This window comes from Amycolatopsis sp. NPDC045836 (assembly GCF_056431745.1).
The window spans coordinates 1-49,220 of record NZ_JBWKKF010000036.1; the positions used below are offsets into that span (position 1 = coordinate 1).

Consider the following 49,220-nt stretch of genomic DNA (forward strand, 5'->3'; position numbering starts at 1 on the left):
CACGGCTCCGGCGTGACCGGTATTCCGTGAAGGCAAGGGGTGAGGCCCGGGGACACCACCGTACCGACAGTCAGTACAACGCTTGGGCGGTGCAGATGTTCCGCCGCGGGAGCACCCGAACATGTGACGTCCATCCCTTCGCGGCCTAAGGCGCACCGATGACCCTCGGCGAAGTCGGCCCGCCGACCACGATGATCGCCGGCCGGTTGCGCCACGGCATCGAACCCGGACGAGCTGCCGACAATAGGAGCCGGTGGCACGTCGGCTCGGCAAATGACCGACTGGTGAACTTCAATTCCAACAGGGAGCTGCCGGTGAGTTGCCTGGCACATCTCGGGTGTGCTACGTTCTCCCGGCGTTGATCATCTGGGGTGACTTCGCACCGAGGGCGACCTCTGCGGTGAATCTGATCAGCGCCTCGACGAAATATCATCCAAGCGTTCAGGAGTATGTGAACTTGAAGCGTGTTCTGAAAAACCTGGTGGTCGCAACGGGAGTCGCCGCGACGATGACCCTTTCGCTGGGCGGCGCCGCGAGCGCGAAAGAAGCCGGCGACTACTACGGCCCGTTCGTGACCGAAGGGGAGTGCGAGAGCGCCAGGATCCTGTTCAACTACAGCGATCCTTGCTACTGGTCACTCCGCAACGGCGGCAGCTGGTGGTTCTACGGCGGCTTCTAAACGCTGCCAGGACAACTGAAGAAACCCTTTTCTCCGGCTGAGCCGAGGAAGGGGTTTCTTCATGTCTTGCAGTCAGTGCATTCAATTGGCGGAGCGCAGATGTTCGAACCGCTCGAATGCCGGTCATCTGCCTGGGGCGGTGGATACAGCGGTCGCCGCATTCATGGAGCTGGTGGTCAAGCTATCTCCGCGCGGCCAGGCTGGCCGCTCGAGCGCGATTACCCGGACGCACCCGGTACCTCCGAAAAAAAGGGGGTACCGGGTGCGTCATGGGCTCACTGCACGTTCGCGCAGTGGTGGTGCAGCGGCGGGCCACCGGGGTCGTCGAGGGTGATCCAGAGGCAACCGCGGGCCACCGGTTGCCAGACACCGCCCCAGGGGTTGTTGGCCCACACCCGGTGCCACTGGCCGTCGGCGTGGATCAGGGTGCGACCGGCCATGGTGATGAGCGGGTTCCCGCCGGGGTGGCCGCCTGGGCGGGCACCCCGCCGAGACCGAGCCAGCTCGCGGCCGGCACGAGTGCGGCCAGGATCTTGCGCACGGCCCGCTCCCTTCCGCCGGTCAGCAGAGGTCCAGCCACCGGACCGGTGAGCCCGGTGATGTCACCGTTGCGGAGCCAGCCCCAGCTGTTCAGCGAGGGCACCCAGGCGTAGGTCTGCCCCCCAGATCCTGTCGGCCTGGCAATGCGCGTAGATCACCTCCTCGGCGGTCGAGCCGATCGACGAGGGGCCGCCGTACTCGCTGAACACGATGTTCTGACGGCCGACCGCGATGTGACCCGGCTGCGGAGCCGCCTCCACGGCGGTCGCGGGTTCGGCGGCGGCCGAGGCGCCGGTGGCGCCCAGCGCGCCGGTGAACGCGATACCGCCGGTCAGTGCGGCGGTGATGAGGTGCTTCCGGAACACGTGCATTTTTCCTCCCGTTTTTGTGCACGCCCTGTTCTCAGACGAGGAATTCCTACGCACCGACGTAAAGGGCGTACCATCGCCCGGACACCGGGTCGTAGTATTCCTGGCAGTAGTAGTAGGTGCCGCTGCCGTGGGTGATGTGCCACAGTCCGGCCGAATGGCAGGCGGCCAGGTCCCTGGTGCTGCCCATGTAGCCCACGCCGGCCGCGGCGACCCGCATCGCCACTCGGCTGGGCGATGCCGAGCACGCGCTGGGCTCGCTCGCGCGCCCGGTGCACACCGTGCTGATCGACACCGCCACACCCGCGCCCGGCGCTCCGGCCGCGCACCTGTCCGGCAGCGCCACGCTGGCTCACCGGCTGATTGCCGCTCCCGGCGCGTGCTGGGGCAGCGCGGTCGCCAGGCTGGCCTACGCCCGCCACGGTGGTGCTGCTCGGCCCGGACGAACCCGCCGACAGCTCGACACAGCCGAGAACAGCCGGGTTCGCGGCCGCGGTCAAACGCCTGGAAGCGCAGCAGGCACCGGGAGTGGTGTGCTGTCCGCAAGCGCGCCCGTGGTGGCAAAATCCGCTGTCACTGCACGTGCTGCGGCCGCTGTGCATGCCGCCGCCGCGATTCGCCCCCGCCGACGCGCTGGGCGCCACCCTCGTGCTCTCCCGCGACGCCGTCACCGCCGCGCTGTCGCACCGTGGTGGGCTGGACCGGGTCACCAGGTCACACCCCCACGCCCTCGACGTGCTCGCCGCCCGCGCTGCGGCACTGACCGTGTCCCAGGCTCCCGCACGCCAGCCCCACTGCGGAGATCCGCAGTCGGACCACGCGCCCAACCTGTCGCAGGCCCACTTCAATGCCGTGGTGCCCGCCGCCCTGCGGCTGAGCCGGCTGGCCCCGCCCACCCACCGCACCAGCCAGCCCCTGGCCATGATCACGCGGGCAGGGGCGGTGGCGTACCCACCGGAGTCCGGCTTGCTCGAGCACATGTCCGAGCTGTGCGCGGAGACAGCTCGATCGGGACGAGCCAGCACCGGCACCCGGCCCGAGCCCTTGGTCACTGCCTGGCATCAAGCGCGCGTCCCGCGTCCGGACTACGCCGCCATCGCGAGGAGTTATGGCCCAACTACGTTCGCTGGTGTGGCCGCTGGTTCAGCCGGGCCCGCCAAGCAGGTACCAGCCGCACTCTGTGCGGTGGCGACGGTGTACTGGGGCAGCATGCTGGTGCTGGTGGCCCTCGGCCGGGTACGCCGCGGCGGGATCGCGCTCTGCGCCAGCGGCATCTCGCACCGTGGCTGGACCTTCTCCTCGTTCCTGCCCTGGGACAGCATCATCGCCGCGACAGCCGCCATGGTCCACGGCACGCCGCACGTACTGGTGCCCGCCTCGGCGAACGCACCGTGGCAACGCCGCCAGTACGCACGGTGGTGGCCCATCGACAGGCTTCCTCCGCACCCGGCGATCGCGATCAACTGCGCGGCCTTCGCCATCGACCGCACGCTGCTCCTGCGCGCCACCGAAGCCGCGCCGGAACAGGATCGGCCCCTGCCGCACGACTGCCTCCGCGTTCCCGGCGACCACTCCACCGTCCTAGACGAGCACACCGCCACCACCGTGGACGCCATCCGCGCCCGGGAAACCCATTGACCCTCGCCGGTCGGGGAAACGAACAGGGGTTCATTTCTCGATGAAACCCCTTGGGAGAGGTGTGCCGGCACCGTTTTGATAGCGAAGCCGACACCATTCCGGCTGATCCACCTCGCAGGGAACAGGAGTTCGCATGGAACGCAGGGTCAAAGCTGCCGCCGCCGTCGCCGCGCTCGCTCTCGCCGGTCTGGGCTCCGGGACGATGGCCGCTTCCGCCGCACCCGCACCGGGAGGTGGCGGCGTCACGATCCAGGCCGACTGCCAGTGGTTCGTCATCAAACGGGATCCGCAGGCCTCCGCGTCCGCCACCTGCAAAGTCCTGGACGCCGGTGCCACGAGGTTCCGCGTGGTCATCGAATGCGCGGAGGGCGGTAGAATAGAAGGCAATGCGTCGATTCGCAACGGGCTGTCCAGCGCGCGGTGCCCGGCGAACAGCTGGATGACCAGCAACGGACCGTGGTTCCAGTTCGTGAGCTGATCAGGCATCCCCCTGCTGGGGTCCAGTCGCCGGCCGGGACCAGGCGCAGGAACTCCTCCCCCAGTTCCCGCACGAACCGCTCTCCCCGCGCCGTGACGAGCGGGCCCGCCCAGGTGTGGGCCTCGAAGACCGTTTCCGCGTCCGGGTGGGTCATGGGGTGGGTGACGAACCCGGAACCGGCTGCGGCGGATCACGCGGACAATTGCAGCGCGCCCGATCCGGCGATCTGCTGTGGCGAAGATCCGGGCCGGGCACGCCGACGCGCTGCTCCTGCGCTCCTCGACTAAGCGCTCTCGGCGGCACCCTGGGCCGCCAGACGGTCGCAGCGCACCTCCGGCGGGGGAGAGCATCGACGTCACCGTCCGCAGGCGTGACACCGCGGAGGCGCGGCGCGACCTCGACGGCCCGGTACGCACCGTCCTGATGGCGCCACGTTCTCGCTCGTCTCCCTGCCCGCAGCCGCTCCAGCCCCGCCCAGTGTCAAGGACAGGCACTGTGCCTGAAACTGGCCGGCACACCGACTGCCGGCAAGCCATTGGCAGGCATGTGCGACTCCGCGCGCTGCCCGCAGGCCACCCATCACCCCTGTCATCGGCCCGTGTGCGAGGCGTCGATCGCCACTACCCAGGTCTTCCTCGGCAACCTCACCCGGCGGCAGACGACCGAACGCACCCGTCTGCAGGCGCAGCTCGCCCGCGCGGAACGAGTCCTGGCCGAAAATCGATACCGCCAGTACACAGGGCGGCAGCAGTGAGGAGGCGAGTTGACGGTGGGCCGGTTGACCGAGAAAACCCGCGCGCAGAACGAAGCCGCGATCCGCGCGGCGATCGACCGGCTGCTCCGCGGCGATCTTCCACCGGCGGCAAGTGCGACGTCAACACCCTCTCCAACGCCAATGGCGTCACCCGCGCCGCCCTCTACACCACCTACCTGCACCTCAAGGAGGAGTTCGAACGGCGACGTGACCAGCTTCGCGAGACCGGCGTATTCCCTGCCCCGCGCGACGCCCAGATCGAGCGCCTGAAGCAGCAGGTTCACCACCTCAAGGAACGCCTGACCGACACAGAGCAGGACAACGCCGACCTCGCGGTGCTTCGCACCCGAACGCTTTCCCAGCTGGCCGCACAGCACAAGGAGATCGCGAGGCTTCGCGCCGCGCTGGCCAGCTCCGGCAAGGTCAGCCCCTTGCCATTGGGTTCACGATCGAACCTGAGCGCGCCTTGCCGCACGGTTCTGCCCGGTGCCGGGCTGAGGCGGCCCCCACGGGGCAACGCACCAGGCGGAAGAAGGTGCGCAGTTCGTTGACGAACAGGTGCGGTTGCTCGAAGGCTGCGAAGTGGCCGCCTCGGTCGGGTTCGCCCCAGTGGCGGATGTCGGTGTAGCGGTTGGCCGCCCAGCGGCGGGATGGGCGGGGCATCTCCTTGGGGAAGATCGAGCAGCCGGTGGGCACGGGCACGGTGTCGGTGGTCGCCTTGCTGAACCACTCGCCGACCTCGCGGAAGCTTTCCCAGTAGAGCCGTGCGGAGGACGTCGCGGTGCGGGTGAGCCAGTAGAGGGTGATGTTGTCGAGCATCTGGTCGCGGGTCAGGACGGTCTCGGGGCGGCCGTCGCTGTCGGTCCAGGAGGCGAACTTCTCGACGATCCACGCGCACAGCCCGGCGGGGGAGTCGGTCAGTGCGTAGCCGACCGTCTGCGGCTTGGTGGTCATCTGTTCGGCGTACCCGGACTCGTGCGCCTCGGCGTGCCGCAGGTCGGCGAGCGCGGCTTCCTCGGCGGGGGTGAGGGCGTCGAAGGTGGCCGGGTCCGGCGCCGCGATCGGTGGCATCACGTGGATGCCCGCGAGCTGGCCGGTGTCCTGCTGGCCCATGCTCGTGGTGACGCTGGTGCCCCAGTCGCTGCCCTGCGCGCCGTACCGCTCATAGCCGAGTCGGGCCATCAGCTCCCGCCACGCGGCGGCGATGCGTTGCACGGTCCAACCAGGTTCGGTTGGGCGGTCGCTGAACCCGTAGCCGGGCAGCGACGGGACGACCACGTGAAAGGCGTCGGCCGGATCGTCTGGCTCGGTCAGCGGGACGACAGCCTTCTCGAACTCGAGTATCGAGCCGGGCCACCCGTGGGTGAGCACGAGCGGCAGCGCGTTCTCGTGCGGGGACCGGACGTGCAGGAAGTGGATGCCGACCCCGTCGATCTCCGTGCGGTACTGGGGGAACGCGTTCAGCCTGCGCTCGGTGGCACGCCAGTCGTACTCGGTGGCCCAGTACTCGCACAGCTCACGCAGGTACGCGAGTGGCACGCCCTGGGACCAGTCGCCGACCGGCTCGACGTCGGGCCACCGGGTGCGTCGCAACCGGTCGGTCAGCTCGGTCAGCTCGGCGTCGGGAACGTTGATACGGAACGGAATCATGAGTACACCCCGGTCGGTCGATGTGGTGCCGCCGCGGTCGCGAGCGCGGACAGGACATGCGGGCTGAACGGCACTCCCGCGATCGTGGTCAGCGCGCCGGTCCACCCGGCGACGAAGTAGTCCCAGCCGTCCACAATGGACGAGCCGCGGGCGGTGGCCTGGCGGAGGAAGGCCAGGTCGCCGCGGTAGTTGAGGTCCCACGCGACCGTGCCCGGGCCGAGCGGCGCGCGGTCGGTGACCGGACTGCCGGGCCGGTCCTTGCCGAGCCCGGTCGCGTTGACGACGAGCGACGCGCCGGCCACGAGGTCATCGGCCGGACCGGACAGGCGCACCAGTTCGGGCCGGGCGCCGATCCGGTCCGCGACGGCCCGCAGGTCGGCGAGTGCGGTGGCGTCGATGTCGGCGAACACCATGTGCGGCGGGTCCTGGCGGGGAGCACCGGAGTCGACGTCGAGGTGCAGCGCGAGCAGCAACGCCGTGGCCGCGCCGCCCGCGCCGAGGCACACGATCCGGCGGCCGGCGAAGGAGCCGAGGATCGCGGTGAGAGAGCGGGCGTCGTTGGCGTATCCGGCGGCGCCTCTGCTGGTGACCAGGGTGTTGATCTCACGGGTCAGGTCGGCGAGCCGGTCGCGCGACGTCAGGTTCCCGGCGCACGCCCGGTACAGCCGCAGTTTGTGTGCGGTGACCACCGCGCCGCGCACCCAGGGGTTGTTCCGCATCGCGGCCAGCAAGCGCCGGTAGGTCTCCGGTGGCGTGTCCGGTGGCAGGTCGACACCGCGCAGCGTCCAGGGCTGGTCGAGCGCGGCCGCCCAGCCGTCGAACACCGCGTGCGCGAGCGACCCGCCGGTGCTGATGCCGACGAACAGGACCAGCGGCTGGCCGGTCCAGTCCTCGACCTGGTCGTGTGGGATTACGCGGTCGGTCATCGTTCCCTGTCTGGGGTGAGGGTTTGTCGCCATGCGGTGACGGTGTTGTCGAGGTTCGGTGCGTGTTCGAAGACCGATGCGCCGAGGAATCCGAAGTGGACACCATCTTGCCGACAGTCGCGTAAGGCCGCAGGTTCGGTGAGCGGGCCGCCGTGGGCGAGGAGCAGGACGTCCTGGCTGGCCGCGCGGGCCGCCGCCGCGACGGCCGCGAGCGTGTCGACGTGCCGGGTGGTCATCGGCCCGGCACGGGTGATCCCGAGATGGATGACAACCGCCTCGGCGCCGTGTCCGGCCAGCGCGCTCGCCTGAGCCGGTGTGCACGCGTAGCCCCACGGCCGCAGCCCGTGCTCGCGGGCCAGCGACATCAGCTCGATCTCGCGGTCGAAGCCGAGTCCCGCCCGCTCCACCGCGGCGCGCACCGGCCCGGTCAGCAGCGCGGTGGTCGGCGCGTTGAGCACCCCGGCCACACCGTGCTCAGCCAGCTCGGCGAGCACGCGATCGGGGCGCCGCAGCCCGTCGTTGGCGCACACGGTCGCGAGGACCGGCTGTCCGCTGCTCGCCGCCACCACCTCGGCGACGATTCCCAGCGTCAACTCGTTCGCGCTCGCCCACGGCAGCAGACCGGCCACCGACGGCAGCCCACGCGAGCGCAGCACGCTGGAGTGGTAAGCCACGATCACGTCCACACCGGCGGTGGCCAGCCGGGCGGCGGTGCCGGCGTCACCGGCCGCGGCGGCGAGAAGGACGCCGGTCACAGCAGGTTCGCGTGTCGCCGGTCGAGCGCCGCGTGCGGGATGTCGGCGGCCTGCTGGAACGTCCCACACATGGCATCCCCGAGCACCAGGCAAGCCTGCTCGAACAGCGACCCGGCGTGCTGGGCGCTCCCGACGCGCGGCACCACCACGACGACGTCGGCCGCCGCGGTGAGCGGGGAGTCCGGATCACCGGTCAGCACACCCACCCGCGCGCCCCGCGCCCGCGCGACACCGGCGTTGGCCACCGGTCCGCCGGTGCGCCCGCTCTCGGACAGGCAGACCAGCAGGTCGTCCTGGCCGATCGCGGGCGTCACCGTCTCGCCGGCCACGTGGACGCGCAGCCCGAGGTGCATCCACCGCATGGCGAGCGCCCGCGCCACCAACCCGGAGCGTCCCCTGGCGTCGAAGTAGACGGTCGGCGCCGCCTCGACGGCCGCCAACAGCGTCGCCACCGCGTCCGGATCGACGGCCGTCACGGCACGGCGGACCTCGTCGAGCACCGCATCGGCCCTCGCCAACACGTCAGCCATGCGGATGCCCCCCGATCTGGGCACGTGCCGCTACCAGGAGGCGGTTGGCCGGCCGGTCGTCGTCGCGGCTGGCGAACCTGGCCTGCAGCGCCGCCGTGAGCACGGGAGTGGCGATGCCCTGCCGGACGGCCTCCTCCGCGGTCCACCGGCCCATGCCGGAGTCGGCAACGGCGGCGGCCACCCCGGTCAGCGTGGGATTGGCTGCCAGCGCGTCGACGGTCTGTGCCAGGAGGAACGACCGGGCCGAGCACCCGGCCTGCCAGACGCGCAGCGCGGTCAGCGGGTCAAGCCCCTCGCGGGCGGACAACATGGCAAAGCCTTCCGCGTAGGCCTGCATCAGGCCGTACTCGACGGCGTTGTGCACGGCCTTGACGAAGTGCCCGGCACCGGTCGGTCCGACGGTGGCCACGGCCCCGGGTGCGGCGAGCGCCTCCAGCACGGGCCGGACACGCTCGGCGTCGGCGGCAGCACCACCCACGGTGAGCCCGTACCCGTGGCGCCAGCCCCACTGCCCGCCACTGACGCCCACGTCCAGGAACCGCACGCCCGACTCGGCGAGCCGGGCGGCCCGCTCGGGCGCCAGCCGCCAGTCGCTGTTGCCGCCATCGATGACCAGGTCGTCCTCGATCAGCAGGTCCGCGAGTTTGTCGAGCACCGAGCCCACGACCGGCGGCGGCACCATCACCCACACCGCGCGGGGCGGAGCGAGCTTCGCCACCAGCTCGGACAGCGAGTTGGTGGCGTCGATCCCCGCCTCGAGCGCCCGCCCGACCGCGACTGAGGACACGTCAGCGCCGACCACGTCGTGTCCGGCGTCGACCAGCCGTCGCCCCATGGGGCGACCCATCGTCCCGAGTCCGACCAATCCGAGTCGCATACCCCCTCCTCTCACCAATGGATTGACACCGAGCCGTGCTGTAGTGCCAATATCGAGCCATAAACACTTCCCGAATAGAGCCAATCGCGGTCCTATTGGATGGAATCGATGATGCACATTCACGACGCGTTGGGCGATTGGTCCGCCCGGCCCGGTCCGCTGTACGCCCGGCTGGCCGCCGCCATCGGCGCGGCGGTCGACCGAGGCGACATCCCGCCGGGCACCGCGCTGCCACCGGAACGAGCACTGGCCACCCGGTTGGCGATCGGCCGCAACACCGTCGTGCACGCCTACGACCGCCTCCGTGAGCGCGGGCTCGTGGAGAGGCGGCAGGGAAGCGGCTCCTGGGTGGCCGGAGCGAACAGGATCGCTGGAGCGGAACGACCGCGCGAGGCACTGGCCGCCGCCGCGCTCCGGGACCCGACGACGCTGGTCGACCTGGCCACCGCCGCGTTGCCGGCACACCACCGGATGCGGGACCTCGTCGCCGCACTCGGGCAGGACGACCAGGAGACGACGGCCGCACTCGACACCCCGGGCTACCAGCCGGCCGGGCTGCCGGCGCTGCGCACCGCCCTCGCTGCCTGTCTGACCGCGCAGGGACTGCCGACCGCGGCCGACCAGGTGCTGGTCACCACGGGGGACCAGCAGGCGCTGTCGCTGCTGGCAGGCCACGCGCTGACCGACCGGGACACGGCGGTCGTGGAGGACCCGACGAGTCCTGGCGTCCTCGACGTGCTGCACGGGTTGCCCGTGACCGTCCGCGGCGCCCGGCCGGTCACGACCGGCGGCGAGGACCTGCTGCGGGTCGTGGACCGGCTCCGCCCCGGCCTCGTGTACCTGATGCCCACACTCGGCCCCGTGGGCCAGGTGCTCGGCGCCGGCGAGCGCACCCGGCTCGCCCGCGCGCTGGTCGAACGGGACGTTCTCGTGGTCGACGACGTCAGCCACTCCGGACTCACCTTCGAACCCGCTCCGCCGCCGCTCGCCGCGTGCGCGAAGTCGACGAACCTGGTCACGGTCGGCTCGTTGAGCAAGCTCCACTGGGGCGGCCTGCGGCTCGGGTGGATACGCGGCCCCGCACCGCTCGTCGCCGCGTTGGCGCGCGCCAAGGCACGGGCCGACCTCGGCACTCCCGTGCTGGACCAGCTGTTGGCGACCCGGTTGCTGGCGGTCGAGGACGAGGTGCGCGCCGAGCGCGTCGAGGCACTGCGCCACCGGCTCGCGCACGCGACCGCCGTGTTGTCCGACGTCCTGCCAGAGCTGGCATGGACATCACCCGAGGGCGGGCTGAACCTCTGGCTGCGGCTTCCGGCGGGCACTGCGACGGCGTTCAGCGAGGTGGCCATCCGGTGCGGGGTCGCCGTGGTGCCCGGCGCCGTGCTGTCGCCGCGCGGCGCCGCCGACGACCACATCCGCCTGGTGTACGCGCGACCACCGGAGGTGTTCGACGAAGGCGTCCGGCGACTCGCCACGGCCTGGCAGACCTACCGGCACGCCACGGCGAACACCCCGCCGGTGCTGCTGTGACCACGATCGGCATCGACCTCGGCGCGACACACATCCGGGCCGGACTGGTCGACCCGGCGGGCAGCCTCACCCGAGTGGTCCGGCACGCGCTGCCACCGGACCCGCCGTCCCGCCGCCGCGCACCGGCGCGGGTGCTCGCGCACTACGCGGACGTCGACGTGGACACCGTCGGCCTTGCGGTCGCGGGCACGGTGACCGAGGGAGTGCTGACCTGGTCGGCGAACCTCGGACTGGCCGACGTGGACTTCGCCGCCGAACTGCCCGGCCACCGGGTGACAGTCCTGAACGACGCCAGAGCGGCAGCACTCGCGGAGGCCCGCCTCGGCGCGGGCGTCGGCGCGTCCACCGTGCTGATGGTGACGGTGGGCACCGGCCTCGGCGGAGCGCTCGTCGGTGACGGCCGGCTACAGGTGGGCACCGGCCACGCTGGCGAGATCGGGCACCTGCGACTCGACGCGGACGGTCCGCTGTGCCAGTGCGGCAACCATGGCTGCTGGGAGCAGTTAGCGGGTGGCGTCGCACTGAACCGGACAGGCACCGCGCTGGCGGGGCAGGAGGGTGGTGGGGCGGCGTTTCTCGCCGACGCGGCAGCATCCGGTGAACCGGACGCCGTCGCCGCGGTCCAACGGCACGCCGGGCAGTTCGCGCGGGGGCTCGACAGTCTCTGTGCCGTGCTCGCACCCGATGTGCTCGTGCTCGGCGGCGGTCTCATCGCTCGCCTGGGGCCCATCCGCGACGCCTACCTCGCCGCCGCGAACGGGTTGCGCTGGCACCGGGGCAGCACGCGCACCGCCGAGCTCGGCGACGACGCGGGCGTGCTCGGCGCCGCGCTCGCGGCCAATTCATCGTAATTGGCTCTGGAAACCGCCGGCGTGAAGCGGTTGGCTCGACGAATGCGAGATCACCAGTGGTGGCATGACGCCGTCGGCTACCAGGTCTACCTACCGTCCTTCCAGGACAGTGACGGCGACGGCTGGGGCGACCTTCCCGGCCTCACCAGCCGGCTCGACTACCTCGACGACCTCGGTGTCACGCTGCTCTGGGTCAGTCCCTTCCATCCGTCGCCGATGCGAGACCACGGCTACGACGTCGCCGACTACCGCGGCGTCGACCCGAGATACGGCACGATGTCCGATGTGGACACTCTACTGTCCGCCGCGCACGAACGAGGTATGCGCGTCGTGGCCGATCTCGTCGTCAACCACACCAGTTCGGCACACCCGTGGTTCGCCCAGTCCCGCCGCTCCCGCACGGATCCGTTGCGGGACCGCTACATCTGGCGCAACCCGGCGCCCGACGGTGGCCCGCCGAACAACTGGCTGTCCCACTTCGGCGGTCCCGCATGGACGTTCGACCCGCACACCGGCCAGTACTACCTGCATCTGTTCACCCCGGACCAGCCCGATCTCAACTGGCAGCACCCGGAGGTCGCCAAGGAGGTCGACGACATCCTCCGCTTCTGGTTCGACCGGGGGCTCGACGGCTTCCGCGTGGACACCGCACACTACCTGACCAAGCATCCCGACCTGCCCGACAACCCGTGGCTGGCGCCGCAGGACGTCCCCACGTATGGCGGGGTGACCGCCGAGTGGCTGACGCAGGACCACCGCCACGACATCGCCCAACCGTCAGCCATGGCGATACACCGGCGGTGGCGGGCGATCGCCGACCGCTACGGCGCGGTGCTCATCGGCGAGGTCTACATCCTCGACCCCGACCAGCTCGCCGCATACGTGCGGGAGGACGGCCTGCACTCGACGTTCTGGTTCGGTCTCGTCGAGTCCGAGTGGGCGCCCGAGCGGGTGGCCACCACGCTGCGTGCCGCGGCCGCCGCCGCGCCGAACCTCAGCTGGGTGCAGAGCAGCCACGACCGCAGGCGCGCGGTCACCCGGTACGGCAGCAGCAGGCGCGCGCTCGCCGTGGCCACGCTGCTCATGGGGCTGCCCGGCATCCCGTTTCTGTACAACGGTGAGGAACTCGGCCTCCCGAACGGAAACGTGCCGGTTGGACAGTCACAGGATCCGCTCGCCGCGGCCGACGGCGGCCGGCAGTCACGCGACGGCACCCGCACCCCCATGCCCTGGTCGCCGGAACCAGGGCTGGGCTTCACCACCGCGCCGAACGCGTGGCTCCCCTTCGGTGACCGCACCCCGGCCGACACCGTCGCCGTGCAACAGCAGAACCCGGCGTCCCCGTGGTCCTCTCACCGCAGACTGCTCGCCGCCCGAACCCGCACAGCCCACCTGCGTGACAACACGCTGGCGTGGCTCGACATCGGCGACATCACCGCCTACCGCACAGGCACACTCCTCGTCGCCGCCAACCTCACCGAACGCCCGCACCCGTTCCACCCAAGCCCCGAAACCTGGCGATGCGAGTTCGACACCGACAGCCCCGAACCACAGACGGCTCCCCGCGAGTTGGCCCCGGCCCAGGCCGTGATCCTGAACCTCCACACCTGACCACCTCCGGTGTGGTGGCGCGACAGCCAGATGCCACCACCAGTGCGCCACGTGTCCCAGATCTAGAACTGACGCAGGTTGTTGACAGTCCTGGGCTCCTAATCTGAGGAGGCCTGTGGCTGAGCGAGTGGAGTGAGAAGGGCCTGGTCAGGCGTGTAAACCGGCGCCTGGCCGTCCTGCGTCACGCCGAGGAAGTCAGCGGCAACGTGGCGGCGACGTGTCGCTACTTCGGGATCAGCCGCAACATCTTCTACCGGTGGAAACGCCGGTGGGCGGACGAGGGCATCGACGGGCTGGAGGACCGCGCCAGCGCCCCCTTGCCTTGCCCGGCCATCACCCCTCCGAGGTAGTCGAGAAGATCATCCACCTGCGGCAGCACTACCACTTCGGCCCACTGAAGATCGATGCCCGCAGCGCTACAAACGCCACCACCAGCGGTGGAAGCGCTACGAGAAGCAGCGTCCGGGTCACCAGCTGCAGATCGACGTCAAATTCGTCGAACCGATCACCACCGGCACCGGCCAGCGCAGGCGGAAGTTCTACCAGTACACCGCGATCGACGACTGCACCCGGCTGCGCATCTCGCAATCTATCCGCGGTCGGACCAGAAGACCGCGATCCAGTTCCTCGACTACGTGCTGTCCCGGCTTCCGTTCCAGGTCGAGAAGATCCAGACCGACAACGGTGCGGAGTTCCAGTCCGCCTTCCACTGGCACGACCGGCCAGACCCCGTATGAGCGGCTTTTACAGAAGACCCGGCCCCCATCCCAGGCCGTCAACAACCAGAGGCAGTAGCACAGTAGCGGTCTTCACCGACCGGCACCGCTGGAGAAGTGTCCGTGTCGGGCGGATTATGCGTCCGGGTCGGGCTCGCGGTGGGATTCTTCGAACCAGTCGGCGGCGGCCGCTAGGTAGGTGCCGATGGCGTCGGCCAACGTGCGTTCGCCGTCGATGGGCTCACCGGTCTCGGCATCGGACAGGCCGGTCTCGGCCAGCACCGCGGCTGCTGCGCGCGTATCCGCGTTGGCGTCCGCGGGCTCGGCCCAGGCCAGCACCTCGTCCAGTTCGAGTGCCCGGATCGCGTCGCCGTTCGGGAAGAAACGCCCGTCGGGTGCGAGGTCGCTGATCGACTCCATCGTGGGCTGGTCCCACTGCCACGGCCGGGAATCTCCCGGCTCCCAGAACTCCGGCGGGTCGGTGCCCACCACGACCGCCACGAAGGTCGGCAACCTCCGGCCGTGGCGCATGGCGCGATACGTGGCCAGCGAGTATACGTACCAGAACCCGCGCGCGTCGCTGATGGCGGGAATCCCGTCGGGCGGGCCCATCATCGAAATCAACGGTGTCGGATCTACAAAGCGCATTGCTGCCTCGACGCCGCTGCCAATTCTGCGCCACAGGAATGCCAGAATCGCCACGATGAGCCCGATGATGATCGCCTTGAGCAGAGTATCTGGGGCCTCTTCCGGCAAGTCGTCCATTTCCAGGCAGAGTTCGTAGAGTAGCAATCCCGGTTCGGCCAGCCACCAGTGCAAGTATAGCCGGAAGTGCCCTGCCCACTGGTGCCCGTCCATCAACAGCATTCTGTGGTCGCCCTGATATCGCGTACCGGCGGCGTAGGGCAGATGATGCCGGGTGATGGTCTCGTTGAACACCTGAACCTTGCGTCGGCCTTTGTATCTTCCGTCGGCCGAGTTCGGCTTGATCTCGTAGAACTCCCCGGTGTCGGGGGCGGAGCGGTGAGTGATGATGTCGGGCACCGCGAATTCCTGACCTGCCGACAAGCACTCCTGACCGATGGTCAGCGGATCGATCCACGAGTTGTGTTTCCCCAAATACTCGCCCAGGTTGTTGCACCGGTGAGGGCCGAGGGCCTGGTCAAAGAAGTCCTCCTGCGGGCCGCCCGCGCGCGGATCGAACGGCGTGCACGCACCGCCCCGCACCGCCGTGCAGTAATGAAAACGGATCAGGATCTCCGCGAAATCACCCAGCCAGGCTCGAACCTCCGTGCTGAGCATGTACTCACTGGGAACGAAACACCGCTTCATATCATCCTCCTCATGCGCTGTGCGCCGCTCCCACTGCAGAGATCGGCCAGGTCACTGATTTCGCTACGCACCGGCACCTCAATCATCCGATCGTGGAGCGAGCAGGCCCAACGCCAGCCGTTGTCGATGTGATGCTTCCAGCGTGGAGCCACAGGAGAGTCCCGGAGCGACAATGGTACGCCGTTCGCTCCGGCGCGGGATCGTCCGAAATGCCGCTCTCGGCTCACCGGGTGCCTACCGCCGAGGGGCGGCCGCGGGTGCTGCTGTTGCCGGGAATGCGAGGGCGGTGATCGATGCGGGGCCAGCAATGCTGCGACTACTCGGCAGCAGCCGCGAAAGGGGCTGGTGTTCATGCATCGATGATCGACCGGCAGCAGGAGACGAGGGATCCCTGCATTACGGGGGTTGACACTGATCGCGCGGTTCCTTTCGCAGCACTCGTGATGCTGTGCGGTGACCGGAGTGCTGACCAGAGCGCACTCAGGGCAGCGCGTGTACCAGCTGTCCATCGGCTCTGGCGGGCCCTCGCCGGACAGGAGCCAGTCCAGGTCACCGGCCGCTGTGGCTGCACACCGCCTACACCCCGGCCACCACCAAGACCACCCACGCCAACAGCCTCGGCATCCCGCGCGGCGCAGTCGCTGTGGCGCGGGAAACCGACCGGGCACCACAACGTGCGTGTCCTGCCGTCGACCGCGTTCTTCCCGTGGTGCGCCGCGGCCGGGATCAACCCGCTCACCGGCATGACCCGCGACCGGCTGCGGGCCTGGATCTCCACCCAGACCAAGGCCGACGTCTCGAAACCCGCGCAGAAAGCCCGCCTCGGCGCGGTGTCGGCCTGGTGGATGCCTTCGATCGAGTCCGCGGTCTCCCCGGTCACGCGGCGCAGGCCCCTCAGGCCTGCGGCGTACTCCTCGAGTTCATGGCCGATCTCCTTGGCTCGCGCTTGGGTTAGTTCGGCTGACGGACCGGTCCAGCCCTCGGGCTTGGCCAGCTGCTGCAGCTGTACCGGCGAACCCACCAGTGATCGAGCCCTGCCAGGTGGGGCTTGTGCTGACAAAGCGGTGCACCTGGGATGGTCCCCGTTCGGATGATTCCGGCCGGACCAGACATCGTGCGCCGACTTCGGTGCAACTCCTCAACCAGGCGCCCTTGATAGACCGTGCGGCATCAATGATTCCAGAGATCGAACCACCACCGGTGGCCTCGGCGGAGGTTCGCGACCACAAGGAGCTGCTATGCGTCGCACCATGACCGTCACCGCTGCGGCAGCGATCGCCCTGGGCGGTCTGCTCGGCGGAGCAGGAGTCGCTTCGGCAGACCCTGACGTCACCGCTGAAGAGTGTATCGACGGCGGCGGCATGGCCGTGTACCAGCTGCTCAAGTGCTGGGGCGGAAAGTACGACGGGCACCGCCTGAAGCTGTGACCCAGCACCGTCGTGAGCCGGGCGCCGCCGTTTCCCACCGGCGCCCGGCCTCACTGCCGTCACCCCGGAACAGCCCGCATGGGCCCTCGCCGGGGTGTGGGTATCGAGCGCTCGGCGGGGTGTTGCCGCAAGGAGTCGACCACGTCGGCGTCGCTGGCCTTGAGCACCGTGCTGTAGCCGGAGTCGGGGATGGCCGAGATGGTCAGTCGCGGGAGCGGGCGGCGCGGTCGAGCTGGCGGGGTGGGAGCGGCCTTCCCGGCGGTGATCACCGGGAAGGCCGTGCTCGAGCCTATTCGGGGAGGTCGTAGTCGGCGCTCACGGTTTCCCAGCCGCCCGGGCAGAAGGCCGTTGCGGGGTTGCGCGGCTGGTGCCAGTCGCTGAAGAAGACCTGCCAGTCACCGCGGGTTGACTTGCACCGGACACCCACGCGGAACGCGATGTCGTGGCAGTTGCCCCCGGCCCGGTCGGAGAGCATCCAGATGGGATCGCAGTTCGCCATCGCCTGGATCGAGGACGCCGCACTGGTGTTGGTCGTGGTGGTGGCGGAGGCGGTGCCCGCACCCAGCGCGGCCAGTGCACCGGCGGTGGGCAGCACGGCCAGCGCGAACAGGGACTTCTTCATCGTTCTCCCTTGACTTGCGGATGGGTCTCGAAAGTTAGAAACCGTCTCTGTCGCGGCACTGTCACGAGGACGCGAGCAGGGCTTTCCGCGAGTGAGCCCCCGAAGCGCTACGCCCTCGGCGGCACCCGCACACCTCTGACCGGCACGCCCGACGGAGTCGTGCCGCGCGGGGACCATCGATCGGGAACCGGATGGCCCGCGCCGAAGCCGACGTCCTCAGCGCCCCCGCCGTCGAAGTCCCACTGCACTACGACGAACGAAGTTCCGCCCCGGGTCCCGCCAGCATCGGCGGCGACTCCGGTGCCGCGTACGTCGGCAACCTTCCCCGGCCGGGCACGGCCACCGGGTCCACCCGATGGGCGACAGCACCACCCGCATCGACGTGTGGCTCCCCGCCGAAACACCCCTCGGCGAATCCTGGTCACTGCCGGCCACGCCATATCCGCCGCGTCCCCGTCCCCGCACCGCGTGGCCCTCGCGCGCCTCGGCGCGCCCCCGATCACTAGCCCACGAACTCGATCCACGGGCCGTTGCTGGTCATCCAGGTATTCGCGGGGCAGCGCTGGCTGGACAACCCGTTGGGAAGTGACGGGTTGCCATACCAATAACTGCCGTCCGCGCATTCGATGACCACGCGGAACCTGTTGTGGACGCCGTCCAGGACTTTGCAGGTGGCGGATGCGGAGGCCTGCGGATCCCGTTTGATGACGAGCCACTGGCAGTCGGACTGGATCGTGACGACTCCACCACCCGGTGCGGGCGCAGCGGAAGCGGCCATCGTCCCGGAGCTCAGGCCGGCGAGAACGAGCGCGGCGACGGCGGCCGCAGCCTTGGATTTGCGGTCCATGCGAACTCCTGTTCCAGGCGATGCGGATCAGCCGGAATGGTTCCAATTCCTGCTGTCAAAGCACTGTCAGCAGACCCTTCCCAAGTGGTTTCATCCAGAAGTGAAATCACCCAGATGCCGAAAACGTCCTCGGCTCCATCAAAGTCCGCCCGCGAGTACTGCGAGCCCGCGTCAGCGCCCTCCTGGCCACGGCCGGCGAGGTCCACCACGCGGTAGTGGGTTTCGCCTTGGCCGAAGCCGACGAGGATCTCGCCGCCTCGTTCTTCGCCGAGCTGGGCGTGGCGCCCCTGCGCGTTCCACCCGGACCGGACGCCGCCGAGCAGGTGCTGCTCGCGCACGCCCGGCGTGTCCATGCCGAGCACGGCTGCCGGGAGTTCCTGGTCAGCTCCGCCGACCACGCCTTCGCCGAACTCGCCCCAACTCGGCCGGCTGGAACTCGTGCTCTTCTCCGGCCAGCCGATATCGACCCGCCTATCCGACGTGGCCCACCAGAGCCACACCGTCACCCGGCCCACCACCGACCACGACCACTCGCAGAGGTCCGGCACCGACCTCGCCCCACCGGCCGTCGCACGCCCGCGGTCACGGACAGGACCTCAGTGCTGTTCGCCAGGCAGCTACCTGATCGACTGCCGCCCGGCCGAGCGCGTCGAGCCGTGCGACGGGAACTCCCGGTAGTGGGACAACCGCCGTCCACCAGGCGCGGCCGCGGAAAACCGCAGTGGAACCCCCATGGCGGCGATTGTGCCTTCCCCTCAGGCGCGTTTGAGCTCTTCGACAGCGGCCTTCAGGCCCGCCATCGCCGTGGAGTGGAACCGCGGACCGTAGGAGACCCGGGCCACGCCCAGTTCCCGCAGCGCGGCCAGGTCCAGCTCGTCACCGGTGTTGCCGTTGACCGGCCCGGGCAGTCCGGCGACCAGCGCGGCGAGGTCGGCCTTCCGGCGCACGCCGATCGGGTACAGGCAGTCGGCCCCTGCTTCCCGGTAGAGCCGTCCCCGCCGGATCGTTTCCGCCAGCCGGTCCTCTTCGGCGACGCCGCGGCCGGGCAGGAAGGCGTCGATGCGGGCGTTGAGCACGATCGGCACACCGGCTTGCCCGGCGGCGGCGCGCACGCCCGCGAGCCACTCGGCGTGCGCTCCGGCCTCGGCCAGGCCACCGGACCGGTGGTCGGTGTCCTCCAGGTTGGCGCCGACCGCGCCGGTCTCGAGCAGGCGGTCCACCAGTTCGCGCGGCCCCATGCCGTACCCGGCTTCGGCGTCGACGGTGACCGGCACGGACACCGCGCGGGCGATGCGCCCGGCCGCGGCGAACATCTCCGGCCACGGCGCTCCTTCCCCGTCGGGGTAGCCGAGCGTCGCCGAGACGGCGGCGCTGGCCGTGGCGATCGCGGCGAAACCCACGTCGGCCACGGTTGTGGCGCTCGCCGCGTCCCACACGTTCGGCAGCACGAGCAGGTCCCCGGTGTGCAGCTCGCGCAGCCGCCCGGCAAGGTCGATCATCGGTGATCCTCCACAGGGGTCAAGCGGACAGGGGAACTGGCTGGTCGCGGTGGCACGGTCGGGGTGGCCCGCTGCCTGCCGGGTATGCCGGACGCGATCAGCAGGCCGGCGAAGGCGAAGCCCGCGACCGAACCCATCGCGGCGGTGAAGCCGGTGGTGAACTCCTCCGGTGAGGCGTAGCTCCCAGCGGCCGCGAAGACGGCCACCGCGGCCGCCACGCCGAACACCCCGCCGAGGATCCGCAGCATCATGAACACGCCGGACGCCTGGCCGATCTCGGCCGGGCGCACCGCCGCGACCACCGACTTCTGCGCCGCCGGCATGGCCATGGTCAGCCCGATACCGCCGACGACCAGCGCGGGCAGCAGTTCGCCGTAGCCGGTGGCGGGTCCGGCGGCGACCGCGATCCAGGCCGACCCGGCGGTCTGGAGCAGCAGCCCGCCCACCACGAACCGCCGCTCGCCGTACCGGTCGGCCAGCGCGCCGGCGATCGGTGCGCACACCATCAGCGTCGCGGTCCACGGCATCAGCCGCAGCCCGGCGCCCAGTGCGTCGGTGCCGTGCACGGTCTGGAAGTACTGCGCGAGGAAGAACAGCGTTCCGTACAGCGAGGCGAACACGCAGAAGTTCGCCGGGTTGGCCGTGGCGAACGCCCTGGCCCGGAAGAACCGCATCGGCAGCATCGGTGTCGCCGTGCGCTGCTCCCAGCGCACGAACACGACCACCAGCGCGAGGCCGCCCAGCAGTGCGCCGAGCACCTCCGCGCTGGTCCAGCCCGCCGCGTTGCCGCGCACCAGTGCCCAGACCACGCCGAAGGCGCCCGCGGTCACCAGTGCCCCCCGGGCAGGTCGAACCGGTGGTTCGGGCCGACGCTCTCGGCCACGCGCCGGGCGGTCAGCGCGATGGCGACCAGGCCGGTCGGCAGGTTCAGCCAGAAGATCCACTGCCACGCCAGCCCCTGTGCGATGACCCCGCCGACGAACGGGCCGCTGAACGTGGCCAGGCCGGTGCTGCCCAGGTACAGCCCCATCGCCCGGCCCCGCTGCGGGGGCGGGAAGGCCGCGCTGATCAGGGTGAGCGACAGCGGCAGCACCATCGCCGCGCCGACGCCCTGCAACGCCCGGGCGGCGATCAGGGTGCCGATGTCCGGGGACAGCGCGCAGGTCGCCGAAGCGGCGCTGAACAACGCCAGCCCGGTCGTGAACACCCGGCGGCGGCCGAGGCGGTCACCGAGCGCCGCGCCGGTCAGCAGCAGCACGGCGAAGGCCAGGTTGTAGGCGTTGACCGTCCATTCGAGCGCTTCGACCGAAGCCGTCAGATCCGCCCGGATCGTGCTCAGCGCGGTGGTCACCACCAGGCTGTCCAGCGCCATCATGAACGAGGCCAGCGACGCCAGCGCCAGCACCCACGCCTGCTTGGCGGTCATCGACGGCCCTCCCGCAGCGAGCGCGGCAAGCCGAACACGGTCAGCAGCGAGTTGTCGAGGAACCGGGTCACCGCGGCGATCCGGTCGCCCGCCAGTGTCAGCACCACGACGCCGTGCGCGTGCAGGATCGGGGTGCGCGGGTCGCTCTGGTAGCAGCCGAAAGCGGGCTGGCCGTTCGCCCGCGTGGGGACCAGCAGGAAGCGGGGGTCCTCGCGCAGCGCGACGGTCCGCAGGAAGTGCCCGATGGCGGCAGGGCCCTGGTACTCCAGCGGCAGCGGCGGCATGGTCAGCCACGCGTCGTCGGTCAGCAGGGACACGATCGCGTCGACGTCCCCGCTTTCGAAGGCGCGGACGAAATCGTCCACGATCCGGCGTTCCTGCGGTGATTCCGGTAGGGGAGCGCTGTCACGGCCGGCTGGCGGCAGTGCGCGGGCCAGCGTGTTCCGCGCCCGCTTCAGCGCGCTGGTCACCGCGCTTTCGGTGGTGTCGAGCATGCCGGCCACTTCGGCGGCCCGGAAGCCCAGCACGTCCCGCAGCACCAGGACGGCCCGCTGCTTCGGCGGCAGCTCCTGCAGCGCGGCGAGGAAGGCCAGCGACACCGACTCCCGCATCTCGTAGCGCGCCTCCGGCCCCGGCACGTGATCGGCGATCTCGTCGAGCATCAACTCGGGGTAGGGCTCCAGCCAGCTCGGTTCCGGGCGGCGGTGCGACGGCTCGGGCAACGGCACCTCCGGCCGGTGGTCCGTGCGCGGGCGGCGGGCCCCGGCCCGCAGCGCGTTGAGGCAGCGGTTGGTGGCGATCCGGTACAGCCAGGTCCGCGGCGACGCACGTCCCTCGAAGCCGCCGATCCCGCGCCACGCCGCCAGCAACGTCTCCTGCAGCAGGTCCTCCGCGTCCTGCACCGAACCGAGGATGCGGTAGCAGTGCACGTGCAGCTCCCGCCGGTAGGGCTCGACGAGTTCGCGGAACGCCTGCCCGTCCCCGGTCCGCGCCCGTGCCGCCAGCTCCCCGGCTTCGGTTCCTCGCATGGTGACTCCTTCTCTCCTGTGGCGCCCCTCGCAGGTATGGACACCACCGGCGCCGGGAACTGGGCTCGGCGAAGACGTCCGTGCGGTGCAGCTGCCCGGACACCGTCTCAGAGCGGACGATCCGTCCGTCGAGACGGGAGCGGGCCGCGGCCAGCCAGGTGTCCAGGCGCTGCGCGCAGGACTCGGGGTCGGCCAGTTCCTCGGGCAGCCCGCCGGGGCCGGGCTGGCGGGCTGCGGTGAGCAGCTGCTCCCAGTCGCGCTCGCACGGCCCCCGCGTGCTTCGACGCCGACGACGTCGAGGTGCTGGCCGCAGGCCGTGGCGATCTCGGCGATCTCGCCCGGTCGGCGCCCGTCGGCGCGGGCGATGAGCACCGCGGTGTCGAGCATGTCTTGGGCGCGGGCGACGACGCGCAGGGCGCCCTCGAGGCGGTCAGGTCGCGCGGCGAGCTGGGTCCGCCGTGGGTCACCAGCACGGCGGCGTGGGCCAGTGGGAGGGTGCGGTGGTGTCGGCGGTGGGTGGCAGGCTCGGTAAAGGCGGGAGGAGATGCTGGGAGGCGACTTGAGCGGGGTGTCTGTGGCTGATTTGCCGGGCAGGTATGCCGCGATCTTGCAGCAGCTGCGTGACCGGGGCGTCGTGTGCACCCGGAACGCCCCCTCGGTGACTACGCCGAGCATCGCCACCACCGAGCTCTACCTCGAACAAGGCCGCCGCCTCGCCGGCACCGCCGCCCCCACCCTCGCCGACCTCATCACCGCCGGCGAAGAACTCACCCCGCTACCACGCGTTCAGTAATCGATCGATCGCGTCAAGCCCGCGGTGCTCGGCGTCCACACCGCCGAGGACCGTCCACTCGGCTTCGACCAGGTCGTCGCGTTGGTCGGCGGGAAAGTCAGCCGGGATCAAGTGCGCACCGCGAGCGCGCAACTCTGGCAGAACACAGGAAGATCGCCCCGGTAGGCGGTGATCGCGAAACCACCATAAAGAGAGCTGACAGCTCGCGCTTGACCTTGACCCCGGCGTCAGGGTTTAGCGTCCGCGCCATGGAAACCAGGAAAGCCGTCCTCGTCACCGGCGCGGGCACCGGGATCGGCCGCGCCACCGCCCGCCGGTTCGCCGCCGAAGGGGCCGATGTGCTTGTGGTCGGCCGGACCCCCGAGCGGCTGGCGGAAACTGCCGACCACCCGAACATCCGCAGCCATGTCGCCGATGTCGCCGAGGATCCGGAGGGGATCGTCGACGCCGTGCTCGACGCGTTCGGCCGCCTCGACGTCCTGGTCAACAACGCCGCGATCACCCGGCCCGCACCCCTCGGCACGATCGACCGCGAAGTGGCGCAGGAACAGCTGGCGACGAACCTGCTCGGGCCGCTGTTCCTCACCCAGGAGGCGGTGCCCCACCTGGATTCCGGCAGCACCATCGTCAACATCACCTCCAACTCGCCCCACCAGGGCTGGCCGGGCAACTCCGTCTACGGCGCCACGAAGGTCGCGCTCGACTTCCTCACCCACACCTGGGCGGTGGAACTCGCCGGGCGCGGCATCCGCGTGGTCTCGGTGGCCCCCGGCATCACCGCGACGCCGGTGCTCAGCCACGCGGGCTGGTCCGCCGAGCAGATCGACGCGGCGGCCGCGGACCTCCGGCGCCGGATCCCGCTCGGCCGGATCGCCCAGCCCGACGAGATCGCCTGGTGGATCGTGAACGTCGCGCGCCCTGAAGCCGGCTACCTGACCGGTACGATCGTCCGCGTCGACGGAGGGCTGGGTGCTGCGGGCTGATGCTGATCGGTGAGCTGGCCGGCCGGGCCGGGACGACCACCCGGGCGCTGCGGTACTACGAGCAGCAGGGCCTGCTGCGGTCCGGCCGCGCGCCGAACGGCTACCGGGACTACGACGAGACCGCGGTCGCCCGCGTGGGCAAGATCCGGCTGCTGCTCGCGAGCGGCCTCACCGCTGAAGACGTCCGCGCCCTCTTGCCGTGCCTCGATCGGGAACTCACCGGTCCTGTCTGCGAGGACAGCGCCCGGATCATCGCGCACCGGCTCACCGTGGTCGAAGAGAAGCTCGCGGCGCTGGACACCATCCGCGCGCAACTCGCCGACGCGCTCAGCCGATCAAGGTCTTCAGCAGGTCGACGGTCCGCCGTGCGGTCGGGTGGTCCACCACCGGGGTCGTGGTCAGACCGCCGGGGAGTTCGCGCATGCCCAGCTCCGGGATCGCCGTGATGCCGATTCCGGTGGTGGCCACGAAAGGAGATCGCGGTGTCGAACCTCTACCTGTCGTCGAACTCTGTCGTCAATTCGGAACGGACCGCATCGGATCGGGCGCCGGTTCCCCACGATCCGCACCGCCGACGGCGCACTCCGCACGCCTGTCGTCAAAGGATCATTTGACGACAGCAAAGGACAAGGATCTGGGGGCGGATCAGACCGGTGCGGCCGAATGACCCGGTGCCCCTAACCGCGAAGGGCCAGCAGGCGGCGCGGTGGGTGGTAGTCGTACTCATAGCCCAGGTCCGGGAAGCCCAGGCAGAGGGCGAACGGCCCGTCCCTGAATTCTTGGTGCAGGGCCCATCAGTTGCGCACGAGGTACTCGGTGGCCGCCCAGGTGGTGTCCGCTCGGTGGCCGAGGCAGAACACCACGGTCGTGTCGCGCACCTTCTCGACCACGGCGAGGTTCAGGTAGTCCGAGGTGACCTTTCTTGCCGAGATCGGCGCCGCTGAGCACCTCGGCGTACCAGGTTTCCGCTGGGGCCGGTCCTCGCCGTGGTCCGGGTGCTCGTTGCTGATGCGCAGGCCAACCAGCTTCTCTCTCGCAGGTACAACCGACGGATGCGGTTGCGGGGCGCGGCACCGAACACGATGAGGTTGCCGCTCAGCGCGGGGAAGATCTTCGCGTCTTCGGCGGGCGACGGGCTCACCGTGTTGCGGAAGTCGTAGCGGTGGCGCCCCAGGTAGTTCGTGCAGTGAGATGGCATAGCCGCGGGGACGGGCGCTGGTGGCGGTGGTCCACAGGTTCGACAGGCACACCACCAGCTGCTGGTTCCGCTGCAGGCCGAAGAAGCGGCGGAAGCGCCGCTGCGGGATCATCCGGTGGTCGTACCTGTTCTGCGGGTAGCCCGCCCACGACATCCCTTTACCTGCCGCTCAGGAGCCCCCGGCGACCACGCCACCCGCCAACACCCCCGCACCACAGCGGCAGCAACCTAGCGTCCACATTCATGCGAAGCTGCGGCAGGAGACGCACACCCGCACAGCACTGACATTGCTGACCGGGTCGCTAGGCCGCGATGTCGACGACGTGGTTGAGGCCCGCCTTGTCGGCGATGGCACCGTGCCACCGGACTGCCTAGCTGTCGACTGACATGACGACGTGGAAGTGCTTCACCATGTCCGGGTCCTCGCCGATCGGCTGCCCGTCCACCGCGACCCAGGCGTGTGCGGCGAAGGGTTCGGTGACGACGCCGGTGCACCACTGTGGCCAGGTGCCCCGCAACCGGCAGAGCAGCGCGGTGGCGATCGAGCGTTGCAGGCAACGAGGGCCCGCGCAGGCGATGCTGACCGCGACCACGGCCCGGCGGGCCCGGAGGGCTTGCTCGGCGGTGGCCGGGGTAGCTCCTCGGGCGGCGAGCTGAAGCAGCCACCGCAGGCGGGCGGGTGAGGTGGTGGCCAGCAGCCGGCCAGCGAGGGCTGCGGCCAGGGCCGCGGGCCGCTGGACGAGGGGGACCCGAACGCGAGGTTCCAGCGTCATCTCGACGCCGCTCATCGCGCGACCAGCCCCGCGTCGTCGAGTGCACGCAGCAGCGCTGTCACGTCCGCGGCGACGTGGTCGCTCGCCGCGGGGTAGGTAGTGCGAAGGTCTGCCACGATGCTCGCGGTGTCGGAGCCGGTCAGCAGTGCGCGCAGGACCGTGGCGCCGGTGTGGTTCATCGTCCAGTAGCGGCCTGTTCTTTCGTCTAGGAGCACCATGCCGCGGTCGGTCGGTGTCATGGTCACGTGCGCGGACAGGGTCAAGCCCATGGGGTTCCTCCCGGATTCGCCGACGCGGGTTCGCCGGTGTTTCGCAGCCATAGTTCGCAGGCCAGGGTCGCGTCGAGCGGCATCAGGGTCAGGGCGGTGGCGTGGGTGCCACGCAGGGCCCCACGGATTGCGGCTGGATCGATCAGTCCCATGCGGGCCAGTCGCGAATCGGCCATCAGGTCCACCAGTTCTTCGCGGCGGTTGCGCATTCCGGCGTACATCGCCGCGCTGGCCTCGTTCTTGGTCGTGCGGGCGAGGATGTCGCCGGGCACCAGTCCGGTCATCGCGGTCACCAGGGCGGGCTTGAACCGGTGGGGGTTCATGCGGTCTTCCAGGTGGATGCTCAGCGCTGCTTCCAGGACCCGGTCGTCGGTGAACGGGGCGTGGAAGGTGACCCCGTGCGCGGAGGCGAGGTGGGAGTGCCGTCGCAGCATGCGCCCGTTGACGCAGTTGATCCGGATCATTTCGTGTTGCACGGGCAGCGGGGACAGCGGTTCGGGACGGGAGCCGGCGGACGCGCGCAGGGACCGGCGGATGGTGGCGCCGCACTCGGCGGTGATCCACGGCGGCAGCGTCGGTGACACCTCCCACGCCGGCGCGCCGAGCACTGGCGCGGCATCCGCTATCCCGGTCGCGCAGCCGGTCAGCCAATCGGCATAGGACTGACGGTAGCCGAACACCGCCGCGGTGGCACGCATCGACCAGCGGCGGCGTGCCCTCAGCGCCCGAGCGTGGCGTAGGGCCAGCAGCGGTCTCCGGCGGGCGATCCCGGACAGGCACATGGTTCCCGGCTGGAACATCTCGTCGCCGCCCACGCCCTGCAGGTGCCGGCGAGACCCTTCGGCTGCCACCAGCGCGGCCAAGTGGTCCGTCGCCGCCGAGGCGCGGGCCAGTACGTGGGGTCCTTCCCGATCGATGGGGGCGTGGTCGGGTTGTGCGTACCAGTCGGGTGCGTCCTGCGGCGAGGTGACCAGGTGCCGGGCGTCGGCGAGGTGGCGACTGCTGAGCCGCGCCCAGGTCAGGTCGTCGGTTGTCCGGCCGTCGGCCTGGAAGTGCGAGGTCACGAGCCGCGTCCCGGTCCGGGCGGCCAGGAAGGTCAGGGTAGTTGAATCAAGGCCACCGGACAGGTCGGTGCTCACCGTGTCCTCTCCGCGGGTGCGCGCGGTGACGGCGTCCACCAGAGCCTCGCGGATGGTGGCGCCGTCTCCGAGCCGCTGGTGCGGGTGCGGTGGTGACCACCACCGCCGGGTGCGCCCGGCGCCGTCGGGCCCGATCTCGAGGCACTCGCCGAGCTGGGGGACGTGCACTCCGCGCCAGGGCGGCCGGTCGTTGAGTGGCCAGGGCGGTCCGAACGGCACCAGCAACTCCAGAGCGACGCGTTCCTCGTCGATCCCGGCGCCGATCAGGTCCACCAGCGGCTCTGCCCGGTTCGACGCCACGGTCACGCCATGCCAAGTGGCATAGTGAACCTGAAAAGCTGTGGACAGCGAACCCTGAACCCGCACCGTGCCGGCCACCGACGCGACGAAATGGTGGCCGCCGGCCATCGAACCGGCGAGAGAGTCCAGCTCACGCGGCGAAGTGATCGACCGCAGCCGCCGCTCCAGCTCGTCCGGCGTGATCAGGGCGGCGCCGAGCAATGCGACCGACACCTCCCCGGCGGTGGTGACGAGCAGATCACGCTCGTGCCAGCGGCCCACGATCCACGGCCTACCCGAAGGGTGCGCCACGATCTGGCTCCCTGGATCGTCCAGGTCGATGCCGCCGATCACCGTGGAGGCGCCGGGGTGATCGGGCAGGACCAGGAATCGCATCTTCGCTCCGTTCGTCGAGTACTCGCCGGGTGGGGGCGTGGCCGCGCGAACACGGCCACGCCCCGCCTGCTGACCGGGGGTCAGAACCAGAAGTAGCCCCAGATGCCGTCCGCCCAGTAACCGGTGCTGGTGAGCTGGGTGACCTCGGCGAATTCGCCGGCTTCCACCATGCTGGGCGCCTCGTAGCTCTCGTCCATCGCGTACTCCTCGATTCTCGGGATCTTCACTTCGGTATCCGGCCCGGGCGGGCCGGTGATGAGATAATCACCGTCAATCGGTAGCCGGGTCTTGATGAAATCGGCCACCGTCGCCGCCTGGCCTCAACTGCCGCAGTGATCGGTCCGCGAGTTGACGGCACTCACGGCTCAAATGCGCCTGGTCACTGAAACCGCACTGTGCCGCAGCCGATGCCGTGCCCATTCCGCGCATCAGCAGGCACAGGGCACGTCGCAGGCGGAGCGCACGTGCTGCCCGTTTGGGTGAAAGGCCAATGTGCTGGGTGAACAAGCGTGACAGTTGCCGATGACTGCAGCCGACCTCGGCGGTGAGATCAGCGATGGACCGCTTGCCGTGTTCGCGCATCATCACGCGCCACGCCGAGACCACGATGGCTGGCGCAGATGGTGCGGGGTGGTGACCGGGAACCAGGAGCTCGGAGACGAGTCGCTGGCGCGCCGAATGGCTACTGGTTCCGCACATCGCTTCCAGAAGTGCGGTGAACCGCGGGACTCCGTCAAGGCGGACGTCGATGGGTGATCCGAGTAGATCGCGGTCCACGAAAGACGTCATCCATGGAGCCAGGACTATCTCGAAGCCTTGGTGTGGTTCCACCGGGGCGGCCGGGTTCAGCCCGGCCGCCACTACCGAGGAGAACGAGACATGAGGTGTTCCACTGGGTGAAACCGAACAGCCCTGGCAGGCCGGGTGGAATGCCAGAACCGTTCCCGGGCGACGCCAGTGGCTGTCATCGGAACGTTGCTGGAGTATTTCGAGTTCTTCCCCGCGCTGGTCCAGGGCAGGGACCGGTCGTCGGGCAGGAGGAAGTGCCTTCTCCGTTTCCATGGTGATCCGTTTCGCCGGTCTGAGTGCGTGGGGGTGGCAATGACTGTCGCGTCCACAGCACACCGGTTTCGCCTGCTCGCCAGGCCGGCTTGGACACCTTTGGCCATGACTGGACGCTGCTGGACGCCCCGCCTGGGCATCGGCCGCCCTGCTGACCAAGGGTCGCCCGTACGAGTGATGAAGTCGCCTTCGCCGGAAACGAGCCACAGCTGCGTTCATCCTGGAATCAGCCACTCGCCGAAATGGTGCACTACGAGGTAGGGGAGACTTCGGGTGAGCAACGAGACGGAACCGTCCGGGATCCATTCGATGGCGGACCTGAAAGAAGCCTTCGATTGCCTCCGTCGAGCGCAGGGCCGTCATCTCGGCAAAGAACGATTGTCGGTCCAGGACCTGGCTCGCCGGCTCAGCCGAAGCGAGGACTGTCCCATCCCGCGCAGCACGCTCGCCAACTACCTCGCCGGGCGCACACTGCCCCCGCCAGGAGCCTACGAATCGATCCTGCGAGCGCTCGGAATCCCCCATGCGGAACTATCGGCATGGGCGAATGCCTGGGATCGCGTCCACGACCACAACTCCGGCCCCGACCCCCACACCGCGCCCGCCGCGCCTGCGGCCCGCACCGACACCGGACCGCCGGGGCGCCGGCGGTGGCCGCTGTGGCGAACGGCAGCCGTGGCAGCCACCCTCCTGGCCGGTGGCACCGGCATGATGGCGCTGTTGTCCTCGGAAGAGCCGGCTACCGTGGCCACACCCACCCCCACCGGGCAAGCCACGGGCGAGTGCGCCTACTCACCGGTAGCGGCACCGATCCGGGTACGCCCCAGGCCGACTTTCAAGACGGGCACAGAGTTTCACACGATCAACCAGGTGGAGCAGGTCGTGATCGGCGCCTGCGTCCCACAGCACGGCGAGTCCGGCACCACGTGCAGCGCGCAGACCGTCCCGGTCGACACCTGGATTTCGGTCCGGTTCCCCTACCCCGGCTGGGTGTTCTCCGCCTGCCTGCAGCGCATCGCCCCACCGTCAGCCTGACCTGGTCGGCGGCGTTGGAGGTCGCGCGGTCACCGGTCGGCGAGACGTTCTCACGACGCTGCGACCAAAGCTGAACGTGAAGCGCAGGCTGGAACTATTCGGTTACCGCGCTGATCAGCTCCGCACTCCCGGAAGGCGAGCATGTTTGCTGGTTCTGGTTCTCGTCAGCTTGATCGGCACGGCGCCGTTGTTCGTCGCGGTCACGGTCGCGGTGTTGCCCGGCGACGCCGGTCGCCGCGCCGACGCGCGCCGCGTGGTGTCCCTGCTGCGCCAGGACCGCCTGTTGTTCGCCGGTGAGGCCGAACGTCTACCTGGAAAGCACGCGACCCGCTGAAACACCGGACTCGCGGGAGTGAAGCTGTGGCCCTGGCGGCGGCGAAAAGACGCTTAGCGCCGCTCGTGTCCGTCGGCCGACGGTGGGTGTTTCACGGGTGAGGCCCTACTGTGGTGAGGGTCTGGAGGCGGTCATGAGGGAGTACCGCGAGCAGCCCCGTTGACCAGCGCGTTCGCGCACCAATAGCGGGGGTACCGGGGCCGAACTGCGGGTTCTGGTCTTCCGCGGGGTGTTACCCGGGGTGATCGGGCGGAGTTCGACGCGCAGCTGCGTGAGCAGGGCGCGGCAGGGCTGGACGAGGGGTCGTCGATCTCGCCCAGGTGCGCCTGCGCGGCGGGAGCGCGGCGGCGCTGCTGGCCGGGTTCGACGAATTGGCCGGTGCCGGGCGCCGGTTGCGGCTGGGACCGGCACCGGGACCACCGCCAACGACCTGCGACCGGTGTGCCTCGTGGCCTGGTGGTGGCTGGTGCTGGGGGCCGGCGTCCGCTCCGGCCCGCTCGAGTTCGGCTCCTTGGCGTGCTCGGCTGGTGGGGTGGGGGCGTGACTTTGAGTGTTCGGGGAATGGGCCCTTCGACGGTGCCCGTCCTGCTCGGCTCCGGCCCCCGGGTGGCCGCGCGGTGAACCTGGTTTCGGCCCCGTCGTGGTGAGCTGTTCAGCGAGCCGCCCACTCGCCCGGCGTCGTCGGATTCCTCGGTGGCTCCAGGGGATCGGTGGGCGTGCCCGGGAAGGTGCGCGCTGGTTGGGTTGGTGGCCCGGTTCTGCAGCCCGGCTGGTGCTCGGGTCGGCCGACAGCACCGAGGTCGCCAGCGCTCAACAACGGCACGACCGCGAGCAAGCCGACCCCGGGCAGCCGCGTGTCGGCAAACATCGTGAGGCCGTCGAGTTGCTCCCGCTCAGCCCAGCGAAACGGGTGTTCCGCTTCCCGGATCACCTCATCAGGATCGGTGATGAGGGCGACGTACTGGTGATCGACATGTACGTGGCGATTCCCGCAGCGCGCATCCGGCGGCACCGGCTGCTCGGTGATCCACCACGGCATCGTCAGCACGGTGCGCGCAAGCGCGGGTGGGACTGCTGGACCGGGGGCCGCGCCAATCGAACCCGTCGGCCAGTTTCCTCTTCGACCTCGCGAAGTGCGGCGTCAACCTGCGACTCGCCCGGTTCGACATGGCCACCTGCGATCATCCAGCGCCGCAGCCGAGGATGCTCGATCAGACCTAGTGTCCTGAGTTGTCAATTCGTGTGCAGCAGCGTGCGATGGAGTCGAGGATCTGGTCGGCGGTCTTGGTCCGGACATAGGGCCGTGTTCGTCGTTCCAGGTCTCGATCCAGGCGCGGATGTCGCGGTTGAGCACACGAACGCTGGTGTGGCTGCCGCGCCTGGGTTTCTTGGTCGTCAGCTCGCAGAACCAGCGTTCGACGAGGTTGAGCCAGGAACTCGAAATCGGGGTGAAGTGCACGGTGAACCGCGGGCGCGCGGCCAGCCAGCGCTTGATCGCCGGGGTCTTGTGAGTCGAGACGTTGTCCATCACCAGGTGCACCGCCAAGTCCGCGGGCACTTCCTTGTCGATGGCGATCAGGAACTTCTTGAACTCGATCGCGCGGTGCCGTGCGTGCCACCGGCCGATGACCTTGCCAGTGGTGATGTCCAGCGCCGCATACCGACTGGAGGTGCCGTGCCGGGTGTAGTCGTGCGCGCTGCGGCGTGCCGGGCAGCATCGGAAGGACCGGCGCGGTGCGGTGGAGCGCCTGGATCTGCGACTTCTCGTCCACGCACAGCGGATCCTGGGACTGCTTCCACGCCTGACGCCGATGCGGCTGCAGACCGAACGCGTTCCAGATCCGCGTCACCGCGGTCTGGGGCAACCCCCGACTCCGCGGCCATCGACCGGGTCGACCAGTGCGTGGCGTTCGCGGGGCGCCGACTCCAATGTCTTGGTGATCACCGCCTCGACCTGCTCATCGGTGATCGTGCGCGGGCGCCCAGGACGCGGCTCGTCGAGCAGCCCGCCGAGCCGATCAATCACGAACCGGGAACGACACTTCGCGACCATCGCGCGACCGATCCCCAGCTCCGCGGCGAGTTCACTGTTCGAGCCACCCTCGGCGCACCGAAACACGATCCGAGATCTCAACGCCAGCGCCTGAGCCGTCTTCCGCCGCCGCACCCACTCCCGCAGCGTCTGCGCCTCATCGTCGGACAAGGTCAACTCGGGCAGCTTCGGATTCGGCAGCCGCACTCGAATCAACGACTCAGGACACTAGGCTCTCGCCTGCTGAAGGTCCAGGCCGAGAATCGCGCTCGCGCCGGCGAGCAGTTCAGCCCGGAGTTCGGCCTCCGGCGGGTCGGGAAAGTGGGCGATCGGGTCGGTAGCGGCGGCGAAAGCCTGCGTTGCTCTGAGCCGGTCGCGCCAGTCGGCGCCGGGACCGGCGAGCAGTTCGGTCGCCCGCGCCACGATGTCCAGCGTCCGGGAAACGACCTGCGTTGTCTGGTCGGTGTACACCGACGCGTCCCGCAGCAGCAACGCCATCACCTCGCGGTGGGTGACCATGACTTCCACACATCCGCGCAGCACTCTGGTCCGGATCTCGCCGAGGTCGGAGCCGTCGGCCGCGGCCTCGACGGCGGCGGCGAGTTCGTCGATCGGCGCACTGACCAGGCTGTCCAGGATCTCGGTCTTGCTGCGGAAGTGGTGGTAGAGCGAGGGTTTGGTGATGCCGACCCGTTCGGCTATCTCCCGCATGGACGTGGCCCGGTAGGTCCGCGCGCTGAACATCTCCCGCGCCGTGAGCAGAATCCGCTCCCGCGTCGACTCTGTCTCCTGCGTGCTCATCGAGAGTTCCCCTCCTTGTCGAGCCCTACGGTACCTCGGTTGCCTACCGACCGATAGGTCGGGTACCTTCCCTACCGACCGATAGGTAGGTGAAAGGTGGGGTCATGGTGGACGTCAACGGCTCGGTCGAGCCGAGGTTCGAGCCGGTACGCGAACTCTTCGAGCACAACTTCACGTCGCGTGGTGAAGTCGGCGCCGCGGTCGCGGTGCGACACAACGGCCACCTGGTCGTCGATCTCTGGGGCGGTCTTGCCGACCCGGGCAACGGCGCGCCGTGGCGGCAGGACACCGTCGCGACCATCGCGTCGACGACCAAGTCAATGGCCACGATCTCCGCCCTGAAACTGGTCGAGCACGGTGACCTCGACCTCGACCGGCCCGTCGCCAGCTACTGGCCCGAGTTCAGCGGTCAGGGCAAGGAGGACATCACCCTGCGGATGGTGCTCACCCACCGTTCCGGGGTGGTGTCGCTCGAGCACGCCCCGGTGACCTACCAGAGCCTCGTCGCGGGCACCCCGGTGTTCGACGCGATCGCGTCCGCCACCCCGCAATGGGAACCGGGCACCGCGCACGGCTATCACGGGGTGACCTTCGGCCACCTGCTCAGCGCGGTCATCCGGCAGGTCACGGGGGCGACCGCCGGCCGGTACTTCGCCGAGGAGATCGCGAAGCCACTCGGCCTCGACTGCTACATCGGCCTTCCCGAAAGCGAGCTGCCGAGGCTGGCCAGGCTGGTGTTGCCGACCAACGTCGAAGAGGTGGCGCTCGGCAGCGAGGTGCCGGAGATGGCCGGGCTCTACGAAGGACTCAACGACCCCACGTCGCTGACCTTCCGGGCCATGTACGGGAGCTTCCAGATTGGCTGGGAATCAGCGGGCGACCCCAAGTTCTCCCTGGTGGAAGCGCCGTCAACGGACGGCTGCGCCAGCGCGGCGGGCCTGGCCAAGCTGTTCGGCGCCACGATCGGCGAGGTCGACGGCATCCGGCTGTTCGGCGACGAACTCGCCAGGCAAGCGGGCACGGTGGCCTCGAGCGGAACCGATCGAGTATTGAACATCCACACCGACTGGGGACTCGGGTTCATGGTGCCCGGCGGCCCGCTCGTCCCCGGCGCCCTCCCGCACGGAGCTTACGGCCACGGCGGGGCGAGCGGATCGTTCGCGTTCGCCGACCCCGCCAACGGCCTTTCCTTCGGGTACGTGCCCAACCGGGCGTCCGAACTGCTGGAAGGCAACGATCTCCGAGTGTCCACTCTGGTGGAGAAGGTCTACGACTGCCTCGGCAGCGGTCGCAACCCCGCCGCACACACCCTGGTGTCCTGAGTCGTTGATTCGAGTGCAGTTGCAGGGTTCGGCATGTCGAACCGAACAGCTGCCCGAGTTGACCTTGTCCGACGATGAGGCGCAGACGCTGGCGTTGAGATCTCGGATCGTGTTGCGGTGCGCCGAGGGTGGCTCGAACAGTGAGCTCGCCGCGGAGCTGCCGCTGGCCCGGCCGATGCGGGACCTGCCCACCTGCCGGCCGGATCGCGAGTGGGCCTATGAGCCGAAATTCGACGGCGGCGCGCCGTGCTCTTCACCGCGCAGGGCGTGGTGCAGTTCCGCCGGGAGCCCGACCTCGCCCCCCGGTGCCCGGAGATCGTCGAATGCGGTGCGCGGCTGGGCGACGTCGTGCTCGACGGTGAGATCGTGGCCCTCAAGCAGGGCCGCCTGGACTTCGGTGCGCTGGCCTCCGCGCCGCGACCACCGCGCGAAGCCGTATCGCGACCGCCCGAACCGGCTGGAACAGCTCTTCGCCGGCGTCGAGCCGCCGCTGCAGCTGGTGCCGAGCACCACGGACCCCACCGACGCGATGACGTGGATGAACCCGCAGGTCAGCCAGGTCGGGATCGAGGGGGCAGTCGCGAAGCTGCTCACCTCGCCCTACCGGACCGGACGGACCGGGTCGTGGGCGAAGGTGCGCCGGATGACCGTCCTCGACGCAGTCGTGGTGGGTGTGACCGGGGCCGCGGACCGGCCTGCCGAGCTGGTGCTGGCCCCGGCCCGACGACACCGGCCAGCTGCGCACGATCGGGCTGTGCCAGCCCATCCCACCCGCGATGGCGACGCAGGTCGGCGAACAGGTGAGGCTGACCGGCGAACCCGCTCAGCGGGTCTCCGCCGGCGTGTTCGGCCGCGGCCAGACCGGGTGCGGCCGGTGCAGCTCGACCTGGTGGTCGAGCCTCCGTCGCCACGTTCACCAGCCGCCTGCGCCCGAAGGTGCACCGGGTACGGCTCGACCTCACCGGGCGGGGCCTGCACCCCTGACGTCGTCGCCACCTGCACCCCGTGCCCGGCCGCGGGGTTCACCCCAGGCGTCCCATTCCGGGCAGGAACCGGCCAGTGCGGGCGGCGTAGTCGCGGTAGGCCGCACCGTGCGTGGCCAGCAGGTAGGGCTCTTCCACCGCGCGAACCTGGATTTCGATGGCCGCGAGCAGCGCGGCGAACCCGGTGATCGCGACGAGGTTCGGGGCCAGCGCGGTGATACCGGACGCGGCGGCGATCATCGCGGTGAACACCGGATTACGGGCCCAGCCGAACATGCCCGTGGTGACCAGCCCGGTCGTCTCGGCCTGGTCGACACCGATGCGCCAGGACGCGCCCATGCTCTGCTGCGCGGCCAGCGTCCCGGCAACCCCGGCCACCGCCAGCACCAGCCCCGCGACGTGCACCACCACCACGTCCAGCGCCGGCCACGGCGCCACCACGCCAGTCAGCTGCAGTACCGGCGCGACCAAGCCGAGCACGAGCGCGAGCACGAACAGCGCCCCGCCCCACCACTGCAGCGAACCCGGTCGCCCGCGCACACCCCGGAACCCGACATCACCGGTGCGCCGGTACTGCTGCCAGCTGCGCACTCCGAAAGCCAGCACTAGATACACCCCATACGCCACCACAGCGGCCACAGCCATCGCTTCCACCCCCGTCCGTCAGCCCACCAGATATTTCACTGCTTGCTGTTATATCAGCGTGCGATGTACTGTTCTGGCTGTGCTGACGTGTGAAACGCGCGGTGCCGCCCTCGCCCGGCTCGGCCGGGCCCTCGCGGACCCCACCCGTTGCAAAATCCTGGTCGCCCTGCTCGACGGCGTGAGCTACCCCGGCCAACTGGCCGGCCAACTGCGCCTGAGCCGGTCCAACGTGTCCAACCACCTGGCCTGCCTGCGTGGCTGCGGCTTGGTCGTGGCCACCTACGAAGGACGCCAGGTCCGCTACGCACTCGCCGACGCCCACCTCGCCCGCGCCCTGCGCGAACTCGTGCAGGTCGTGCTCGCGGTCGACACCGACGAGCCCTGCCTCGGCGACGAACCCACCGTCACCCCCACGATCAGCACCAGGACGATCCGATGAGCGAGAACACCGGCAGCCGCGAACCCCCGCTCACGACGACCACCGCACCAGCCGGTGGTGGCTGCGCGGAGGGCTGCTGCGCACCGTCCGGCGCCACGGCCGCGCCACCGGTGACCTCGCAACGGCGCGCGGTCCTTTCGCGACGGGTGCGGTGGTTCGTCGCGGCGACCATCACCTACAACGTCATCGAAGCCATCGTCGCGATCTCCGCCGGGACGATCGCCTCCTCCACCGCGCTGATCGGCTTCGGCCTGGACTCGGTCATCGAGGTCGCCTCCGCCACCGCGGTCGCCTGGCAGTTCTCCGGCACAGACCCCGAAGCCCGCGAACGCACCGCGCTCAAGGTCATCGCCGTGTCGTTCTTCGCGCTCGCTGCTTACGTGACCGTCGAATCCGTGCGTGCCTTGTTCGGTGCCGATCCCGCCGAGCACTCCACCGCCGGCATCGTGCTCGCCTCGGTCTCGCTACTGGTCATGCCGTTCCTGTCCTACGCCCAGCGCCGCGCCGGACGCGAACTCGGCTCCGCCAGCGCCGTCGCCGACTCCAAGCAGACCCTGCTCTGCACCTATCTCTCCGGTGTCCTGCTCGTCGGGCTGCTCCTCAACAGCCTGTTCGGCTGGTACTGGGCCGATCCGATCGTCGCCCTCGTCATCGCCGCCGTCGCCGTCAAGGAAGGCCGCGAAGCCTGGCGCGGCGACCACTGCTGCTGAGAAGAACCCGGCCGCTCAGCCGCGCGGGGCGTACATGATGACCGCGACTCCGGCGAGGCAGATCAGTGCGCCGATGACGTCGAACCGGTCGGGCCGGTAGCCATCGGCCACCATGCCCCAGGCCAGCGAGCCGGCAACGAACACACCACCGTAAGCGGCGAGGATGCGGCCGAACTGGGCGTCCGGCTGCAGGGTCGCGACGAAGCCGTACAGGCCGAGCGCGATCACTCCGGCGCCGATCCACAGCCAGCCGCGGTGTTCCCGCACGCCCTGCCACACCAGCCACGCCCCGCCGATCTCGGCGATGGCGGCCAGGACGAACAGCAGGGTCGAACGCAGAACGAGCACGAGCACCTCCGGGGAAAGCCAGCCACCGGCGCGGCGGCCCGCTGAGATCGTCTCAGCCTGCAGCGCGACCACCATCGCCCGGCACGAGGCCGGCGAGCGCGGTGTAGGGCAGAGATCCTTCCGGGCAGGTGCAGTGGATCAGGCTGGTGCAGCGCGCGTCGAGGACCTGCCGCAACCCGTCCCGGATCCGGGCCAGGTCCTCGATCCGGGTCTCCACCTCGACCAGCTTGGTCTGCGCCCGCTGCTGCAAATCCGGGGTCGGATGCCGCCGGCGGCCCGTGTCGATGAGCTCGGCGACCTCATCGAGGGTGAACCCGAGGCGCTGCGCGGCCTTGACGATCCGCAGCAACGCCACCGCGTCCTGGCCATAGTTTCGATGCCCTCCCGGGGAACGATCCGGCTCGGGCAGCAGGCCGCGGCGCTCGTAGTACCGCAGAGTCTGCACATTCACCCCGGCCGCCGCGGCCAGCTCACCCGACCTCATCCGCTCCCACTCCCTGATCCGCTCCTCCGCCGGCTCGCACTCACGCCCGAGCTGCTCGCGCGGCTTCAGCCTGCGCGGCCATTCCGTCGAGCACCATGACCTTGTCCTGCGGCACCCGTACATCCAGCACCACGTCCGCGCCCTCGCGCTGCACGCCGAAGTCGAAGAAGGAGCAGCACTCCGCCTCGCGCGCCGTCAGTTCCCGCGCCGCGGCCTCGACATCAGCACCACCGGATAGCCGCAGCCGCAGCCACCGCGCGCTCTCGCGCCGCTGAGCGATCAGCGACCCGCTGAACAGGCTCTCGAACTGCGCCATCCGCATCGGGCGCTCCGCAGTCGGCAGCGTGCACGCTTCCACCGGCGTCCAGCCGAGGTCGCTCCCAGCCGAGGTCGTCTCGCACGCCGGACCACATCCGCACCCCGGCGCGGCAGCCTCCCGATTCGAGCGCACCGCGGTACCCGGCTGAGCCGCAGTCTCGAACAGCCCGCGCAGCACCGGCGCGGGCTGGGCGCCCACCACCGACGCCACCTGCTGCCCGCCGGCGAGCACGAACAACGTCGGCGTCGACGTCACGCCGAACCGGGACGCCAGCTTCGCAGCCTCGTCCGCGTTGACCCTCACAAACCGCACCCGCCGCTCGAACTCACCGGCCAGCGCCTCCAGTTCCGCAGCGATCCGTCGGCAATTCCCGCACCAGGTCGCGTAGAACTCGAGCACCACCGGCAGCTGCGCCGACCCCACCACCTCGTCGAACTCGGCTTCTGTAACTGTTGCCGACATTCTCAGCACCTCCGGACACACACCGCTCTGAACCGACGCACCCACGCTAAACCTGTACCCAGGTACCGACTGCAAGGTGACGTGCGTCATCGGTCGGACAGCGCACACCGGGCGGCCGTAGACAGCGAGGCCGAACGCGACGCCCCAGCAAACGAGCGGTCAACCGGTCAGCGGCACCCCGTGGCTCCAAGACTCCTTCGAGCCCGGTCTCCTTCGCGGCCTGAGCATGTCGGCCGGGTCGGCGTCGGCGTAGAACGGCGGGATCATGATCTTGCCGCCGGGGACGAGGGCCAGGTCGTCGAGCTGGGCGCGGGGCTGCTCGAACGGTGCGCCCAGCAGGTCCTCGTCGCCGAGCTGGAGCAGGTCGAAGGCGAAGAACTGCACCGGGATCGTCTGGGCGAGCCGGGCGATGCGGTGCTGGTGCGGCGGCGCTGCAGGCGGCCGAATTCGGAGCGGGCGTGTGCGTTGAGCGCGACGATCTCCCCGTCGAGCACCGCGGCCTGCCCGCCCAGCGCGTCGCGCAGCACGCCGGCCAGCTCGGGAAAGTCCGCCGCAACCGCCATGCAGACGCGCCAGCCGTCCCACTTCCACTCGAACACCCAGTCCACCCCGGACGGCGGGGTGCGGGCGTCCTCGGCCAGCTTCGGCGGCACCGCTGCCGGTACTTCGCTGCCGCGCGTGACCACCCAGGCCCTCCTCCTGCCACCGTCGTGTCCAATGCGGATCGCAACCGAGGTGAGCGCAGGTCGGAACACTGCCCGTGCCACAACGACCACCTTCTGTGCGTCCCCCGGACGAGGTCGGCGCCACGGTGAGCCAGGTGTGACACCGCGGGTCAGTGCGGCGAACTCGAACCGGCCGCCCTGCTCGCCGGATGGCACCGCCGGCGCACCCCGCAGCAGCTGCCCACCCCGGCCGCCGAGATCGCGCCACCCGCCTGGATTCCCGATGACCTGTGGGCGGCACCGTACGGCCGATTCACCCGTGGGCAGCGACCCTCCTCACCGCCCACGGCGGCATGACAACACGCCCCGGTCACCGTGGCAGTTGGGGAGCTTGCGGCGTCGGCGGGCACGGGATACCGCAGCGAGCCGTCCGCCGACGGGCGGCCCAGTAGTGCTCGTGCCCGGCCCCGAGGGTGTGCGGTGCCACCACGCGGGTAATCCGCCCGTGTGACGAGAGATCGCGAGAAGGACGACAACAGCAATCCGCTGCTGCCTGAGGTGGGCAGCGAGCCGGAGTTCCGGGTCGCTGCCGACCGGGTGCTGGGTGCCTCGCCCGCGTAGGCGGAACGCGCCTTGCGGCAAGCCGCCGGCGTCGACGGCGCCGAGCGTTATCGCGTGGCGTGGGTCCAGCTCGTGGCCGACCTGCAGCAGAATTCGAAGTGACCACTCCGGAAGCACGGGGGATGGCCGCACACGGCGATCAGACCGCCATGGCCACCCGGGTACCTGCGAGGACGACTCACTGCTGAGCACGAGTGGGGCGTTCGCCCCGCTGCCTGCGGGCGAGTTCGTCCAGGCGTTGCGGGCGGCCGGAGCCGAGGTCTTGCGGGGTTTCAACTCGCTGGAGCGCGCGCCCTGGTGGTGCTCGTGCGCGGCGAGCCGCAGGGCGAATCCGAGATGCACGTGATCGCGTGGCACAGCCTGCGATCCCGCGGCAAGCCCGGCCCGGACCCGAGCGCTGCCTACCCGCGCGCTTTCCCGACCACCAGGCGGGCGCGGGGCAGCAGGCTGGAGGGAATGAGCACGCCGATGGATCTCCGTCAGCTCCCGCCAGGCGCGGGGGAGGACTCGCGAGGGTGATTCGAGCCCCGGAGCTCGAAAACCCCCGGCAAGGGGTTAAGGTCGGCCGCACGACATCACCTTGCGACGCCGCCGTGACGCCCTCAGTTGGTGCTGAAGGCAGGCGACGACGTCACCAGTGGGGGCTACACAACCCGTGCTACAGGTCCCGTAACCAGCGCCACGCCGTGTATGCCATCTGGACTGCAGGGCCGATCCGTTCTTCTTCTCAGGCGAAGGCAACCGCATCTGCATTGCCGCCACCCCTTTCGCTCTAGGGCGGCCTTTCGGGTCGACCTGCTTGATCGCAGAAAGTGGTGATCAATGTCTGTGGGGTGAAACGCCTGCTTGGTGCCCAGGGAGTACATAGCGGGGCGCGGACGCGCACATGCCTCAAGGGTGGCGTGTGTTGAGCCCCTCATTGCACCCCCTTCTCCGCGGGTACGGTCACGCTTAGCCTAGACCGCTACGGCCCACATATAGTGTCCTCTGGTGCTATCAGGTACAATATGTTGTGGTTGTTGCCTGGCTGCCAGATTCGGCTCTTCGTTTCTGCGCAGGCTGTCCACCGCTGAGCCCGGGGCGGGGCAGCGGTGCCTTTTGCTTTCCGTAGGCAGAGTTGTACTGGCCGCTGACCGCTCGCTGCTTCGCCCACCACTTCCAGCACACCAACGGGTCAAATCAGGGTGGTGACGGATGTGGAGAAAGGAACCAGCCCCGTAGAAGCTGTTGTGCGACGAGAAGCAGCAGGTGCTGAAGTTCGCCTGGAACTGCGCATGGTAGTCGGGGACCACGCCGGTGCCGAGCAGCTCGCGTAGCCGCTCGGCCATCGCGCTGGCGTCGATGACGTGCACCCGCTGCGGCAGCGCCCGGCAATCCCGGGCCAGCCCTCACTGCCCCTTCGGGGAGCCTGTCCACTCCCACGGGTGCAGCCCGGAATGCCAGCCGTCGAACAGAGGGATGGTGTCGGGCACGCGCGGCGAGTTCGGGCGGTTTCACGGTCAGGTTCCGGCGCCCGCCACTTTCCAGAATCGGCGAACTTGCAGCCTTCCCGGCGGGCAGTACTGCAGAAACCTCCAGTGACCTGGAGGTCATCGGACAAATTACGTGAATCTGCGAGCGGCCGTTGACTTCCCCGGCTCAGCTGGGCCCGATGGTCAGGAGGGTTTTGTAGTGGCCGGCGGGGTGCGGTTCGCCGATGGGTTCGCCGTCGACCTGGACCCAGGCGTGGGCGGCGAAGGGGTGGGTGCGCACGCCGGTGCACCAGGTGGGCCAGGTGCCGCGGGCGCGGCAGAGCAGGGCGGTGGCGATGGAGCGCTGCAGGCACCCCTTCCCCGCGCAGCGCAGGCTGACCGAGACGACGGCGGCGCGGGCGGCGGCGGCTTGTGCGGCGGTGGCGGGCCGGGCGCCGCGGCGGGCGGTTTCGAGGATGGTGCGCAGGCGGTGGGGGCGCAGCCGGGCCAGTGGCCTGGCGGCGGTGACGGCGAGCAGGGGTAGCACACGCCGGTGCAGCGGCAGGCCGGTGCGGCGTTCGAGGGCGACGGGAACGGTCACGGGGTCACCACCAGGTTCGCCTCGCGGAGTTGGCCGGCGAGGGCGGTGACGTCGGTGTGGGCCTGCCCGGGGGACAGGTGGTACCGCGTGGCGACGTCGGCGGCGATCTGCTCGATCGTCCGGCCGGCGAGCAGCGCGTCCAGGATGTGCGTGCCGGTGGGGTTGAGCTGCCAGTAGCGGCCGCTGCGTTCGTCGAGCAGCACGGTGCCGTGGTCGGTACCGGTGGTGGACACCTCAGGGCGCAGGCGCAGGTTCATGGTTCTTCCCGGGGCTTGTGGTGGTGGTGTTGAGCCAGCTTTCGCACCCGAGGAGATCTTCGAGTGCGAAGATGGTGGTGTGGTCGACGTGCGGGGCGAGCAGGTCGGCGCGCAGCCTGCGGGCATCGATCAGCCCGGTGGCGGCGAGGGTGGAGTCGGCGACGAGGTGCAGGACCGCGGGCAGGCTCGCGGCGAGCCCGTCGCGCAGGTCCTGGCCGAACTCGCCCTTGGTGGTCCGCTCGGCGATGTCCGCGGGCAGGACCCCGCGCAGGGCTTCGGCGTGCAGCGGCCGGTAGCGCCACGGAGAGCGCCGCTCGTGGGGGTGTACCGCGAGCGCGGCGTCGATGACCCGGTCGTCGAAGTAGGGCATTTCCAGGCTCACCCCGGCGTGGGCGAACACCCCGGCGAGCTGGCGGTAGGCGGGCCCGCTGGTGGTGATCACCGAGAGGGTGGCGTGCTGGCCGCGTTGCGGGGCCAGCGGCCGGCTGTGCTCGGCGGTGTCCCGCAGCACCCGGCGGGCGGCGTCGATCGCGTCGGCGGTGGCCCACGCCGGCGCGCGCAGCGGTGGTCCCCAGGACAGGCAGGTGGGGGAGTAGCGGGGCGGCGGTGGCGCGGTGAGCTGATCGGCCTGTGCCCGCCACCACGTGGCCAGGTCACCGCGGTCGGCCAGAGCTCGCACGGTGGCAGGCCACGGCCAGCGCGCGAAGGCCCGGAACCCGCGGAGTTGGCGCCACGCGTGCCGGGGATGGGTGGCCACCAGGTCGTGCAGGTAGGCCGGGGCTTCGTAGAACACCTCGTCGCCGCCGTGCCCGGCCAGGTGCACCGTGATCCCGTGCGCTGCCAGCAGCCCGGCGGTGTGGGCGGTGCGGGCCAGGGTTCGTGAGAACCGGTACGGCGTCTCCGCCGCGCCGGCGCGGCGGGGATCACTGAACAGGGCCGGCAGGTCGTGCGGGGGCGCGATGACGTGGTCGGCGTGCGGCAGGGCCGCCGCCGCGCGCGTGGCGAAGACCGCGTCGTCGTTGCTCGCCTCCGCTTCACCACAGCGGAACGTCGTCAACCCGGGATCGGCACGGGCGGCGAGGAAGCACAGCGAGGTCGAATCCATGCCCCCGGACAGGTCGCTGCCCCACCGGCCCGTCTCGGGCCGGCGCAGGGACACGGCCTCGGTCAGTGCCGCGCCCACCTGCTGCGCACCGGCGGCCAGCGGCAATCGCGGGGTGGGCGGGGTCCAGCGGCGCACCTGCCTGGCGTCGGCCCCGTCCGCCGCGATGCGCAGGTAGTTCTCCGGCGCCACCGCGTGCACCCCCCGCCACAACGGCCGGTGCGCCAGCGGCGGCGGCAGCTGGCCCCCGCACACCACGCGGGTGGCCAGCATGTCCTCATCCACCCCGTGCCCGGCCAGGGTGGCCAGCAGGTCGGGGCGATCAGCGGCCACGACGAGCCCGTCGTAGCGGGTGTGGAACACCTGCCGCAACCCGCTGAGGGTGCCCTGGACGCGTACCACGCCGTCCACGCTCGCCACCACGTGCGCCGACCCGGGTACCAGCCGCACCACCCGGTCCCAGTCCTGCACCGTCCTGAGCCGGGCCGCCCACTCGGTCAACCGCGCGACGGTGACCGGCGAGGTGCCGATCACCGCCACCGCGGTCGAGCCCGCCCGGGCGAGCGTGAGGTCACCAGCCGCCCACGACCCCACCAACCAGGGCCTTCCCGAGGCGTGCGGCACCATCCCGTCGCCGCGCACCTCGGCCGGCCACGACCCCCACGAACGAGTCCGCGGAGCATCGGGCAACACCAGCCACCCACGCCCGAGCATCATGGCTGCGCTTAGAACATCAGGCCGATCATGTCGGGCACGTACCGCCCGGTGCCCAGGGTGTCCTCGCTGAACTCACCCAACTCCACCAGAGCGGGCGGCTCGTACGGCGTTGAAGGCATCTGCTCGTCGTTCATCACGAATTCCTTTCGAAGGTGAATGGATCTCGCAGCCGGTCGACTGCGTCCCCAGGATCGCCTCCGCTGTTGATCTCAAACGACCTGCCCGCCTGAACACCTCATCGAGTTGCCGCAACTACCACTGCCCCTCTGACTGCCCGCCCAGCCAGAGCCCGGCAGTACCTACCTATCCGAATCCACCGCAGTATCGGCTACACAGGCCGGGTTCAAACGCGAGTTGCCTGCGAAAGCACTGCCAGATTCTGCGAACATGCAGTCTTTATGTGAATCATCATCGGGTTTTACGCGGCGTCGGGCCGGTGTTCGTCACCGGCCTTCTGCCGCCACCTCGCACTCATCGCGCCGACCGCGACGGCTCCGTCGGTTCAGAGACCACCACTGCCGCGCTCGGGAACGCCGACGCAGTGCGCTGGCCTGGATCAGGCGGTGTTGTCGGCCAGGGCGCGGTAGGGCGAGGCGACCGAGGGGTGCTCACCGGCGTTCTTGCGGTCTTGATCTGGGGCAGAACAGCTCTCTCCAGCAGGACCTTGGCGCGACCCGTTTCGCGATAGGTCGATGTCGTGGGTGACCTGCCGCCATTCTGCCGCAGGCGGGACGGCCATCCGTTTCTCGGACATTCTGGCGGTGGTCGGCCACCGCTAGCCGCGACCTCCGAGGGTGCGCCGACATCAAATTACCTTCCTGTGATTCACTGCACCAGGTGACGGAGGTGGGGCAATAATGAAAAAGATAGCCGCATGTCTTGCTGGACTGACCGCTATGGCTGGTGCGCTTACGGTCCTATCGGGAACAGCTATTCAAGCGCGGATGCCTGGATCGATGGGTCGGACATTCAGCGGGGTTGAGACGCAGCGTCTGCAGTAGGCGCCCGAGTCGGCGTCAGCCCCTCGGTAGGTGCGGGGACGCCGGTGAACTGCCCGGTGGCCGGGTCGAACCGGGCGACCTGACTGCTCGGGTGCTGCTCGCCCCCCAGCTTCCCGCTGTGGTCGAACTCCACCTCGCACGCACCCCCGACCGGCAGTGACGAGGGAACCGGGCCGTACTCGGTGATCGGTGCCGCCGCACCAGCGGAGGTCGGCGCGAGCGTCGACCAGGCCGCAGCAATCTGGGGTGGGGACCCGGTTGCGCGGCGCGTCGAGGAACTGCTGTGACAGTGCTTTTCACCGACCACCCCGGCTGGCCAGGCACGCCGAATCGGGCAACAGCGGGTCTCGGCTCGGTCCTTGGGCATCGGTGAGATCGCGCTGGGATACCAAAGACGTGCCGGGTGAGCTGTGGGAGGCGGGGCAGGCGGCAGCACGGGCACCCGAATGGAACCGCTGAAGGGATCAGGCACGAAAACGGAACTCCTGGCAGAGCCCGGCCGCCGAAGCGGCTGTAGACCCCGATGGTGGAGGAGCCGGCGGCCACGGCGAGGTTGCGCACGGTCAGCCCGGCCAGCACCCGGATGGCGGTGGACAGGAAGCGTTCCTGGTCTCGGCCGCGCCGTCCCGTGCCGCCATGCTGCCCCCCCTTGCTGGACGTAGTGGTCATCATCGCGTAACCACGACGCGTCCGATAGAGGACCGTCCGCGCCACGGAGGCTGAGGAACAGGCGTCGGCGTGCCACCGGTCTTGTGTGAACGCGGCGAACGACGGCCGACGCTGTCCATCGCGTTGTGGGCGACGGCGGAACCCGTGCCCGGCGGCGGTGCGGACGTGGTGTGGTGCCGCCTGGACGAGGTACGCGCGCTGGCGTTCGACCACAACCGGATCGTGGCGGACTGCCGCCCGCTGCTGGCGGACCGGCTGTGGTGCGACCGCGGCTTCACCGCCGGGTTGATGGGCACCGGGTTCACCACCGCGCAGGCGCTGGACGCCACCGAGCCTCACCGGCGACCGCCCCTACCCGGCCAACCTCGGGCGTACCCTGGAACAGCTGCCCGGCCTGCGGCGGACCGCCGAGCACGCCGCCGCCCTGCCTAAGGGCGGCCGCCCGCCTTCGCTGTGGCGCTGGGAATGACGCCTCAGCGGTCCTTTCTGGACTTGCGGATGCCGAGGACCGTGGCGACCGCCAGCACGAGCACGATGACGCCGAGGATGACGCCGCCCATCACCTCCGCTGGAACGAGGTCCGCCAGCAGGAACTGCACGGCGGCGCTGAACCCGGCGAACCCCAGGAGGTTGAGCAGGGCGCGCAGCCACCGCTGTGGCACCCGGTGCGCCGCTGTCGCCGAGCCCACTGCCACGACGAGCCCGAGCACGCCGATCACCACGTTCGTCATGGAGCACAGTGGAACAGCCCACCGCCGCCCGCAGGGCCCGTTTCGCGATACCGGGCAGAGCAAGGTCGACAGCGGAGGGGGTGTCCGGGGTGGAGATCGGGAACAACGAACACCGGCTGCTGTTGGTGCTCGCGCAGCGGGTGGCCGCGGGCAGCCTGCCGGGAGCCATCGAGGGTGGTGGCATGCGCGGCACGGTCTCGGCGGGCATGGCGCTGGCGCTCAGCGAACTCGGGCTGCTGCCGCTGTTCGACGCGGTGTACGGCTCGTCGGCGGGCGCGATCTCCGGGCGTGGCTGCTCAGCAGCCGTCCGGAAGGGTTGCACGGCTGGACCGGCCCGGCCTTCGCGCGGGCGCTGATCCGCCGTCGCAACCTGCTGCGCGCCCGACCGCAGGAAGCGTTCCCTGGTCTCGGCCAGCGATCGCGCCGCGCCGTCCCGTGCCGCCATGCTGTCCCCCTTGCTGGACGTAGTGGTCATCATCGCGTAACCACGACGCGTCCGGTAGAGGACCGTCCGCGCCACGGAGGCTGAGGAATGGCGAGTGCGCACACGCAACACGCGACCGCCCGGTTACGTGCCCTGCGCCACCAGCACCAGCACGCCAGACGCCGGGTCCAGGTAGGCGTCGGCGTGCCACCGGTCTTGTGTGAACGCGGCGTCGAGCGCCGTGCTGGTCTGGAACGGGCCGGGCGGAACAACGGTACGCAACTGCTCGGCGACTGCAGGCACCTCGTTATTGGCGGTCGGTGCGCTGCCGAGCCTGGCGAACCGCGCGCAGCGGATCGGTGTCGGTGCGCTGTTCCCCGCTGCCGTGCTTGGTCGCCACCGCGGTGGTCCGGCGTTCATCGGCAGGCGGGCTCGTGCACGGCACCGTTCGCGGGCAAGGCCGCTACCGCCAGCACCGCGCCGGTCAGGACACGCCATGACAGCACCACGCTCACCTCCATAGTCGATCGTGAAATCTCGGTTACTCCGCGCTCATCCGCCGTTCGCGGACACGACAGCGGACCGAAGCCACCCACGCCGTCGGCATCAGTGGTGAACTCGGCCGGCATGGACCTCGGGTTCCCGGGTCGGCGTGCGCGGCCTCGGCGTCCGGCGCGGGTCAGCCCCAAGGTGGACGCGGCAGCGGTGTCAGCCCACCGGCTCGTGCTCGGCTCGCTCCCGCAGATCGGCCGTCGCCCCGCGTGCGCGTCCGGATCGAGTCGCTGTCCTCGTCTGGCGAGCAGGCGCGCGGATCGGTGTTGTCGGCCAGTACCCGCAGTGCGTGCGCTGGCGCACCCTGCTCCGGGGCGGACAGGCAGGCGATCGGGTCAGTCACCATCGTGTGCAAGGCCGACTCTAAGGGATGTCACGTAACTCGGTGATCGACTAGCTGGGATGATGTGGCTGTGCAGGTAATCTCGGCGTCCAGGTCGGAGTGGATCGCACCCTTCACCGGCTGGCAACCAGGGCAGTTCCGCAAGTTGGTGCGCGTGGTGGCCGAGCGCGGCGGCAACGCGATCGCAGACGGGCGCCCCGGACGGCAGTGGCGGCTGGACTTGGCCGACCGGGTCCTGCTGGTGGCCACCTACTGGCGCACCAACCTCACCATGCGCCAGCTCGGGCCGTTGTTCGGCATCTCCCCTGCCGCGGCCCACCGCGTGATCGACACCGTCGGCCCGCTGCTGACCTGGCCCCGGTGCGCCGCCGCCGGATCGACCAGGTGGCGATCGTGGACGGCACGCTGGTCCCGACCCGCGACCACCGCCTGGCCGCCCGCTCGAAAAACTACCGCTATTCGACCAATCTGCAGGTGGCCATCGACGCCGACACCCGCCTCGTGATCGCCACCGGCGAGCCGAAGCCGGGCAACCGCAACGACTGCACCGTCTACCGCAACTCCGGCATCGCCGACACCCTGGCCGGACGCCCGGTGATGGCCGACGGCGGCTACCAAGGCAACGAAGGCGTGATCATGCCCTACCGCAAACCCTGCGACGGCAGCGAGCTCGAAGACTGGCAAGAGGACCTCAACACCGTCCACCGGTCGATCCGAGCCCGTGCCGAACACGCCCTGGCCCGCATAAAGAACTGAACCATCCTGCGCGACTACCGCCGCGCCGCCCACACCCTGCGCGACACCGTCTCCGCCATCGCCCACCTCCACAACCTCGCCCTCACCGGCTGACCAGGAAGACACTCGACCACCAACCACAAGACCAGTTACGTGACATCCTTTAGCACCAACCGTGCTGGGCACCCGGCACAATACCTGTCAGGAGTCCTCGACGATCGTGTAGTGCTCGCCTCGCCCCGCCACGTCGCGGAGAAGTCGATACTGCACGGACCTGAGATACTGGAGCGGTGGAAACCGGCATTCCGCCGGAACCTTCAAGGGCCCGGTGAACGTCTGGACGGGAACCAGCCAAGGCGAATCTGTGGCGCGGTGGTGGTGAAGTCGCGCTGGACCAGGCCGTCATGGATCGGCGGACCCGGCTTCTTGCCGAACGCGCCCCACCAGCTCATCGCTGAGCA

The 49,220-nt window shown here is 70.0% G+C and carries 56 protein-coding genes and 2 pseudogenes; 20 read left to right on the forward strand and 38 right to left on the reverse strand.

Features of this window, described 5'->3' with window-relative positions; genetic code table 11:
* The first annotated feature begins 358 nt into the window (after window positions 1-358).
* Complete coding sequence (locus tag AC07EG_RS38125; RefSeq protein ID WP_478258148.1) at window positions 359-679, forward strand: hypothetical protein; 321 nt, start codon at window positions 359-361, stop codon at window positions 677-679.
* A gap of 275 nt (window positions 680-954) precedes the next feature.
* Here the strand turns inward: AC07EG_RS38125 and AC07EG_RS38130 are convergent, their stop codons facing one another.
* From AC07EG_RS38130 to AC07EG_RS38140, 3 genes are all read right to left on the reverse strand, one after another.
* Window positions 955-1,119 carry a hypothetical protein gene (locus tag AC07EG_RS38130; RefSeq protein WP_478258149.1) on the reverse strand — a complete coding sequence of 55 codons (165 nt, stop codon included), beginning with the start codon at window positions 1,117-1,119 and terminating at the stop codon, window positions 955-957.
* A gap of 162 nt (window positions 1,120-1,281) precedes the next feature.
* Entirely contained in the window at window positions 1,282-1,590 is a 309-nt protein-coding gene (locus tag AC07EG_RS38135; protein ID WP_478258150.1) for a hypothetical protein, read from the reverse strand.
* A 46-nt stretch (window positions 1,591-1,636) separates the two neighbouring features.
* Window positions 1,637-1,882, reverse strand: a complete 246-nt coding sequence (locus tag AC07EG_RS38140; protein ID WP_478258151.1) for a hypothetical protein — start codon at window positions 1,880-1,882, stop codon at window positions 1,637-1,639.
* Between the two features lie 128 nt (window positions 1,883-2,010).
* Between AC07EG_RS38140 and AC07EG_RS38145 the strand changes: the two genes are divergently transcribed.
* The 3 genes from AC07EG_RS38145 to AC07EG_RS38155 all read left to right on the forward strand — a co-directional run bounded on the left by AC07EG_RS38145 (window position 2,011) and on the right by AC07EG_RS38155 (window position 4,457).
* A complete protein-coding gene (locus AC07EG_RS38145; protein WP_478258152.1) occupies window positions 2,011-3,225 on the forward strand; it encodes a hypothetical protein in 1,215 nt (404 codons plus the stop codon).
* Between the two features lie 133 nt (window positions 3,226-3,358).
* Window positions 3,359-3,703: a hypothetical protein gene (locus tag AC07EG_RS38150; RefSeq protein WP_478258153.1), complete on the forward strand. Its 345-nt coding sequence runs from the start codon at window positions 3,359-3,361 to the stop codon at window positions 3,701-3,703.
* A 598-nt stretch (window positions 3,704-4,301) separates the two neighbouring features.
* Window positions 4,302-4,457 (forward strand): hypothetical protein, encoded by a 156-nt coding sequence (locus AC07EG_RS38155; RefSeq protein WP_478258154.1) that lies wholly within the window; start codon window positions 4,302-4,304, stop codon window positions 4,455-4,457.
* A gap of 423 nt (window positions 4,458-4,880) precedes the next feature.
* On the opposite strand, the gene AC07EG_RS38160 is transcribed toward AC07EG_RS38155, so the two are convergent.
* Genes AC07EG_RS38160 through AC07EG_RS38180 form a run of 5 tightly spaced genes read right to left on the reverse strand, consistent with a single transcriptional unit; the run spans window position 4,881 to window position 9,195 of the window.
* On the reverse strand, window positions 4,881-6,107 hold the full coding sequence (locus AC07EG_RS38160; RefSeq protein WP_478258155.1) for an epoxide hydrolase family protein: 1,227 nt from the start codon (window positions 6,105-6,107) through the stop codon (window positions 4,881-4,883).
* The gene (locus AC07EG_RS38165; RefSeq protein ID WP_478258156.1) at window positions 6,104-7,033 is read right to left on the reverse strand and encodes a hypothetical protein; all 930 of its coding nucleotides are present in this window, start codon (window positions 7,031-7,033) and stop codon (window positions 6,104-6,106) included. The genes AC07EG_RS38160 and AC07EG_RS38165 overlap by 4 nt, the downstream gene beginning before the upstream one ends.
* Window positions 7,030-7,857, reverse strand: a complete 828-nt coding sequence (locus AC07EG_RS38170; protein WP_478258157.1) for a phosphoenolpyruvate hydrolase family protein — start codon at window positions 7,855-7,857, stop codon at window positions 7,030-7,032. The genes AC07EG_RS38165 and AC07EG_RS38170 overlap by 4 nt, the downstream gene beginning before the upstream one ends.
* The gene (locus tag AC07EG_RS38175) at window positions 7,785-8,318 is read right to left on the reverse strand and encodes an SIS domain-containing protein (RefSeq protein ID WP_478258158.1); all 534 of its coding nucleotides are present in this window, start codon (window positions 8,316-8,318) and stop codon (window positions 7,785-7,787) included. Before AC07EG_RS38175 ends, AC07EG_RS38170 begins: the two co-directional genes overlap by 73 nt.
* A complete protein-coding gene (locus AC07EG_RS38180) occupies window positions 8,311-9,195 on the reverse strand; it encodes an NADP-dependent phosphogluconate dehydrogenase (RefSeq protein ID WP_478258159.1) in 885 nt (294 codons plus the stop codon). The genes AC07EG_RS38175 and AC07EG_RS38180 overlap by 8 nt, the downstream gene beginning before the upstream one ends.
* A 108-nt stretch (window positions 9,196-9,303) precedes the next feature.
* Here AC07EG_RS38180 and AC07EG_RS38185 point away from each other — a divergent pair, with 108 nt between their 5' ends.
* The 4 genes from AC07EG_RS38185 (at window position 9,304) to AC07EG_RS38200 (ending at window position 13,537) form a co-directional block, all read left to right on the forward strand.
* Window positions 9,304-10,725 carry an aminotransferase-like domain-containing protein gene (locus tag AC07EG_RS38185; protein ID WP_478258160.1) on the forward strand — a complete coding sequence of 474 codons (1,422 nt, stop codon included), beginning with the start codon at window positions 9,304-9,306 and terminating at the stop codon, window positions 10,723-10,725.
* A complete protein-coding gene (locus AC07EG_RS38190; RefSeq protein ID WP_478258161.1) occupies window positions 10,722-11,576 on the forward strand; it encodes an ROK family protein in 855 nt (284 codons plus the stop codon). Before AC07EG_RS38185 ends, AC07EG_RS38190 begins: the two co-directional genes overlap by 4 nt.
* On the forward strand, window positions 11,577-13,187 hold the full coding sequence (locus tag AC07EG_RS38195) for an alpha-amylase family glycosyl hydrolase (protein ID WP_478258162.1): 1,611 nt from the start codon (window positions 11,577-11,579) through the stop codon (window positions 13,185-13,187).
* Window positions 13,188-13,330: 143 nt separating this feature from the next.
* The gene (locus AC07EG_RS38200) at window positions 13,331-13,537 is read left to right on the forward strand and encodes a helix-turn-helix domain-containing protein (protein WP_478258201.1); all 207 of its coding nucleotides are present in this window, start codon (window positions 13,331-13,333) and stop codon (window positions 13,535-13,537) included.
* Between the two features lie 501 nt (window positions 13,538-14,038).
* Here the strand turns inward: AC07EG_RS38200 and AC07EG_RS38205 are convergent.
* Window positions 14,039-15,205 carry a hypothetical protein gene (locus tag AC07EG_RS38205; RefSeq protein WP_478258163.1) on the reverse strand — a complete coding sequence of 389 codons (1,167 nt, stop codon included), beginning with the start codon at window positions 15,203-15,205 and terminating at the stop codon, window positions 14,039-14,041.
* Between the two features lie 1,268 nt (window positions 15,206-16,473).
* On the opposite strand from AC07EG_RS38205, the gene AC07EG_RS38210 reads away from it, so the two are divergent.
* Window positions 16,474-16,662 carry a hypothetical protein gene (locus tag AC07EG_RS38210; RefSeq protein WP_478258164.1) on the forward strand — a complete coding sequence of 63 codons (189 nt, stop codon included), beginning with the start codon at window positions 16,474-16,476 and terminating at the stop codon, window positions 16,660-16,662.
* A gap of 289 nt (window positions 16,663-16,951) precedes the next feature.
* On the opposite strand, the gene AC07EG_RS38215 is transcribed toward AC07EG_RS38210, so the two are convergent.
* The 7 genes from AC07EG_RS38215 to AC07EG_RS38245 all read right to left on the reverse strand — a co-directional run bounded on the left by AC07EG_RS38215 (window position 16,952) and on the right by AC07EG_RS38245 (window position 22,084).
* Complete coding sequence (locus tag AC07EG_RS38215; RefSeq protein ID WP_478258165.1) at window positions 16,952-17,284, reverse strand: hypothetical protein; 333 nt, start codon at window positions 17,282-17,284, stop codon at window positions 16,952-16,954.
* A 502-nt stretch (window positions 17,285-17,786) separates the two neighbouring features.
* Entirely contained in the window at window positions 17,787-18,131 is a 345-nt protein-coding gene (locus AC07EG_RS38220) for a hypothetical protein (RefSeq protein WP_478258166.1), read from the reverse strand.
* A complete protein-coding gene (locus AC07EG_RS38225; RefSeq protein ID WP_478258167.1) occupies window positions 18,074-18,637 on the reverse strand; it encodes a hypothetical protein in 564 nt (187 codons plus the stop codon). The genes AC07EG_RS38220 and AC07EG_RS38225 overlap by 58 nt, the downstream gene beginning before the upstream one ends.
* Window positions 18,638-18,886: 249 nt before the next feature.
* Window positions 18,887-19,630 (reverse strand): isocitrate lyase/PEP mutase family protein, encoded by a 744-nt coding sequence (locus AC07EG_RS38230; protein WP_478258168.1) that lies wholly within the window; start codon window positions 19,628-19,630, stop codon window positions 18,887-18,889.
* Window positions 19,627-20,460 carry an MFS transporter gene (locus AC07EG_RS38235; RefSeq protein ID WP_478258169.1) on the reverse strand — a complete coding sequence of 278 codons (834 nt, stop codon included), beginning with the start codon at window positions 20,458-20,460 and terminating at the stop codon, window positions 19,627-19,629. The genes AC07EG_RS38230 and AC07EG_RS38235 overlap by 4 nt, the downstream gene beginning before the upstream one ends.
* The gene (locus tag AC07EG_RS38240) at window positions 20,457-21,056 is read right to left on the reverse strand and encodes an MFS transporter (RefSeq protein WP_478258170.1); all 600 of its coding nucleotides are present in this window, start codon (window positions 21,054-21,056) and stop codon (window positions 20,457-20,459) included. Before AC07EG_RS38240 ends, AC07EG_RS38235 begins: the two co-directional genes overlap by 4 nt.
* On the reverse strand, window positions 21,053-22,084 hold the full coding sequence (locus tag AC07EG_RS38245) for a sigma-70 family RNA polymerase sigma factor (protein ID WP_478258171.1): 1,032 nt from the start codon (window positions 22,082-22,084) through the stop codon (window positions 21,053-21,055). The genes AC07EG_RS38240 and AC07EG_RS38245 overlap by 4 nt, the downstream gene beginning before the upstream one ends.
* Window positions 22,085-22,691: 607 nt before the next feature.
* Between AC07EG_RS38245 and AC07EG_RS38250 the strand changes: the two genes are divergently transcribed.
* The 3 genes from AC07EG_RS38250 (at window position 22,692) to AC07EG_RS38260 (ending at window position 24,306) form a co-directional block, all read left to right on the forward strand.
* Window positions 22,692-22,877 carry a hypothetical protein gene (locus AC07EG_RS38250; RefSeq protein ID WP_478258172.1) on the forward strand — a complete coding sequence of 62 codons (186 nt, stop codon included), beginning with the start codon at window positions 22,692-22,694 and terminating at the stop codon, window positions 22,875-22,877.
* 248 nt (window positions 22,878-23,125) lie between these two features.
* Window positions 23,126-23,860 carry an SDR family NAD(P)-dependent oxidoreductase gene (locus tag AC07EG_RS38255; RefSeq protein WP_478258173.1) on the forward strand — a complete coding sequence of 245 codons (735 nt, stop codon included), beginning with the start codon at window positions 23,126-23,128 and terminating at the stop codon, window positions 23,858-23,860.
* Window positions 23,860-24,306 carry a MerR family transcriptional regulator gene (locus tag AC07EG_RS38260; RefSeq protein WP_478258174.1) on the forward strand — a complete coding sequence of 149 codons (447 nt, stop codon included), beginning with the start codon at window positions 23,860-23,862 and terminating at the stop codon, window positions 24,304-24,306. The genes AC07EG_RS38255 and AC07EG_RS38260 overlap by 1 nt, the downstream gene beginning before the upstream one ends.
* 348 nt (window positions 24,307-24,654) lie before the next feature.
* On the opposite strand, the gene AC07EG_RS38265 is transcribed toward AC07EG_RS38260, so the two are convergent.
* From AC07EG_RS38265 to AC07EG_RS38290, 6 genes are all read right to left on the reverse strand, one after another.
* Window positions 24,655-25,170, reverse strand: a complete 516-nt coding sequence (locus AC07EG_RS38265; protein ID WP_478258175.1) for a hypothetical protein — start codon at window positions 25,168-25,170, stop codon at window positions 24,655-24,657.
* 259 nt (window positions 25,171-25,429) lie between these two features.
* A complete protein-coding gene (locus AC07EG_RS38270) occupies window positions 25,430-25,846 on the reverse strand; it encodes a lasso peptide biosynthesis B2 protein (RefSeq protein WP_478258176.1) in 417 nt (138 codons plus the stop codon).
* Window positions 25,843-26,100, reverse strand: a complete 258-nt coding sequence (locus AC07EG_RS38275; RefSeq protein WP_478258177.1) for a lasso peptide biosynthesis PqqD family chaperone — start codon at window positions 26,098-26,100, stop codon at window positions 25,843-25,845. Before AC07EG_RS38275 ends, AC07EG_RS38270 begins: the two co-directional genes overlap by 4 nt.
* Complete coding sequence (locus AC07EG_RS38280; protein WP_478258178.1) at window positions 26,091-27,914, reverse strand: asparagine synthase-related protein; 1,824 nt, start codon at window positions 27,912-27,914, stop codon at window positions 26,091-26,093. Before AC07EG_RS38280 ends, AC07EG_RS38275 begins: the two co-directional genes overlap by 10 nt.
* Before the next feature lie 80 nt (window positions 27,915-27,994).
* Window positions 27,995-28,141 carry a lasso RiPP family leader peptide-containing protein gene (locus tag AC07EG_RS38285; protein ID WP_478258179.1) on the reverse strand — a complete coding sequence of 49 codons (147 nt, stop codon included), beginning with the start codon at window positions 28,139-28,141 and terminating at the stop codon, window positions 27,995-27,997.
* Between the two features lie 43 nt (window positions 28,142-28,184).
* The gene (locus AC07EG_RS38290) at window positions 28,185-29,339 is read right to left on the reverse strand and encodes a helix-turn-helix transcriptional regulator (protein ID WP_478258180.1); all 1,155 of its coding nucleotides are present in this window, start codon (window positions 29,337-29,339) and stop codon (window positions 28,185-28,187) included.
* Here AC07EG_RS38290 and AC07EG_RS38295 point away from each other — a divergent pair.
* Window positions 29,250-30,011 (forward strand): helix-turn-helix domain-containing protein, encoded by a 762-nt coding sequence (locus tag AC07EG_RS38295; protein WP_478258181.1) that lies wholly within the window; start codon window positions 29,250-29,252, stop codon window positions 30,009-30,011. The two genes, AC07EG_RS38290 and AC07EG_RS38295, sit on opposite strands and share 90 nt — an antisense overlap.
* Before the next feature lie 145 nt (window positions 30,012-30,156).
* A complete protein-coding gene (locus AC07EG_RS38300) occupies window positions 30,157-30,345 on the forward strand; it encodes a hypothetical protein (RefSeq protein WP_478258182.1) in 189 nt (62 codons plus the stop codon).
* A 652-nt stretch (window positions 30,346-30,997) separates the two neighbouring features.
* Here the strand turns inward: AC07EG_RS38300 and AC07EG_RS38305 are convergent.
* The 4 genes and pseudogenes from AC07EG_RS38305 to AC07EG_RS38320 all read right to left on the reverse strand — a co-directional run bounded on the left by AC07EG_RS38305 (window position 30,998) and on the right by AC07EG_RS38320 (window position 33,178).
* The gene (locus AC07EG_RS38305; RefSeq protein WP_478258183.1) at window positions 30,998-31,384 is read right to left on the reverse strand and encodes an NUDIX hydrolase; all 387 of its coding nucleotides are present in this window, start codon (window positions 31,382-31,384) and stop codon (window positions 30,998-31,000) included.
* 2 nt (window positions 31,385-31,386) lie between these two features.
* Entirely contained in the window at window positions 31,387-31,530 is a 144-nt protein-coding gene (locus AC07EG_RS38310; protein ID WP_478258184.1) for an NUDIX domain-containing protein, read from the reverse strand.
* A 32-nt stretch (window positions 31,531-31,562) separates the two neighbouring features.
* Window positions 31,563-32,578, reverse strand: a pseudogene (locus AC07EG_RS38315) (IS630 family transposase).
* A 27-nt stretch (window positions 32,579-32,605) separates the two neighbouring features.
* On the reverse strand, window positions 32,606-33,178 hold the full coding sequence (locus AC07EG_RS38320) for a TetR/AcrR family transcriptional regulator (protein ID WP_478258185.1): 573 nt from the start codon (window positions 33,176-33,178) through the stop codon (window positions 32,606-32,608).
* Window positions 33,179-33,282: 104 nt separating this feature from the next.
* Between AC07EG_RS38320 and AC07EG_RS38325 the strand changes: the two genes are divergently transcribed.
* Window positions 33,283-34,500, forward strand: coding sequence for a serine hydrolase domain-containing protein (locus AC07EG_RS38325; RefSeq protein ID WP_478258186.1), 1,218 nt, complete (start codon window positions 33,283-33,285; stop codon window positions 34,498-34,500).
* Window positions 34,501-34,716: 216 nt separating this feature from the next.
* Here AC07EG_RS38325 and AC07EG_RS38330 read toward each other — a convergent pair whose 3' ends face one another.
* Together AC07EG_RS38330 and AC07EG_RS38335 are read right to left on the reverse strand one after the other, a co-directional pair.
* On the reverse strand, window positions 34,717-35,094 hold the full coding sequence (locus tag AC07EG_RS38330; protein WP_478258187.1) for a hypothetical protein: 378 nt from the start codon (window positions 35,092-35,094) through the stop codon (window positions 34,717-34,719).
* A gap of 428 nt (window positions 35,095-35,522) precedes the next feature.
* Window positions 35,523-36,089, reverse strand: a complete 567-nt coding sequence (locus AC07EG_RS38335) for a methyltransferase family protein (protein WP_478258188.1) — start codon at window positions 36,087-36,089, stop codon at window positions 35,523-35,525.
* 118 nt (window positions 36,090-36,207) lie between these two features.
* Between AC07EG_RS38335 and cmtR the strand changes: the two genes are divergently transcribed.
* Window positions 36,208-36,567, forward strand: a complete 360-nt coding sequence (cmtR, locus tag AC07EG_RS38340; protein ID WP_478258189.1) for a Cd(II)/Pb(II)-sensing metalloregulatory transcriptional regulator CmtR — start codon at window positions 36,208-36,210, stop codon at window positions 36,565-36,567.
* Window positions 36,564-37,277, forward strand: coding sequence for a cation efflux transmembrane domain-containing protein (locus tag AC07EG_RS38345; protein WP_478258190.1), 714 nt, complete (start codon window positions 36,564-36,566; stop codon window positions 37,275-37,277). Before cmtR ends, AC07EG_RS38345 begins: the two co-directional genes overlap by 4 nt.
* Window positions 37,278-37,292: 15 nt before the next feature.
* Here the strand turns inward: AC07EG_RS38345 and AC07EG_RS38350 are convergent, their stop codons facing one another.
* From AC07EG_RS38350 to AC07EG_RS38385, 8 genes are all read right to left on the reverse strand, one after another.
* Complete coding sequence (locus AC07EG_RS38350) at window positions 37,293-37,625, reverse strand: YnfA family protein (RefSeq protein ID WP_478258202.1); 333 nt, start codon at window positions 37,623-37,625, stop codon at window positions 37,293-37,295.
* 52 nt (window positions 37,626-37,677) lie between these two features.
* A complete protein-coding gene (locus AC07EG_RS38355) occupies window positions 37,678-38,109 on the reverse strand; it encodes a MerR family transcriptional regulator (RefSeq protein WP_478258191.1) in 432 nt (143 codons plus the stop codon).
* 40 nt (window positions 38,110-38,149) lie between these two features.
* Window positions 38,150-38,935, reverse strand: coding sequence for a thioredoxin family protein (locus AC07EG_RS38360; RefSeq protein WP_478258192.1), 786 nt, complete (start codon window positions 38,933-38,935; stop codon window positions 38,150-38,152).
* A 114-nt stretch (window positions 38,936-39,049) separates the two neighbouring features.
* Window positions 39,050-39,274: a hypothetical protein gene (locus tag AC07EG_RS38365; protein WP_478258193.1), complete on the reverse strand. Its 225-nt coding sequence runs from the start codon at window positions 39,272-39,274 to the stop codon at window positions 39,050-39,052.
* A gap of 2,540 nt (window positions 39,275-41,814) precedes the next feature.
* Entirely contained in the window at window positions 41,815-42,228 is a 414-nt protein-coding gene (locus tag AC07EG_RS38370) for a lasso peptide biosynthesis B2 protein (protein WP_478258194.1), read from the reverse strand.
* A complete protein-coding gene (locus AC07EG_RS38375; protein WP_478258195.1) occupies window positions 42,225-42,485 on the reverse strand; it encodes a lasso peptide biosynthesis PqqD family chaperone in 261 nt (86 codons plus the stop codon). The genes AC07EG_RS38370 and AC07EG_RS38375 overlap by 4 nt, the downstream gene beginning before the upstream one ends.
* On the reverse strand, window positions 42,463-44,181 hold the full coding sequence (locus tag AC07EG_RS38380; protein ID WP_478258203.1) for an asparagine synthase-related protein: 1,719 nt from the start codon (window positions 44,179-44,181) through the stop codon (window positions 42,463-42,465). Before AC07EG_RS38380 ends, AC07EG_RS38375 begins: the two co-directional genes overlap by 23 nt.
* Window positions 44,182-44,312: 131 nt before the next feature.
* Window positions 44,313-44,438, reverse strand: a complete 126-nt coding sequence (locus AC07EG_RS38385; RefSeq protein ID WP_478258196.1) for a lasso RiPP family leader peptide-containing protein — start codon at window positions 44,436-44,438, stop codon at window positions 44,313-44,315.
* A 1,605-nt stretch (window positions 44,439-46,043) separates the two neighbouring features.
* Between AC07EG_RS38385 and AC07EG_RS38390 the strand changes: the two genes are divergently transcribed.
* Window positions 46,044-46,406 (forward strand): hypothetical protein, encoded by a 363-nt coding sequence (locus AC07EG_RS38390; RefSeq protein WP_478258197.1) that lies wholly within the window; start codon window positions 46,044-46,046, stop codon window positions 46,404-46,406.
* Between the two features lie 41 nt (window positions 46,407-46,447).
* On the opposite strand, the gene AC07EG_RS38395 is transcribed toward AC07EG_RS38390, so the two are convergent.
* On the reverse strand, window positions 46,448-46,705 hold the full coding sequence (locus tag AC07EG_RS38395; RefSeq protein WP_478258198.1) for a hypothetical protein: 258 nt from the start codon (window positions 46,703-46,705) through the stop codon (window positions 46,448-46,450).
* Between the two features lie 89 nt (window positions 46,706-46,794).
* On the opposite strand from AC07EG_RS38395, the gene AC07EG_RS38400 reads away from it, so the two are divergent.
* On the forward strand, window positions 46,795-47,061 hold the full coding sequence (locus AC07EG_RS38400) for a patatin-like phospholipase family protein (protein ID WP_478258199.1): 267 nt from the start codon (window positions 46,795-46,797) through the stop codon (window positions 47,059-47,061).
* Window positions 47,062-47,273: 212 nt separating this feature from the next.
* Here AC07EG_RS38400 and AC07EG_RS38405 read toward each other — a convergent pair whose 3' ends face one another.
* Window positions 47,274-47,432: a hypothetical protein gene (locus AC07EG_RS38405; RefSeq protein WP_478258200.1), complete on the reverse strand. Its 159-nt coding sequence runs from the start codon at window positions 47,430-47,432 to the stop codon at window positions 47,274-47,276.
* Window positions 47,433-48,094: 662 nt separating this feature from the next.
* On the opposite strand from AC07EG_RS38405, the pseudogene AC07EG_RS38410 reads away from it, so the two are divergent.
* A pseudogene (locus AC07EG_RS38410) lies at window positions 48,095-48,873 on the forward strand (transposase family protein).
* Window positions 48,874-49,220: the final 347 nt, after the last annotated feature.

Bases quoted from the DNA above. Each gene is read 5' to 3' on its own strand.
- AC07EG_RS38130 (WP_478258149.1), bottom strand. From the start codon at position 1,119: ATGGCCGGTCGCACCCTGATCCACGCCGACGGCCAGTGGCACCGGGTG.
- AC07EG_RS38135 (WP_478258150.1), bottom strand. From the start codon at position 1,590: ATGCACGTGTTCCGGAAGCACCTCATCACCGCCGCACTGACCGGCGGT.
- AC07EG_RS38150 (WP_478258153.1), top strand. From the start codon at position 3,359: ATGGAACGCAGGGTCAAAGCTGCCGCCGCCGTCGCCGCGCTCGCTCTC.
- AC07EG_RS38160 (WP_478258155.1), bottom strand. From the start codon at position 6,107: ATGATTCCGTTCCGTATCAACGTTCCCGACGCCGAGCTGACCGAGCTG.
- AC07EG_RS38165 (WP_478258156.1), bottom strand. From the start codon at position 7,033: ATGACCGACCGCGTAATCCCACACGACCAGGTCGAGGACTGGACCGGC.
- AC07EG_RS38175 (WP_478258158.1), bottom strand. From the start codon at position 8,318: ATGGCTGACGTGTTGGCGAGGGCCGATGCGGTGCTCGACGAGGTCCGC.
- AC07EG_RS38180 (WP_478258159.1), bottom strand. From the start codon at position 9,195: ATGCGACTCGGATTGGTCGGACTCGGGACGATGGGTCGCCCCATGGGG.
- AC07EG_RS38185 (WP_478258160.1), top strand. From the start codon at position 9,304: ATGATGCACATTCACGACGCGTTGGGCGATTGGTCCGCCCGGCCCGGT.
- AC07EG_RS38205 (WP_478258163.1), bottom strand. From the start codon at position 15,205: ATGCTCAGCACGGAGGTTCGAGCCTGGCTGGGTGATTTCGCGGAGATC.
- AC07EG_RS38210 (WP_478258164.1), top strand. From the start codon at position 16,474: ATGCGTCGCACCATGACCGTCACCGCTGCGGCAGCGATCGCCCTGGGC.
- AC07EG_RS38215 (WP_478258165.1), bottom strand. From the start codon at position 17,284: ATGAAGAAGTCCCTGTTCGCGCTGGCCGTGCTGCCCACCGCCGGTGCA.
- AC07EG_RS38220 (WP_478258166.1), bottom strand. From the start codon at position 18,131: ATGGACCGCAAATCCAAGGCTGCGGCCGCCGTCGCCGCGCTCGTTCTC.
- AC07EG_RS38230 (WP_478258168.1), bottom strand. From the start codon at position 19,630: ATGATCGACCTTGCCGGGCGGCTGCGCGAGCTGCACACCGGGGACCTG.
- AC07EG_RS38240 (WP_478258170.1), bottom strand. From the start codon at position 21,056: ATGACCGCCAAGCAGGCGTGGGTGCTGGCGCTGGCGTCGCTGGCCTCG.
- AC07EG_RS38245 (WP_478258171.1), bottom strand. From the start codon at position 22,084: ATGCGAGGAACCGAAGCCGGGGAGCTGGCGGCACGGGCGCGGACCGGG.
- AC07EG_RS38255 (WP_478258173.1), top strand. From the start codon at position 23,126: ATGGAAACCAGGAAAGCCGTCCTCGTCACCGGCGCGGGCACCGGGATC.
- AC07EG_RS38260 (WP_478258174.1), top strand. From the start codon at position 23,860: ATGCTGATCGGTGAGCTGGCCGGCCGGGCCGGGACGACCACCCGGGCG.
- AC07EG_RS38265 (WP_478258175.1), bottom strand. From the start codon at position 25,170: ATGATCCCGCAGCGGCGCTTCCGCCGCTTCTTCGGCCTGCAGCGGAAC.
- AC07EG_RS38270 (WP_478258176.1), bottom strand. From the start codon at position 25,846: ATGAGCGGCGTCGAGATGACGCTGGAACCTCGCGTTCGGGTCCCCCTC.
- AC07EG_RS38275 (WP_478258177.1), bottom strand. From the start codon at position 26,100: ATGGGCTTGACCCTGTCCGCGCACGTGACCATGACACCGACCGACCGC.
- AC07EG_RS38280 (WP_478258178.1), bottom strand. From the start codon at position 27,914: ATGCGATTCCTGGTCCTGCCCGATCACCCCGGCGCCTCCACGGTGATC.
- AC07EG_RS38290 (WP_478258180.1), bottom strand. From the start codon at position 29,339: ATGACGGCCCTGCGCTCGACGGAGGCAATCGAAGGCTTCTTTCAGGTC.
- AC07EG_RS38305 (WP_478258183.1), bottom strand. From the start codon at position 31,384: ATGCCGTGGTGGATCACCGAGCAGCCGGTGCCGCCGGATGCGCGCTGC.
- AC07EG_RS38310 (WP_478258184.1), bottom strand. From the start codon at position 31,530: ATGATCGCAGGTGGCCATGTCGAACCGGGCGAGTCGCAGGTTGACGCC.
- AC07EG_RS38320 (WP_478258185.1), bottom strand. From the start codon at position 33,178: ATGAGCACGCAGGAGACAGAGTCGACGCGGGAGCGGATTCTGCTCACG.
- AC07EG_RS38325 (WP_478258186.1), top strand. From the start codon at position 33,283: ATGGTGGACGTCAACGGCTCGGTCGAGCCGAGGTTCGAGCCGGTACGC.
- AC07EG_RS38345 (WP_478258190.1), top strand. From the start codon at position 36,564: ATGAGCGAGAACACCGGCAGCCGCGAACCCCCGCTCACGACGACCACC.
- AC07EG_RS38355 (WP_478258191.1), bottom strand. From the start codon at position 38,109: ATGAGGTCGGGTGAGCTGGCCGCGGCGGCCGGGGTGAATGTGCAGACT.
- AC07EG_RS38375 (WP_478258195.1), bottom strand. From the start codon at position 42,485: ATGAACCTGCGCCTGCGCCCTGAGGTGTCCACCACCGGTACCGACCAC.
- AC07EG_RS38385 (WP_478258196.1), bottom strand. From the start codon at position 44,438: ATGAACGACGAGCAGATGCCTTCAACGCCGTACGAGCCGCCCGCTCTG.
- AC07EG_RS38395 (WP_478258198.1), bottom strand. From the start codon at position 46,705: ATGACGAACGTGGTGATCGGCGTGCTCGGGCTCGTCGTGGCAGTGGGC.